Origin of the sequence: Streptomyces sp. NPDC088745 (assembly GCF_044751045.1) — a bacterium.
GTDB classification, from domain to species: domain Bacteria; phylum Actinomycetota; class Actinomycetes; order Streptomycetales; family Streptomycetaceae; genus Streptomyces; species Streptomyces cremeus.
The window spans coordinates 1-57162 of record NZ_JBIVLB010000007.1 but is presented as its reverse complement, the minus strand read 5'-3'; the positions used below and the strand labels follow the sequence as shown (position 1 = coordinate 57162).

Annotated in this window: 48 protein-coding genes, 1 pseudogene and 1 riboswitch (1 of these 50 only partly in view); of the genes and pseudogenes, 32 read left to right on the top strand and 17 right to left on the bottom strand. The window is 73.6% G+C overall.

Going from position 1 to position 57162, the window contains the following annotated elements; all coding sequences use genetic code 11:
• Positions 1 to 124: the 5' end (the start) of an MFS transporter gene (locus ACIP93_RS19780; protein ID WP_345225027.1), read on the bottom strand. 1058 nt of this gene lie to the left of the window's left edge; the window shows 124 of its 1182 coding nt (coding positions 1–124); its start codon is at positions 122 to 124; its stop codon lies off the left edge, out of view.
• Positions 125 to 259: 135 nt separating this feature from the next.
• Between ACIP93_RS19780 and ACIP93_RS19775 the strand changes: the two genes are divergently transcribed.
• Positions 260 to 1420 (top strand): ROK family transcriptional regulator, encoded by a 1161-nt coding sequence (locus tag ACIP93_RS19775; protein WP_401760677.1) that lies wholly within the window; start codon positions 260 to 262, stop codon positions 1418 to 1420.
• Positions 1421 to 1569: 149 nt separating this feature from the next.
• On the opposite strand, the gene ACIP93_RS19770 is transcribed toward ACIP93_RS19775, so the two are convergent.
• Complete coding sequence (locus ACIP93_RS19770) at positions 1570 to 3954, bottom strand: chitinase C-terminal domain-containing protein (RefSeq protein WP_401760675.1); 2385 nt, start codon at positions 3952 to 3954, stop codon at positions 1570 to 1572.
• Between the two features lie 280 nt (positions 3955 to 4234).
• Positions 4235 to 4365, top strand: a riboswitch (FMN riboswitch).
• 178 nt (positions 4366 to 4543) lie between these two features.
• On the opposite strand from ACIP93_RS19770, the gene ribD reads away from it, so the two are divergent.
• The 10 genes from ribD (at position 4544) to ACIP93_RS19720 (ending at position 13221) form a co-directional block, all read left to right on the top strand.
• Positions 4544 to 5653, top strand: a complete 1110-nt coding sequence (ribD, locus tag ACIP93_RS19765) for a bifunctional diaminohydroxyphosphoribosylaminopyrimidine deaminase/5-amino-6-(5-phosphoribosylamino)uracil reductase RibD (RefSeq protein WP_401760674.1) — start codon at positions 4544 to 4546, stop codon at positions 5651 to 5653.
• A 2-nt stretch (positions 5654 to 5655) separates the two neighbouring features.
• Positions 5656 to 6309 (top strand): riboflavin synthase, encoded by a 654-nt coding sequence (locus ACIP93_RS19760; protein ID WP_401760673.1) that lies wholly within the window; start codon positions 5656 to 5658, stop codon positions 6307 to 6309.
• Entirely contained in the window at positions 6306 to 6959 is a 654-nt protein-coding gene (locus ACIP93_RS19755; protein WP_345225035.1) for a nicotinamide mononucleotide transporter family protein, read from the top strand. Before ACIP93_RS19760 ends, ACIP93_RS19755 begins: the two co-directional genes overlap by 4 nt.
• Complete coding sequence (locus ACIP93_RS19750) at positions 6956 to 8305, top strand: bifunctional 3,4-dihydroxy-2-butanone-4-phosphate synthase/GTP cyclohydrolase II (RefSeq protein ID WP_401760671.1); 1350 nt, start codon at positions 6956 to 6958, stop codon at positions 8303 to 8305. The genes ACIP93_RS19755 and ACIP93_RS19750 overlap by 4 nt, the downstream gene beginning before the upstream one ends.
• A 31-nt stretch (positions 8306 to 8336) precedes the next feature.
• Positions 8337 to 8822 (top strand): 6,7-dimethyl-8-ribityllumazine synthase, encoded by a 486-nt coding sequence (ribH, locus tag ACIP93_RS19745; RefSeq protein WP_345225040.1) that lies wholly within the window; start codon positions 8337 to 8339, stop codon positions 8820 to 8822.
• 55 nt (positions 8823 to 8877) lie between these two features.
• Positions 8878 to 9150 carry a phosphoribosyl-ATP diphosphatase gene (locus tag ACIP93_RS19740; protein ID WP_345225042.1) on the top strand — a complete coding sequence of 91 codons (273 nt, stop codon included), beginning with the start codon at positions 8878 to 8880 and terminating at the stop codon, positions 9148 to 9150.
• Positions 9151 to 9206: 56 nt separating this feature from the next.
• Positions 9207 to 10055: an ATP phosphoribosyltransferase gene (gene hisG, locus ACIP93_RS19735; RefSeq protein ID WP_345225045.1), complete on the top strand. Its 849-nt coding sequence runs from the start codon at positions 9207 to 9209 to the stop codon at positions 10053 to 10055.
• 33 nt (positions 10056 to 10088) lie between these two features.
• Positions 10089 to 10547, top strand: coding sequence for a PH domain-containing protein (locus ACIP93_RS19730; protein ID WP_345225047.1), 459 nt, complete (start codon positions 10089 to 10091; stop codon positions 10545 to 10547).
• Positions 10548 to 10759: 212 nt separating this feature from the next.
• Positions 10760 to 12115 (top strand): hemolysin family protein, encoded by a 1356-nt coding sequence (locus tag ACIP93_RS19725; protein ID WP_401760670.1) that lies wholly within the window; start codon positions 10760 to 10762, stop codon positions 12113 to 12115.
• Entirely contained in the window at positions 12112 to 13221 is a 1110-nt protein-coding gene (locus ACIP93_RS19720; RefSeq protein WP_401760668.1) for a hemolysin family protein, read from the top strand. The genes ACIP93_RS19725 and ACIP93_RS19720 overlap by 4 nt, the downstream gene beginning before the upstream one ends.
• A 24-nt stretch (positions 13222 to 13245) precedes the next feature.
• On the opposite strand, the gene ACIP93_RS19715 is transcribed toward ACIP93_RS19720, so the two are convergent.
• Complete coding sequence (locus ACIP93_RS19715) at positions 13246 to 15138, bottom strand: AAA family ATPase (RefSeq protein ID WP_345225053.1); 1893 nt, start codon at positions 15136 to 15138, stop codon at positions 13246 to 13248.
• A 424-nt stretch (positions 15139 to 15562) separates the two neighbouring features.
• Positions 15563 to 16147 carry a hypothetical protein gene (locus tag ACIP93_RS19710; protein ID WP_345225055.1) on the bottom strand — a complete coding sequence of 195 codons (585 nt, stop codon included), beginning with the start codon at positions 16145 to 16147 and terminating at the stop codon, positions 15563 to 15565.
• Between the two features lie 282 nt (positions 16148 to 16429).
• Between ACIP93_RS19710 and ACIP93_RS19705 the strand changes: the two genes are divergently transcribed.
• The 5 genes from ACIP93_RS19705 (at position 16430) to ACIP93_RS19685 (ending at position 22179) form a co-directional block, all read left to right on the top strand.
• On the top strand, positions 16430 to 17836 hold the full coding sequence (locus ACIP93_RS19705) for a peptidase C39 family protein (protein ID WP_401760666.1): 1407 nt from the start codon (positions 16430 to 16432) through the stop codon (positions 17834 to 17836).
• 124 nt (positions 17837 to 17960) lie between these two features.
• Positions 17961 to 18113 (top strand): SCO1431 family membrane protein, encoded by a 153-nt coding sequence (locus ACIP93_RS19700; protein WP_345225059.1) that lies wholly within the window; start codon positions 17961 to 17963, stop codon positions 18111 to 18113.
• A 255-nt stretch (positions 18114 to 18368) separates the two neighbouring features.
• The gene (locus tag ACIP93_RS19695) at positions 18369 to 19541 is read left to right on the top strand and encodes an acyl-CoA dehydrogenase family protein (protein WP_401760665.1); all 1173 of its coding nucleotides are present in this window, start codon (positions 18369 to 18371) and stop codon (positions 19539 to 19541) included.
• Positions 19542 to 19883: 342 nt separating this feature from the next.
• Entirely contained in the window at positions 19884 to 21008 is a 1125-nt protein-coding gene (locus tag ACIP93_RS19690; protein ID WP_345225064.1) for a hypothetical protein, read from the top strand.
• A gap of 58 nt (positions 21009 to 21066) precedes the next feature.
• A complete protein-coding gene (locus tag ACIP93_RS19685) occupies positions 21067 to 22179 on the top strand; it encodes a phosphotransferase family protein (RefSeq protein ID WP_401760664.1) in 1113 nt (370 codons plus the stop codon).
• Here the strand turns inward: ACIP93_RS19685 and ACIP93_RS19680 are convergent, their stop codons facing one another.
• On the bottom strand, positions 22180 to 22599 hold the full coding sequence (locus ACIP93_RS19680) for a hypothetical protein (protein ID WP_345225068.1): 420 nt from the start codon (positions 22597 to 22599) through the stop codon (positions 22180 to 22182). It abuts the gene before it with no gap.
• Between the two features lie 279 nt (positions 22600 to 22878).
• On the opposite strand from ACIP93_RS19680, the gene ACIP93_RS19675 reads away from it, so the two are divergent.
• The 4 genes from ACIP93_RS19675 to fxsA all read left to right on the top strand — a co-directional run bounded on the left by ACIP93_RS19675 (position 22879) and on the right by fxsA (position 26995).
• A complete protein-coding gene (locus ACIP93_RS19675) occupies positions 22879 to 23319 on the top strand; it encodes an Lrp/AsnC family transcriptional regulator (protein ID WP_345225070.1) in 441 nt (146 codons plus the stop codon).
• Positions 23320 to 23367: 48 nt separating this feature from the next.
• Entirely contained in the window at positions 23368 to 25020 is a 1653-nt protein-coding gene (locus ACIP93_RS19670) for an amidohydrolase (RefSeq protein WP_401760662.1), read from the top strand.
• Positions 25021 to 25515: 495 nt separating this feature from the next.
• On the top strand, positions 25516 to 26283 hold the full coding sequence (locus ACIP93_RS19665) for a polyprenol monophosphomannose synthase (RefSeq protein WP_345225074.1): 768 nt from the start codon (positions 25516 to 25518) through the stop codon (positions 26281 to 26283).
• 94 nt (positions 26284 to 26377) lie between these two features.
• Positions 26378 to 26995, top strand: coding sequence for an FxsA family membrane protein (fxsA, locus tag ACIP93_RS19660; protein ID WP_345225077.1), 618 nt, complete (start codon positions 26378 to 26380; stop codon positions 26993 to 26995).
• A gap of 155 nt (positions 26996 to 27150) precedes the next feature.
• Here fxsA and ACIP93_RS19655 read toward each other — a convergent pair whose 3' ends face one another.
• The 4 genes from ACIP93_RS19655 to ACIP93_RS19640 all read right to left on the bottom strand — a co-directional run bounded on the left by ACIP93_RS19655 (position 27151) and on the right by ACIP93_RS19640 (position 30633).
• Complete coding sequence (locus ACIP93_RS19655; protein WP_142215978.1) at positions 27151 to 27525, bottom strand: RNA polymerase-binding protein RbpA; 375 nt, start codon at positions 27523 to 27525, stop codon at positions 27151 to 27153.
• A 259-nt stretch (positions 27526 to 27784) separates the two neighbouring features.
• A complete protein-coding gene (locus tag ACIP93_RS19650) occupies positions 27785 to 29137 on the bottom strand; it encodes an MFS transporter (protein ID WP_401760659.1) in 1353 nt (450 codons plus the stop codon).
• 54 nt (positions 29138 to 29191) lie between these two features.
• The gene (locus tag ACIP93_RS19645; RefSeq protein WP_401761007.1) at positions 29192 to 29962 is read right to left on the bottom strand and encodes a glycerophosphodiester phosphodiesterase; all 771 of its coding nucleotides are present in this window, start codon (positions 29960 to 29962) and stop codon (positions 29192 to 29194) included.
• Between the two features lie 5 nt (positions 29963 to 29967).
• Positions 29968 to 30633 carry a YitT family protein gene (locus tag ACIP93_RS19640; RefSeq protein WP_401760657.1) on the bottom strand — a complete coding sequence of 222 codons (666 nt, stop codon included), beginning with the start codon at positions 30631 to 30633 and terminating at the stop codon, positions 29968 to 29970.
• A 102-nt stretch (positions 30634 to 30735) separates the two neighbouring features.
• Here ACIP93_RS19640 and ACIP93_RS19635 point away from each other — a divergent pair, with 102 nt between their 5' ends.
• Entirely contained in the window at positions 30736 to 32232 is a 1497-nt protein-coding gene (locus ACIP93_RS19635; RefSeq protein ID WP_401760655.1) for a PLP-dependent aminotransferase family protein, read from the top strand.
• A 62-nt stretch (positions 32233 to 32294) separates the two neighbouring features.
• Here ACIP93_RS19635 and ACIP93_RS19630 read toward each other — a convergent pair whose 3' ends face one another.
• Together ACIP93_RS19630 and ACIP93_RS19625 are read right to left on the bottom strand one after the other, a co-directional pair.
• On the bottom strand, positions 32295 to 33848 hold the full coding sequence (locus ACIP93_RS19630; protein WP_401760653.1) for a hypothetical protein: 1554 nt from the start codon (positions 33846 to 33848) through the stop codon (positions 32295 to 32297).
• Positions 33849 to 33887: 39 nt separating this feature from the next.
• Positions 33888 to 34082 carry a hypothetical protein gene (locus ACIP93_RS19625; protein ID WP_345225089.1) on the bottom strand — a complete coding sequence of 65 codons (195 nt, stop codon included), beginning with the start codon at positions 34080 to 34082 and terminating at the stop codon, positions 33888 to 33890.
• A gap of 255 nt (positions 34083 to 34337) precedes the next feature.
• On the opposite strand from ACIP93_RS19625, the gene ACIP93_RS19620 reads away from it, so the two are divergent.
• Together ACIP93_RS19620 and ACIP93_RS19615 are read left to right on the top strand one after the other, a co-directional pair.
• On the top strand, positions 34338 to 34730 hold the full coding sequence (locus tag ACIP93_RS19620; protein WP_345225091.1) for an ankyrin repeat domain-containing protein: 393 nt from the start codon (positions 34338 to 34340) through the stop codon (positions 34728 to 34730).
• A 282-nt stretch (positions 34731 to 35012) separates the two neighbouring features.
• Positions 35013 to 36431 (top strand): HEAT repeat domain-containing protein, encoded by a 1419-nt coding sequence (locus ACIP93_RS19615; RefSeq protein WP_345225093.1) that lies wholly within the window; start codon positions 35013 to 35015, stop codon positions 36429 to 36431.
• A gap of 130 nt (positions 36432 to 36561) precedes the next feature.
• On the opposite strand, the gene ACIP93_RS19610 is transcribed toward ACIP93_RS19615, so the two are convergent.
• Complete coding sequence (locus ACIP93_RS19610) at positions 36562 to 37356, bottom strand: putative hydro-lyase (RefSeq protein WP_401760651.1); 795 nt, start codon at positions 37354 to 37356, stop codon at positions 36562 to 36564.
• Positions 37353 to 38630: an MFS transporter gene (locus ACIP93_RS19605; protein ID WP_401760649.1), complete on the bottom strand. Its 1278-nt coding sequence runs from the start codon at positions 38628 to 38630 to the stop codon at positions 37353 to 37355. The genes ACIP93_RS19610 and ACIP93_RS19605 overlap by 4 nt, the downstream gene beginning before the upstream one ends.
• 266 nt (positions 38631 to 38896) lie before the next feature.
• Here ACIP93_RS19605 and ACIP93_RS19600 point away from each other — a divergent pair, with 266 nt between their 5' ends.
• The 4 genes from ACIP93_RS19600 to ACIP93_RS19585 all read left to right on the top strand — a co-directional run bounded on the left by ACIP93_RS19600 (position 38897) and on the right by ACIP93_RS19585 (position 47302).
• The gene (locus tag ACIP93_RS19600; RefSeq protein WP_401760647.1) at positions 38897 to 39607 is read left to right on the top strand and encodes a GntR family transcriptional regulator; all 711 of its coding nucleotides are present in this window, start codon (positions 38897 to 38899) and stop codon (positions 39605 to 39607) included.
• Between the two features lie 104 nt (positions 39608 to 39711).
• Positions 39712 to 41253 carry a hypothetical protein gene (locus tag ACIP93_RS19595; protein ID WP_345225102.1) on the top strand — a complete coding sequence of 514 codons (1542 nt, stop codon included), beginning with the start codon at positions 39712 to 39714 and terminating at the stop codon, positions 41251 to 41253.
• A gap of 336 nt (positions 41254 to 41589) precedes the next feature.
• On the top strand, positions 41590 to 42489 hold the full coding sequence (locus tag ACIP93_RS19590; RefSeq protein ID WP_380837889.1) for a hypothetical protein: 900 nt from the start codon (positions 41590 to 41592) through the stop codon (positions 42487 to 42489).
• A gap of 46 nt (positions 42490 to 42535) precedes the next feature.
• Complete coding sequence (locus ACIP93_RS19585) at positions 42536 to 47302, top strand: hypothetical protein (protein WP_401760644.1); 4767 nt, start codon at positions 42536 to 42538, stop codon at positions 47300 to 47302.
• A 140-nt stretch (positions 47303 to 47442) separates the two neighbouring features.
• Here the strand turns inward: ACIP93_RS19585 and ACIP93_RS19580 are convergent, their stop codons facing one another.
• Complete coding sequence (locus ACIP93_RS19580; RefSeq protein ID WP_401760642.1) at positions 47443 to 47892, bottom strand: hypothetical protein; 450 nt, start codon at positions 47890 to 47892, stop codon at positions 47443 to 47445.
• Positions 47893 to 48342: 450 nt separating this feature from the next.
• Here ACIP93_RS19580 and ACIP93_RS19575 point away from each other — a divergent pair, with 450 nt between their 5' ends.
• From ACIP93_RS19575 to ACIP93_RS19560, 4 genes are all read left to right on the top strand, one after another.
• Positions 48343 to 51270, top strand: coding sequence for a nitrate- and nitrite sensing domain-containing protein (locus ACIP93_RS19575; protein ID WP_401760640.1), 2928 nt, complete (start codon positions 48343 to 48345; stop codon positions 51268 to 51270).
• The gene (locus ACIP93_RS19570; protein ID WP_345225108.1) at positions 51267 to 51707 is read left to right on the top strand and encodes a roadblock/LC7 domain-containing protein; all 441 of its coding nucleotides are present in this window, start codon (positions 51267 to 51269) and stop codon (positions 51705 to 51707) included. Before ACIP93_RS19575 ends, ACIP93_RS19570 begins: the two co-directional genes overlap by 4 nt.
• A gap of 11 nt (positions 51708 to 51718) precedes the next feature.
• Positions 51719 to 52228, top strand: a complete 510-nt coding sequence (locus tag ACIP93_RS19565; protein WP_345225110.1) for a DUF742 domain-containing protein — start codon at positions 51719 to 51721, stop codon at positions 52226 to 52228.
• A 77-nt stretch (positions 52229 to 52305) separates the two neighbouring features.
• Positions 52306 to 52914: an ATP/GTP-binding protein gene (locus ACIP93_RS19560; protein ID WP_345225112.1), complete on the top strand. Its 609-nt coding sequence runs from the start codon at positions 52306 to 52308 to the stop codon at positions 52912 to 52914.
• 167 nt (positions 52915 to 53081) lie between these two features.
• Here ACIP93_RS19560 and glpK read toward each other — a convergent pair whose 3' ends face one another.
• From glpK to ACIP93_RS19545, 3 genes are all read right to left on the bottom strand, one after another.
• Positions 53082 to 54602, bottom strand: coding sequence for a glycerol kinase GlpK (gene glpK, locus ACIP93_RS19555; protein WP_401760638.1), 1521 nt, complete (start codon positions 54600 to 54602; stop codon positions 53082 to 53084).
• Between the two features lie 566 nt (positions 54603 to 55168).
• Positions 55169 to 55525 carry a DUF962 domain-containing protein gene (locus ACIP93_RS19550; protein ID WP_345225115.1) on the bottom strand — a complete coding sequence of 119 codons (357 nt, stop codon included), beginning with the start codon at positions 55523 to 55525 and terminating at the stop codon, positions 55169 to 55171.
• Between the two features lie 166 nt (positions 55526 to 55691).
• Positions 55692 to 56495, bottom strand: a complete 804-nt coding sequence (locus tag ACIP93_RS19545; protein WP_401760636.1) for a M15 family metallopeptidase — start codon at positions 56493 to 56495, stop codon at positions 55692 to 55694.
• Between the two features lie 39 nt (positions 56496 to 56534).
• Between ACIP93_RS19545 and ACIP93_RS19540 the strand changes: the two are divergent.
• A pseudogene (locus ACIP93_RS19540) lies at positions 56535 to 57050 on the top strand (NUDIX domain-containing protein); the annotation flags it as partial.
• Between the last annotated feature and the right edge of the window lie 112 nt (positions 57051 to 57162).

Below are 57162 nucleotides of genomic sequence, written 5' to 3'. Positions count from 1 at the left end.
TCGAGGCGTGGTCCTGGATCCACGGGATGCGGGTGGCGAAGCTGCCGGTCACCGCCCCGTGCACGCAGAAGACGGCGGCGACGGCGTACCTCGCCCGCTTCACCCGTTCCGTACCGAATTCCATGACTCCCCTTCGCCCCCGTTCGCGCGGTCGCGCCCGGTCCGCTACGTATGCGTCTCCGTATCGCGCCGTAAACTATCAGGAAGCCTGCCTGATAAATAGTGCGGGAAGTCGTCCGCGATCTGGGAGGATTCGGCCATGCCCGCCTCTCCGAGCACCGCCCGCGCCATCAACGACCGGCGTGCCCTGCATCTGCTCCAGGAGGAAGGCCCTCTGACGGCCGGCCAGCTCAAGGCGCTCACGGGCCTGTCCCGGCCCTCGGTCGCCGACCTGGTCGAGCGGCTCCGGGGAGCGGGCCTGATCGACGTCGTCGGCGAGAGCGGCGCCGAGCGGCGCGGCCCCAACGCCCGGGTGTACGGAATCGTCGCCGACCGCGCGCACCTGGCCGCTCTGGACGTACGGACCGGCGGCGTCGGCGTCGGGGTCGCCGACCTCCTCGGCAACCCCCTCGCCGAGAAGACCCTCACGGTCCCCGCGGACATGCCGACGGACCGGGCCGTGGCGGCGGCCGTCGCCCTGCTGGAACGCACCGCCCGCGAGGCGGGCACCGCCCCGCTGCACACCGTCGCCGTCGGCGCGCCCGGCCTCATCGACCCGGCCTCCGGGGAACTGCGCGACTCCGCCTCGCTGCCGCTGTGGCACCGAAGGCTGGTCGCCGTCCTCCAGGAGCGCCTGCCGGCGACCGTCCTCGTCGAGAACGAGACCAACCTCGCCGCCGTGGCCGAACAGCGCCTCGGGGTGGCGCGCGGCCACGACACCTTCGTCTTCCTATGGCTGGGGGAGGGCGTCGGCGCGGCCGTCGTGCTCGACGGCAAGGTGCGCAGGGGAGCCTCCGGCGGCGCGGGCGAGGTGGGCTTCCTGCCCGTGCCGGGAACGTCCGGGCTGCCCTCGGCCACCGGCTGCGACGGCGGCTTCCACTCGTTGGTGGGCGGCGGCGCGGTCTGCGAGCTGGCCGCCGCCCACGGCCTGCCCGGCGGCCCCGACGGACCGGCGGTCGTCGCCGCGGCCCTGGAGGCCGGCGAGCGGGCCGACCCCTTCCTGGACGCCCTCGCCGAACGCCTCGCCCTCGGGGCGGCGGCCGTCGTGGCCGTACTCGACCCGGGCTGCGTCGTCCTCGGCGGCGAGACGGGCCTCGCGGGCGGCAAGGCCCTGGCCGCCCGCGTCGAGGCCCGGCTCGCGGAGCTCTCGCCGCTGCGCACGGAGGTGCGGGCCGGGGAGCTCGGCGGCGGCGCGGTACTGAGCGGCGCCCTGCTGATCGCCCGCGAGGCCGCCCAGGACGACCTCTTCGCGCCCCGCTGAGCGGCCCCGCCCGACCGCGCGGGACCGTCTCCTCGCTCCGCGCCGTGCGGCCCCGCCGTCCGCACGGCACTTCGCCCCGGCCCCCTCGGGTGAGGGGGGCCGGGGCGAAGGCGCGAGCGCGGTCCGGTGCGCAGGACCTCAGCGGTGTCTCAGCAGGCGCCCAGGTCCTGCCACACGCCCCACTCGCCGGTGGTGCCGGGCTCGGCGCCCTGCGTCCACCACTTGGCCTTCCACTGGTGCCCCTTGTGCGACACGGTCGTCCCGCCGCCGTACGCGGTGGCCGCGACGTACGCGGGCGCGGTGCACGCTCCCGGAGTGGGCGTGGGAGTGGGCGTCGGCGTCGGTCCCGGTCCCGGACCCGTGCCCGGCTCCACCGTCTCGGTGCCGCGCGCCAGGTCCCCGGCGAGCGCGTACGACGTACCGCCGATGTTCACCGTCCAGTTCCACGGGGTGGACACCGGCAGGTAGTAGTTGAAGGACAGGTCGACCGACGCGCCGGGAGCCAGGGACTGCCAGGCCGGGAGCTTCAGCGAGGCCCGGTGGAAGTCGCCCTTCAGGCCGCCGACGTTGCTGCCGGTGTGGTCGCTGCTGATCACCTTCGTGCCGAAGCCCGACTGGTCGGACGCGTTGTTCGGCGCGGCCGTCGCGTAGTCGAACTGGAACTCCGTGCCGCCCGGCAGCGCCGTCTTCGTGTTGTTGGTGATCTTCAGCTTGGGCGTGATCGGGTAGTTGGAGTCGCCGAGCTTGAACTCGCCGAACTCCACGCCGATGTTCACGGCCTTCTTCGGCAGCGCCTTGTTCGAGACCGCCGCGCCGTAGGGCTTCGCCGCCTTGAACTTGTCGTACATGAGCGAGGTCAGCGTGTTGCCGGTCTCGTACTGGCCCTTGGCCGCGTTCCAGCCGTAGTCGCCCGCCAGCTCCCAGATCATCGTGCCGCCGATGCCCCGGTCCACCACGTAGTCGGCCTTGGCGCCGACGGACTGCTCGTCCTCCGTCGACAGGAAGACCTTCTTCTCGGCGTTCCACAGCCACGGCGCGACCAGCGAGGAGTCGTACTTGCGGGCGTAGGAGCCGGTCAGCCTGGTGCCGGCCGGGAATCCGTACTTCCCGACGTAGTCGCCGACGATCCCCTTCTCCAGGTTCTTCGCGTGCCACATCGGGTTGGAGCCCGCCGGGGACTCCTTGCCGTTGTCGTCCTTGTCGTGCCACAGGTTGTCGATGCCGACCGCGCCGTCGCCGCACTTCGTCAGGCCGGACCCGGCCGGGCAGGTGGTCGCCGCCGCCTTGCCCCACAGGCCGTCGGTGCCGCCCTGCACGTTCTTGTGGCCGCGCGTGTAGTAGGGCAGGCCCACGTTGATGCGTCCGGCGGGCATCGAGCCGCGGAAGTAGTGGTACGCCCAGTCCGTGTTCAGGTAGCCGATGCCGCCGTACTGGGCGCTGCCGTAGACGTTGGCGGCGGCCAGCTCGCCGTCCTTGCCGTTGTCGAAGAGCGCCGCGTTCGGGCCGACGTGCTCGTTCCAGGCCCCGTGCAGGTCGTACGACATGATGTTGACGTAGTCCAGGTACTTCTGGACCTGGAAGGTCTCCATGCCGCGCAGCAGGTAGCCGGAGGAGGGGGCGGCGACGGTGAGCAGGTAGTGCTTCCCGTCGGCGGCGCCGGCCCGGTCCAGCTTCTCGCGCAGGGTCTTCATCAGGGCCGCGTAGCCCTTGACCAGACCGGCGCGGCGGGCGTTGGCCAGCGTCCAGTCGAGCGGGTTGCCCGCGTCCTTCATGGTGGTCGGGTACTCGTAGTCGATGTCGACGCCGTTGAAGCCGTACTTCTTGAGGAAGGCGACGGTGGAGTCGGCGAAGGTGTTGATGCCGGCCTGGTTGACCGAGCCGTCGGCGTTGGTGGCCATGGAGTAGAAGCCGCCGGAGTTCACCCGCTTGCCGTCGTCGCCGAAGTAGCCGCCGGTCTCGGCCCAGCCGCCCACCGAGACCAGGGTCTTGACGTCCGGGTGCTTCTTCTTGAACTTCTCCAGCAGGTTGAAGTGGCCCTTGTAGGGGAGCGCGGGGTCCATCTCCGCGCCCGCCACGCCCGGCCAGGTCATGCCGGTGGCGGCGTTCTTCTCGCCGTCCGCGCCGACCGAGATCCTGTTGTCGCCGCCGATGTGCGCGAAGGCGTAGTTGAGGTGGGTGACCTTGTCCCAGGGGATGTCGGACGCCAGGTAGGCGGGCATGCCGTCCTTGCCGGTGCGCCAGCCGGTGAAGTAGCCGATGATGCGGCGCTGGTGGTCGGCGCCCATCTTCTCGCGGCCCTCGGTGTCGTAGACCGAGCAGTACGGGACGTCCACGCCGGGCGTCCTGTGGAGCCCGTCGGGCCGACAGGACTCGTGGTCGGCGGCGGCCGCGGCCGCGGGCGCCGCCGGGGCGGCGGTGGCGGAGAGGGTGCCGACGAGGAGCGCCGCGAGAGCGGTGGCGGCGGTTCCGGCGGCGAACAGGGAGGTGCGGGCGCGGGAGGGCGCGGGTCCGGCGGATCTTGTGGGGGACAGCACGTCAGGTCCTCCTGGGGAGGCTCAGCGTCACACGGCGACGGTACGGGGATGGTCCGTGATGCGGGCCCGGGGTGTGCGCACACCGGCGGGCTGTCTCCTGGGAGGTGACGCAGACGTTAAAAGGACTAGACCAAGGCGTCAATAGGTCTGGACCAGTCGGAGGTCGACCCGCCCGCACATGTGCCGAATGTGACCCCGCCCACACCCCTGTGAGTCAGCCCACAGACAAACCCCGGGAGTGCCGACGGGCAGTCGTGGCACACTGGCCCTGTACCAGCAGCAGCGCACTCCGGGGTCGGTGCAATTCCGAACCGGCGGTTATAGTCCGCGACCCGGTCACCTCCAGTGACCGGTTGACCAGGTGTAATTCCTGGACCGACGGTGAAAGTCCGGATGGGAGGCAGTGCGCGGCGGGCCGTCACAGGCTTTTTTCGGTACGCCGCCGTCGGCGGTTCCGTACCCGGACCCTCCCGGGCGGAGCCCTCTTTTCCGGCTCGGCGCGACCGTTGTCCTACCCCCGTGACGCACCCGTTCCTCTGTCGACATCGACAGGCCCCGGAGTCCGTGCCCGAAGAGGCAGGAGGACCCGGTGGCAACCGCCGCAGCCGAGCAGCCAGGCCCCAGCGGCCAGGCCGACGAGAACGCCATGCGCCGAGCGATCGAGCTCGCCGCCCGCGCGCTCGGCGCCACCAGCCCCAACCCGGTCGTCGGCTGCGTCATCACCGACGCCTCGGGCGAGGTCGTCGGCGAGGGCCACCACCAGCGCGCGGGCGGCCCCCACGCCGAGGTCCACGCCCTGCGCGCCGCGGGCGACCGGGCCCGCGGCGGCACCGCGTACGTCACCCTGGAGCCCTGCAACCACACCGGCCGCACCGGCCCCTGCGCGCAGGCCCTCATCGACGCCGGAACCGCCCGCGTCCACTACGCGGTCGGCGACCCGAACCCGCGGGCCACCGGGGGAGCGGACACCCTGCGCGCCGCCGGGATCGCGGTCACCCAGGGCCTCCTGGAAGCCGAGGCCGCCGCCGGGAACGCCGCCTGGCTCACCTCCGTACGACTGGGCCGCCCGTACGTCCTGTGGAAGTACGCGTCCACACTCGACGGACGCGTCGCCGCCGCCGACGGCACCAGCCGCTGGATCTCCTCCGCCGCCTCCCGCGCCGACGTGCACCGGCTGCGCGCCGAGGCCGACGCGGTCGTCGTCGGCTCCGGCACGCTGCGCGCCGACGACCCGCACCTCGCCGTGCGCGGCATCGACGGCGCGGTCCAGCCGCTGCGCGTCGTGCTCGACACCAACGCCACGATCACTCCCGCAGCCCGTGTCCTCGACGACGCCGCGCCCACCCTGATCGCGGTCGCCGAGGACGCCGAGACCGGCCTCCCCGGCGTGCTGCGGCTGCCCCGCGCGGCCACCGGCCTGGACGTGAACGCCCTGCTCGCCGAGTTGTACGCCCGAGACGTCCGCTCCGTGCTGCTCGAAGGCGGACCCACCCTCGCGGGCGCGTTCGTCGCCGCCGGAGCCGTGGACAAGGTCGTCGGCTACCTCGCCCCCGTCCTCCTCGGCGCGGGCCCCGCGGCCCTCGCCGACGCAGGAATCTCCACCCTCGCGGACGCGTTGCGCCTCGATGTGACCGAAACGGTGCACATCGGGCCCGACCTCCGCGTCACCGCCGTCCCCACCGCCACCAAGGAGCGCTGAGCGTGTTCACCGGAATCGTCGAAGAACTGGGTGAGATCACCGCCGTCGAGAACCTCGGCGACTCCTCCCGCTTCCGCCTGCGCGGCCCCCTGGTCACCGAGGACGCCCGGCACGGCGACTCGATCGCCGTCAACGGCGTGTGCCTCACCGTCGTCGAGACCGCCGACGGCGAGTTCACCGCCGACGTGATGGCCGAGACCCTGAACCGCTCTAGCCTCGGCGCCCTCGCCGTCGGCTCCCGGGTCAACCTGGAACGCCCGATGGCGCTCGGCGGACGCCTCGGCGGCCACCTCGTCCAGGGCCACGTCGACGGCACCGGCACCATCGTGGCCCGCGAGCCCTCCGAGCACTGGGAGGTCGTCAGGGTCGCCCTCCCCGCGGAGCTCTCCCGGTACGTCGTCGAGAAGGGCTCCATCACCGTCGACGGCGTCAGCCTCACCGTGGTCGAAGCCGGCGACGACTACTTCACCATCAGCCTCATCCCCACCACGCTCGCCCTGACCACGCTCGGCGTCAAGCAGCCCGGAGACCCGGTCAACCTCGAAGTCGACGTGCTCGCCAAGTACGTCGAGCGCCTGCTCGGCACGCAGCACGGCAACCCCGCCCGCACCGACACCGGCACCGGCACCGGCACCGACAAGGAGACCGTGAAGTGAGCGCCCTGTCCTGGCTCAACTCCGAAGCCTTCACGGCCTTCGGCCAGCACATCCTGTGGTCCGACATGATCGGCAACTCCGTCGGCCTGCTCGCCCTCGCCCTGGGCTGGCGGCGCTCCATATGGACCTGGCCCGCCCAGCTCGCCTCCGGCCTCATCCTGGTCGCCGCCTACGCCTCCGTGCACCTCAGCGGCGGTGTCGGCAAGCAGCTCCTGGTCATCGGGGTCGCCCTGTGGGGCTGGCGGCAGTGGCAGCGCGGCAAGCAGCAGGCGCAGGACGGCACCATCGCCGTCCGCTTCGCCACCTGGCGCGAGCGCGGCCTGCTGCTGGGCGGCGCGGCACTCGGCACCCTCGCCGTCGGCGGCCTCTTCACGCTCTACCCGTCGCTGTCCTGGAGCCCGTGGGCGGACGCGTACATCTTCGTCGGCACCCTCGCGGCGATGGTGGCGCAGGCCCGCGGCCTGGTCGAGTTCTGGTTCGCGTGGCTGCTCGTCGACCTGGTCGGCGTCCCGCTCGCCTTCTCCAGCGGACTGGCCTTCTCCGGTTTCGTCTACGTCATCTACCTCGCCCTCGTCCTGTGGGGGATGCGGGACTGGTGGCTGCGCTCCCGCGCCGCCGCCGGACCCGCGCTCGAAGGAGCCACGGCATGACCACCGCGCTGACCCCCGTCCCGTACGACAGCCGGGAGACACTCGTGGACCCCCACAACGACCACGACGACCACGACGACCTCGCCCTCGACCCCGTCGAGCAGGCGATCCGCGACATCGCGGCCGGCCGGCCCGTCGTGGTCGTCGACGACGAGGACCGCGAGAACGAGGGCGACCTGGTCGTCGCCGCCGAGCTGATCACGCCCGAGATCGTGGCGTTCATGATGAGCGAGTGCCGCGGCCTGATCTGCGCCCCCATGGAGGGCCCGGAGCTGGAGCGGCTCGCGCTGCCCCAGATGGTCGAGCACAACACCGAGTCGATGCGCACGGCCTTCACGGTCTCCGTCGACGCCTCCGCCGAGCACGGCGTCACCACCGGCATCTCCGCCGCCGACCGCGCCACCACGCTGCGGCTGCTGGCCTCCGGCGGGAGCACCGCCGGCGACTTCGTCCGCCCGGGCCACATCTTCCCGCTGCGCGCCCGCCCCGGCGGCGTGCTGGTCCGCGACGGCCACACCGAGGCCGCGGTCGACCTCGCCCGCCTCGCCGGGCTGCGCCCCGCCGGGGCCATCGTGGAGATCGCCGACGAGAACGGCGTGATGCTCCGCCTCCCGGAGCTGATCCCCTTCGCCCGCAAGCACGGCCTGACGATCATCTCCATCGAGGACCTGATCGCCCACCGCCGCGCCACCGAGACCCCCGCCCCCGCGCCCCGGGCCCCCGCCGTCCTGCGCGAGGCGGCCGTCCACCTCCCCACCTCCTTCGGCGAGTTCACCGCCTACGGCTACCGCGCGCCCGACGGCGTCGAGCACGTCGCCCTCGTCCACGGCGAGATCGGCGACGGCGAGGACGTCCTGGTCCGCCTGCACTCCGAGTGCCTGACCGGCGACATCTTCCACTCCCTGCGCTGCGACTGCGGCCCCCAGCTCGACGCCTCGCTGCGCAGGGTCACCGAGGCGGGCCGGGGCGTCGTGGTCTACCTGCGCGGCCACGAGGGCCGGGGCATCGGCCTGCTGTCCAAGCTGCGTGCGTACGAACTCCAGGAGCGCGGCGTCGACACCCTCGACGCCAACCTGGAACTCGGCCTCCCGGCCGACGCCCGGGACTACGCGGCGGGCGCGCAGATCCTCGCCGACCTCGGGGTCCGCAGCCTGCGTTTGATGACGAACAACCCGGACAAAATCACCGCGCTGGTACGCAACGGACTCACCGTCTCCGCACGCGAGGCCATGCCCGTCACCGCCGGCGAGCACAATCTGCGCTACCTGCGCACCAAGCGGGACCGCATGGGCCACGACCTGCCCTGGCTGGACGGCGCGGCCGCTCCCACCTGCGGCAACCAGTAACCAGACCACCACCGAGCAAGGAGAAACGCGCGTGAGCGGCAAGGGTGCACCCGAACTGAGCGTCAAGAACTGCAACGACCTGCGGGTGGCGGTGATCGCGGCCCAGTGGCACGAGAAGATCATGGACGGCCTCGTCGACGGCGCCCTGCGCGCCCTGCACGAGCTGGGCATCGACGAGCCCACCCTGCTGCGCGTCCCCGGCAGCTTCGAGCTGCCCGTCGTCGCCAAGGTCCTCGCGGGCCGCGGCTACGACGCGATCGTCGCCCTCGGAGTCGTCATCCGGGGCGGCACCCCCCACTTCGAGTACGTGTGCCAGGGCGTCACCCACGGCCTCACCCAGGTCTCCGTCGACACCGGCGTCCCCATCGGCTTCGGCGTGCTGACCTGCGACACCGAGGAGCAGGCCCTCGACCGCGCCGGGCTGTCCGGCTCCACCGAGGACAAGGGCCACGAGGCGGTCACCGCCGCCGTCGCCACCGCCACCACACTGCGCACGGTCGCCGAACCCTGGCGCTGAGCGGCCGCCCCTGACGCCGGACGCCGAGGGGGCACCCCGTACTCTAAGGACCATCATGGCCAACAAGACTTTCGAAGAGCTCTTCACCGAGCTCCAGCAGAAGGCCGCCACCGGCGACCCCACCACCTCCCGCACCGCCGAACTGGTGGGCAAGGGCGTCCATGCCATCGGCAAGAAGGTCGTCGAGGAGGCCGCCGAGGTCTGGATGGCCGCCGAGTACGAGGGCAAGGAAGCCGCCGCCGAGGAGATCTCGCAGTTGCTGTACCACGTCCAGGTGATGATGGTCGCCCGCGGGATCTCGCTCGACGACGTCTACGCCCACCTCTGAGCACGCACCCCCTTTCTCTCTCCGCAACTCCCTTCGCACCAAAGGAAGCCGACCTCATGCTGCGCATCGCCATCCCGAACAAGGGCTCCCTCTCCGGACCTGCGTCGGCGATGCTCCATGAGGCCGGCTACCAGCAGCGCAAGGAGTCCAAGGAACTCGTCCTGGTGGACCCGGCGAACGAGGTGGAGTTCTTCTACCTCCGCCCCAAGGACATCGCGATCTACGTCTCGGCCGGCCGCCTCGACATCGGCATCACCGGCGAGGACCTCCTGGTCGACTCCGGGGCGGGCGCCGAGCCGATCCTCCCGCTCGGCTTCGCCCGCTCCACCTTCCGCTTCGCCGCCAAGCCGGGCACCGCCACCTCGGTCGAGGACCTGGCCGGCAGGACCATCGCCACCTCGTACGAGGGCATCGTCGCCAAGTTCCTCGCCGAGCGCGGCATCGACGCCTCCGTCGTCCACCTGGACGGCGCCGTCGAGACCGCCATCGAACTCGGCGTCGCCCAGGTCATCGCGGACGTCGTGGAGACCGGCACCTCGCTGCGCAACGCGGGCCTGGAGGTCTTCGGCGAGCCGATCATGACCTCCGAGGCCGTCGTGATCCGCCGTACCGGCGCGGAGACGGACGACCCCAAGGTCCAGCAGTTCCTGCGCCGCCTCCAGGGCGTCCTGGTGGCCCGTTCGTACGTGATGATGGACTACGACTGCCGGGTCGAGCACCTGGAGAAGGCCGTGGCCCTCACCCCCGGCCTGGAGTCCCCGACCGTCTCCCCCCTCCACCACGAGGGCTGGGTCGCGGTCCGCTCCATGGTCGCCGCCAAGGAGGCCCAGCGGATCATGGACGACCTGTACGAGCTGGGCGCGCGCGCCATCCTCACCACGGCCATCCACGCCTGCCGCCTCTGACTTCCGCCGCTCCCCCTCTCGTCCCCACGAAGGATGCCGTCCGCCGTGTCGCAGCCGCCGCTCCCCGCCCTCCCGGTCACCTTCCGGCCCAACCGGACCAGGGCGGTGCTGCTGACCATAGGCACCGCGATGTTCGTGGTCGTCTCGGCGATCGGCTTCCTGCTGCCAGGACTCGGCCCCGGCGAGCGGCTCACCTTCGTCTTCACCGGCGCGCTGTTCTTCGGCGTCCTGCTGCTGCTCAGCCGCCCCAAGGTGGTCGCCGACGCGGACGGCGTCACCGTCGTGAACCTCACCACCAAGCGGCGTCTCGCCTGGGCGGAGATCCTCAAGGTCAATCTGCGCCCGGGTGACGCCTGGGTGTTCCTCGACCTCAGCGACGGCACCAGCCTGCCCGCGCTCGGCATCCAGCCGGGCATCGCCAAGGAGAAGGCCATCCGCGACGCCCGCGCGCTGCGCGACCTCGTCGAGGCGCACGGCCTCCACGCGGACTGAGCGTCCTCGCCCGCAGGACCTGTGCGCCTGCCCGTCCCGGCGCCTCGTTGATTACTCTGTGGGGTGGCGTGCCACGGGCGCGCCGCCCCGCTCTGCACGGCCCTCCGGGGCCCCGCGGGGTCGTCCCTTCGACCCGAGGAGTGACTCCCTCCAGCAATGGACGGATCGTCCGGTAGTACCTGCGCCGCCCCCTCCCTCCACGAGGCGGCGGCATGACCATCCCGCTTCTGCTGCTCGCCGCAGCGTTCCTCCTGATCCTCGCCAACGGTTTCTTCGTGGCGGCCGAGTTCGGCCTCGTCACCGTCGAGCGGCCGGACGCCGAACGCGCGGCCGCCGCGGGCGACCCACGCGCGGCCACCGTCGTGAACTCCCTGCGCGAGCTGTCCTTCCAGCTCTCCGGCACCCAGCTCGGCATCACCCTCACCTCGCTGGTGGTGGGCATGCTCGCCGAGCCCGCCCTCGCACAGCTCCTCGGCGGACCGCTGACCGCCGTCGGCATCCCCACGGGCGCCGTTCCCGGCGTCAGCGTCGTCATCGGCATGCTGCTGGCGTCCGCCGTGCAGATGGTGATCGGCGAACTCGTGCCGAAGAACTGGGCGGTCGCCAAGCCGCTCCAGGTGGCCCGTTTCGTGGCCGGCCCGCAGCACCGCTTCTCGACCCTGTTCCGTCCGGTGATCACCCTGCTCAACGCCACCGCCAACCGTCTCGTACGGCTGCTGGGCGTCGAGCCGACGGACGAGCTGGCCTCCGCCCGCACCCCCGGCGAACTGGTCTCCCTGGCCCGCCACTCGGCACGGGCCGGGGCCCTGGAGCAGGACACCGCGGACCTCTTCGTCCGCACCCTGTCCCTCGGCCACCTCACCGCGCAGCACGTGATGACGCCGCGGGTGAAGGTCGCCTCCCTCCAGTCGACGGCCACCGCCGCCGACGTCCTCAACCTCACCCGGGCCACCGGCCTCTCGCGCTTCCCGGTCTACCGCGAGCGCATCGACGAGATCGTCGGCATGGTGCACCTCAAGGACGCCCTCTCCGTCCCGGCGCACGAGCGGATGCGGGTCCCCGTCGGCCGGATCGCCGTCGCACCCCTGCTCGTACCGGAGACACTGCCCGTGCAGCGGCTCCTGGAGCGGCTGCGCAGCGAGCAGCCGATAGCGGTCGTGGTGGACGAGTACGGCGGCACGGCCGGGGTGGTCACCCTGGAGGACATCGTCGAGGAACTCGTCGGCGAGGTCCGCGACGAGCACGACGCCCAGGGCGCGGACCGGCCGGAACTCGCGGCCGTGGCCCCCGCCGAGGACGGCAGCCCGGCCTGGGAGGCCGACGGCGGCTGCCGGGTCCTGACGCTGCGCCGGATAGGACTCGACGTCCCCGAGGGCCCGTACGAGACGGTGGCCGGCCTCGTCGCCGACCTCCTCGGCCGCATCCCCGCCCCCGGCGACCGGGCCGAACTCCCCGGCTGGCAGCTCTCGGTCCGCCAGGTCGGCCGCTACCGGGCGGAACGCGTCCGCCTGGTGCGCCGCGCCGCCGGCGGCGTCGGCGCCGAACAGCTTGTGGAGGCGGCCCGATGAGCGCCCTGCAACTCCTCTTCGCCCTGCTCCTGGTCCTCGCCAACGGGTTCTTCGTCGGCGCGGAGTTCGCCCTCGTCTCGGTGCGCCGCAGCCAGATCGAACCGCTCGTGTCCGAGGGCTCGGCCCGCGCCAAGCAGGTCATGCACGGGCTGGAGCACCTGCCGCAGATGATGGCGGCGGCCCAGTTCGGCATCACCGTCTGCTCGTTGACGCTGGGCGCGGTGGCGGAGCCGACCGTGGCCCACCTGCTGGAGCCGGTCTTCCACGCGGCCCGGGTGCCGGACGCGCTGGTGCACCCCCTGGGCTATGCGATCGCCCTCGCGGTCGTGGTCGCCCTGCACCTGGTCATCGGCGAGATGGTGCCGAAGAACCTGGCGATGGCCGCCCCGGAGCGGACCGCGCTGTGGTTCAGCCCGGGCCTGGTCGCCTTCGCGCGGCTGTGCCGGCCGGTGACGGCGGCACTGGACTGGTGCGCGCGCATGGTGCTCAAGCTCGTCCGGGTCGAACCCAGGGAGGAGGTCGAGTCCGTCTTCACCAGCGAGCAGCTCAACCGCTTGGTGGAGGACTCGGGCCAGGCGGGCCTGCTGGAGCCGGGCGCACAGGAGCGCCTGGAGGACGCGCTGGAGCTGGGCAGCCGTCCGGTCACGGACGTGGTGCTGGGCCGGTCCTCGCTGGTGACGGTCGGCCCGTCGGTCACCCCGCGCGAGATCGAGGAGCTGACGGTCCGGACCGGCTACTCGCGCTTCCCGGTCTGCGCGCCCGGCCCGCTCGGGGCCTTCATGGGGTACGTCCACGTGAAGGACGTCCTGGACCTGGACGAGGCGGAACGGGCGGTGCCGCAGCAGGTGTGGCGTCCGCTGCCGACGCTGCGGGCCGAACTCCCGCTGGACGACGCGCTGTCCGTGATGCGCCGGGCGGCGACGCACCTGGCGCAGGTGGCGGACGCCTCGGGGCGGGTGCTGGGGCTGGTGGCGCTGGAGGACGTGCTGGAGAAGCTGGTGGGGGAGGTGCGGGACCCGGCGCACCGGGAGGCCCCGGCGCCGCCCCTGGTCCCGCGGCCGACGGACCTGGTGGAGGCGCGGGTGCCGGAGACGATGGCGGGGTAGGGCCGCCGGGGCCGGGGGGCGGGGCTACAGCCCGCCCCCCGGCGGTTCCGCCGTGCGGGGGCCGCGGCCCGACAGGACCTCTCCGTAGGCCTGCATCAGGTCGGGGAGGCGCAGGGTCGACAAGTCGTCACGGGTCGGCGTCGCCGCGTACCCCGACAGCCGCAGGTCCCGGTACGCACAGCTCTTCTCGTACAGCGTCCGCAGGAACCGCCCGTTGCCCAGCTCGTCGATCCACCCCTGGGCCACGACGTGCCCGGCGATGCTCCGCAGCTCCTCCAGCGCCTCCTCGTCCCACACGTCCCCGTTGTCCCCGGCCAGCACCTCCCCGATGCTGGTCAGCTCCGGCGGCCGGTAGCTCGGGAAGTCGACCCGGGTGGTGAAGCGGGACGACAGGCCGGGGTTGGCGGCCAGCAGCCGGTCCATGCCCTCCGGATACCCGGCGAGGATGACGACCAGGTGGTCGCGGTTGTCCTCGGCCCGCTTCAGCAGTACCTGAAGCGCCTCGTCCCCGTACGCGTCGCCCTTGCTGTAACCGGAGTTGGCCAGGCTGTACGCCTCGTCCACGAAGAGCACGCCCCCCATCGCCGAGTCGATGAGCTCGTTCGCCTTCACGGCCGTCTGCCCGAGGAACTCCCCGACCAGATCCGCCCGTTGCGCCTCCACCAGGTGGTCCCCGCCGAGCAGCCCGAGCGCGTAGAAGACCCGCCCCAGAATCCGGGCCACGGTCGTCTTCCCGGTGCCCGAGGGGCCGGAGAAGACAAAGTGACGTTTCGGCGGCTGCACCGGCAGGCCCTGCCCGGCCCGCAGCCGCGCCATTTCGAGCTGCGCCGACAGCGCCCGCACCTGCCGCTTCACCGGCTCCATGCCGACCATCCGGTCCAGCTCGCCGAGCGCCTGCTCCAGGAGCGCCGGATCGGACGGCCCGGCGGGGAAGGGCGGCAGCCCGGTGGGCCGGGGCGGTCCGGCCTTCTCCCGTACGCCACCGCGCGGACCCGGCGGCACCGCGCCCCCGAACGGCAGGTTCCCGTCACCGCCCAGGCGCAGTTCCCCGCCCCCCTCCAGGATGTCCAGCTCGCCCTGCGACTCCGCGGACTCCTGGCTGCTCAGCGATACGGTCGCCAGTCCGGCCGCCGACTCGTCGCAGCCGTCCAGGCCGTCGCCCTCGGAGATCGCCGCGAGGCGCGCCGCGGTGTCCATGAACGCCGGGTCCACCCGGTGCACCGCCCGGTACAGCGGCAGCGCGGCCGCCGAACGCCCGGTGCCCTCGTGGGCCCGCGCCAGCCAGTAGCGCAGCTCCTTGCGCTGCGGCTGCTCGCTGCGGCAGCGCATCAGCGAGGCGGACAGCAGCGGCTCCGCCTGTCCGAACATCTCCAGCCGCACGCGCGCCATCCCGCCGAAGAGCCCCGACTCGATGCCCAGCAGCGGGTCGTCCACCAGCGGGTCGGTGTGCCGGACCAACTGCTCCCAGTCCTTGACCAGATACGCCCGGCAGGCGTGCAGGAAGCGCACCTGGTGGTCGGTGTCCACGGGCGGCAGCCCCGCCAGCGCCCGGTCCAGCTCCGGCACGTGGCGTCCGTCGAGCCAGTGCGAGGCGTGCGCGAGCAGCAGGTCGCGCGGGCTCTCCAGCACCGGCTGCACCCACCAGCCCAGCCAGTACCAGGAGTTGAGCGTCCTGCGGTGCCGGGCGCGCTGCTCGCCGAACCGCTCCCGGTGGCGGTGCATGCGCAACAGCGCCGTCGTCGTGTCGATGCGCAGGGCGTGCAGGCCGAGCCAGCCGTCCGCCATGCCTGGATCCAGTCGTACCGCCGCCCGGAATTCCTCCTCCGCCTGCGGGTACGCCCCCATGGTGTAGGCGTCCACGCCGCGCAGCCAGGCGAGGTCGGCCGGGGCGGGTGTGCCCTGCGAGCCGAAGTCCATCACGTCCCCCACAGACCGTGCCCCCCGTGATGTGCGCCGGACGTGTGCCAGTGACCCATTGTCGTTGGCATATGCCCGAACCGCTGTGTCCCGGACGGGAATTGACCGCACCGAAGGGCATCGTACCTGGGCAGGGGGCACCTGAATAAGGGTGGCGCGAGGGGTGCGAGGACCGTGACCCTGGGTGAGCGAACCGGCTCCGGGAACACCCGAGTCGGGGGAGAGAGGGCAGAACGAAGCCCCCGATCACGGGGGAACAACCGGGGGCTTCGTGTCTGCGGGCGGCTCCGTAAAGCCGCACATTGAGAACGTAAGACCTGTACGGCCCCCGGGTCAAGCGGAGTTGGGGCACTCGCGGGGGCGGTTTTCCGGCCGTTCCGCAGGGCCCGGATGAGCTGTCACGGAGAGTGATGGAACGGTTCGCTCACGCGGTCGCGGGGGACCCCTCGCGCCACTCGTACCCCTCCCGTGTCTGACGTATCAGAGTGTCGGCGAACGGACGCGAGGGGTCCGCCGAGAAATGCCGCGTCTCGGCGCGCGTCCATCCGTCCCAGAAGGCGGACTGTGCCGTTCCGTCCCGTTCGCGCCCGCGCGCCCAGGAGCGCCCGGCGTCCAGATCCATCCACAGGAGGTGCGCCAGGTGCGGGCGCAGTTCCCTGCGCCCCGCGCCCACGCCCTCCAGGACGACGACGGGCGCGGGCGGGAGCTCGTACCGCTCGGGCCCGAAGCGCCGGAGGGTCCAGTCGTACGGCGCGAACCGCGCGTGCGCGCCCCGCGCGAGGGGCGTGAGGACCTGCGACCGCAGCCGTTCCGTCCAGTCGAACAGGGCGTCGTGGCTGGCCAGATCGTCCAGGTGCAGGACGGGAGCGCCGCCGAGCGCGTCGGCCAGACGCCCGGCGAAGGTGCTCTTGCCGGAACCCGCGTGCCCGTCCACGGCGACCAGCCGGACCGGACCGAGGGACGGGGGAAGGGCGCTCAGCCGGGCGGCGAGCGGGGCGATGCTGTTCACCCTGGCCACCCTACGAGTGCCGCCCTCCGCGCGCCGCCGCAGACCACGGGGGCGGGCGGTCGCAGTATGGGGGGCGGCCCGTGGTCCGGAGGGCGCGGCGGACCGGCCGTGCGGTCCCGGGCGGCCGTGCGCGTTCGCGCCCGGAGCACCGCTCGGGGCGGGGCGCGCGCCCGTGCCCGGCCGCGTGGCCGTACCTGTCCGCATCCCGCATCCCGCGTCCGTGCTCGTATCCGCATCCGCATCCGCATCCGCACCCGTCCGTCCGACCGGGAGTCCTCGCCCATGACCACACCCGTACCGCGCCCCGAACCCTCCCCGCCGCCGGGACCCGGCGGCGCCTCGCGCCGGGCCGTGCTCGCCGCGGCCCTCGCGGCCGCCGCCACCCCGGCACTGGCCGCTCCCGCCCCGGCGGCCGCACCCCCCGCCGGCGCTTCCGCCGCCCCGCCCCCGGGCACCATGAACAGTGTGGACAACCGCTTCTGGACCACCCGCGAGGACTGGCGCTCCGGCACCGGCCCCGGCACCCGCGTCGCGCGGGGCCCCCGTCCCGGGCTGACGATCCGTACGCCGGACGGCGTCACCGCCCACCGCGACCCGCACACCGGACGCACCGACTCCTACGAGTACGCGGTGTGGACCTCGCCGCTGCACCGCGGCCCGGTCCCCGCCACCGAGATCGTCCCCTCCTGGAACGCCGACACCCCGCCCGGCACCTGGCTCGCCGTCGAACTGTGCGGCGCGTACCAGGACGGCTCCCGCACGCCCTGGTACGTCATGGGCCGCTGGGCGTCCGGCGAGGGCGAGATCCGGCGCACCTCCGTGGACGGGCAGGGCGACGGGCGCAGCAGCGTCTCCACGGACACCGTGGTGGTCACCGACCCGGCCTCCGGGACCCGGCTGACCGGCCACCGGCTCCGGGTCGTCCTGTACCGGCTGCCCGGCACGGGTGCGACGCCCACCCTGTGGCGGGTCGGCGCGATGTCCTCCGCGCTGCCGGACCGGTTCACGGTGCCGGCGTCGGCGCCCGGGCACGCGGGGGAGCTGGCGGTGCCGTGCCACTCGCAGGAGATCCACGCCGGGCGGTACCCGGAGTACGACAACGGGGGAGAGGCATGGTGCAGCCCCACCTCCTCCACGATGGTCCTGGAGTACTGGGGGCGGGGCCCCAGCACCGACGACCTGGCCTGGGTGGACCCCGCGTACGCCGACCCCCAGGTGTGCCACGCGGCCCGGTACACCTACGACCACCAGTACCGGGGCTGCGGGAACTGGCCCTTCAACGCCGCGTACGCCGCCTCGTACCGGGACATGAACGCCGTCGTCACCCGGCTGGGATCGTTGAACGACCTGGAGGGGCTGATCCGTGCGGGCATCCCGGTGATCACGTCGCAGTCCTTCCTGGCCACGGAGCTCACCGGCGCCGGTTACGGCACCGCGGGGCACCTGATGGCCGTCGTCGGCTTCACCGGCGCCGGTGACGTGGTCGCCCACGACCCGGCGGCCCCCACGAACGACGCCGTGCGCCGCGTCTACCGCAGGCGCGAGTTCGAGAACGTCTGGCTGCGCACCCGGCGGCACGGCGCGGACGGCAAGGTGGCGTCCGCCACAGGGGGCGTCTGTTACCTGTACTGGCCACGGGAGGCGACCGCCGCCCAGCGCAGGGCACTTGAGGCGGTCGGCATCCGCTGAAGCCGCCCCGCCGGCCCCGGGGCGGTGACCTACGTCATCTGTTGCGGGGCCGGTCGGGCTGGCACTGTGGACGGGCGAGGACTCCCTCGCGCATCTGCCCTTTCTCCCGCACTGCGAGTTCCCGATGACTGCAGCCTCTGCCGCCCTCTTCTCCCGCCTGCACACCCGTACCGGCGGTCCCGACGACCTCGACGGACCGAAGCTGCTGGAGCACGTGCTCGGCTGGGTCCTGGTCCTGGTGGTGGCGATGTTCGTCACGGGTGCGGGCCTGCTCTGACCCCGCGGGCCCGCCGGCCGGACGACACGGTCGCGTAACGCCCCGTCGCCCTGCCCGGCCTGCGGCTTTTCGACCCGTGACGGAACGGGGGCGATCCGGCATACTCAGCCGCCACAGTCCCGGACAGTCCGCTTCCGTAACCCGGAGCGGTGCTTCAGGCTGGGACGTGAGTCACCTCGGCGGCGCCGCCACACCCTGCGCGTGCGCCCGCTGCCGCGCCCGACACAGGGCCCGAGATGCAAGGAGAGCGCCGCCATGGCCGATCGCGCCCCGCAGCCGGTGGAACGACAGCTGCCCACCGAGGAGTCCCGCGACCTGCTCGCGCTCGTACGCGACATGATCCAGCGGGAGATCGCCCCGCAGGCGGCCGACGAGGAGGAGGCCGGGCACTTCCCGCGCGAGGTGTTCGCGCTGCTCTCCGAGGCCGGGCTGCTCGGTCTGCCGTACGACTCCGAGCACGGCGGCGGCGACCAGCCGTACGAGGTCTACCTCCAGGTCCTCGAAGAGCTCGCGGCGGCCCGCCTGACCGTCGGCCTCGGCGTCAGCGTGCACAGCCTCGCCTGTCACGGGCTCGCCGGGTACGGCACCAAGGAGCAGCAGGCCGCCCACCTGCCCGCCATGCTCGGCGGCGGACTGCTCGGCGCGTACTGCCTCTCCGAGCCCGCCTCGGGCTCCGACGCGGCCTCCCTGCGCACCCGGGCGGTCCGCGACGGCGACGACTGGGTGATCACCGGCACCAAGGCGTGGATCACGCACGGCGGCGTGGCGGACTTCTACACCGTTCTCGCCCGCACGGGCGGCGAGGGGCCGCGCGGCATCACCGCCTTCCTGGTGCCCGGTGACGCACCGGGCCTGTCGGCGGCCGCCCCCGAGAAGAAGATGGGCATGAAGGGCTCGCCCACCGCCCAGCTCCACTTCGACGGCGTACGGGTCCCCGACGCGCGCCGCATCGGCGACGAGGGCCAGGGCTTCGCCATCGCCCTGTCCGCGCTCGACTCCGGCCGCCTCGGCATCGCCGCCTGCGCGATCGGCGTGGCCCAGGCGGCCCTGTCCGAGGCGCTCTCCTACGCCACGGGGCGCGAGCAGTTCGGCCGCCCGATCGCGGACTTCCAGGGGCTGCGCTTCATGCTGGCCGACATGGCCACCCAGATCGAGGCCGGCCGCGCGCTGTACCTGGCCGCCGCCCGGCTGCGCGACGCGGGCCGCCCGTTCTCCCGCGAGGCGGCGATGGCGAAGCTCTTCTGCACGGACACGGCGATGAGGGTCGCCACGGACGCGGTGCAGGTCCTCGGCGGCTACGGCTACACGGTGGACTTCCCGGTCGAGCGGTACATGCGCGAGGCGAAGGTCCTCCAGATCGTCGAGGGCACGAACCAGATCCAGCGCATGGTCATCGCGCGGCACTTGGCAGGCCCCGAGTCCCGCTGACCGGCCCCGGGGCCGTCTTGCGGAAGCGGCTGCCGAAGGGTCGCCCACCCGGTTCCCCGCGCTCCTGAAAGGGGCGCGGGGAACCGCGCGACCAGCCACAACGCACCCGCACGCACACCCCGGCCCCGCAGGGCCACGGGAAGAGGCGGGCGGGCGAGAAACCCGCCCCGCCGCCGGGTGTCGGCATCCCACCTCCCACCCCGCCGCCCCGCCCCGCGCCCAAGCGGCCCGCCCCCCGACTCTGGCCACCCGCACGCCTCCTGACGTACCGTCAGAGCCCGCCGGAGGGGAGCCCCGGACCCGGACCCACCCCGGCACGCCCCCACCCGCCAGGAGGACCCCGTGCCCCAGGACCGCCCGATCCCCCTCGACGAGTACCCCGTCCACCAGGCCCCCCTCTCGATGAAGCACGTCGTGACCGGCGACCGCAACGCCTACGACCGCTGCATCTTCCACCTCGTCGACCACACCGGCCACGCCCTCCTCGTCGCCGGCCTCGGCGTCTACCCCAACACCGGTGTCATCGACGCCTACGCCACCCTCCGCCTCGGCGACACCCTGCACGCCGTCCGCGCCTCCGACGCCCTCGGCGACGACCGGATGAACATGTCCGTCGGACCGCTGCGCATCACCGTCGACGAGCCGCTGCGCCGCTTCACGCTGAGCTGCGCCCCGGACCCCGCCGACCCCGACTCCCTCGCGTACGAGATCAGTTGGACCGCCGAGTTCCCGGCCGTCTGGGAGCCCCACCACGTCCAGTACCGCGGCGACCGCCTCCTGCTGGAGGGCCGCCGCTTCGTCCAGGCGGGCGGCTGCACCGGTGAGATCCGCGTCGGCGGCGAGCGCCTCCGCCTCGATCCCGCCCACTGGACCGGCACCCGCGACCGGAGCTGGGGCGTGCGGCCCATCCCGGGGGAGGACGGCGGACGTGCCGCCGAGGAGCACCGCCCGGAAGGGTTCCACTGGCTCTGGATACCCGCCCGCTTCGACGACCGGTTCGTCATGGTCGTCGTCCAGGAGGACGCCGACGGCCACCGCACCCTCAACGAGGCGCTCCTCGTGCGCCGGGAAGGGCCCGACGTCCAGCTCGGCTGGCCGCACACCGACATCGCCTACCGCTCCGGCACCCGCCACCCCGAGCGCGCCGTCGTCCACCTCACCGATCCCTCCCGCAAACCCCTCGAACTCGGCGTCGAGGTCCTCACCTCCTCCCCGCTCGCCGTCGGCGCCGGCTACCCGCCCGCCGACGACTGGCAGCACGGCACCTGGCAGGGCCGCGGCTGGACCGACCGGCGCTCCTACGACCTCGCCGACCCCGCCGCCCACCCCATGGCCGCGTACGGCGTGACCGACCACGCCGCCCGCTTCACCCTCGACGGGCGGACCGGCCACGGCATCTTCGAGCACGGCACCTTCGGCCGGCACGACCCCAGCGGCTTCACCGGATACGACTCCACCGCGCCCTGACCTCCGCCGCCGGCCCCGCGAGACCCCGTGAGCACCCGCGAGCAGAGGAGTACGGACGATGGCGACCGCACCACGGCCCCGCACCACCACCCGCGACCCCGGGGAACTCGGCCGGCGGCTCGCCGCCTGGCTGGCCCGCCGCCTCCCGGGAGCACGTGTCACCGGCGTCCGCGTGCCCGGCTCCAACGGCATGTCCAGCGAGACCCTGCTCTTCGACCTCGACCACCCCGACGCCCCCGTCACCGGCTGCGCGCTGCGACTGGCCGCCGACCCGGCCGCGTACACCGTCTTCCCCGTGTACGACATGGCCCGCCAGCACCGCGTCATGAGCCTGGTCGGCACGCACACCGACCTTCCGGTGCCGCACGTGCTGTGGCTGGAGGAGGACCCGGCCCCGCTCGGCGCGCCCTTCTTCGTCATGGCCCGCGCTGAGGGCCGCGTGCCGCCGGACGTCATGCCTTACACGTACGAGGGGAACTGGCTGCACGCGGCGAGCGACGAGGAGCGCGCCGCGCTGGAGGCGGCGAGCATCGGGGTCGTCGCGCGGTTGCACGAGCAATTCCCGGCGGAGCAGGCCGAGTTCCTGCTCCCCGCGGTCGAAGGGAGCCCGCTGCGACGGCATGTGACGGCCCAGCGGGCCTACTACGAGTGGGTCGTCGACGGGCTGCCCCGCTCCCCCCTCGTCGAGGAGGCCTTCCGGTGGCTGGAGGACCACTGGCCGGACGAGGAGGGGGAGCCCGTGCTGTGCTGGGGGGACGCCCGCATCGGGAACATCGTCTACGACGGGTTCGAGCCCGCCGCCGTGCTCGACTGGGAGATGGCGGCCCACGGGCCCCGCGAGCTCGACCTCGGGTGGACGGTCTACCTGCACCGCTTCTTCCAGGACCTGACCGTCTCCTTCGGGCAGGCCGGGCTGCCGGACTTCCTGCGCCGCGACGCGATCGAGGAGCGGTACGCGCGCCTCACCGGGCACACCCCGCGGCACATGGAGTTCCACACCCTCTACGCCGCCCTGCGGCACGCCGTGGTGATGCTGCGCATCGCCCACCGGCAGGTGCACTTCGGCGAGGCCCGGGTCCCCGAGGACCCGGACGCGCTCATCCTGCACCGGGCGTCCCTGGACGCGATGATGCGCGGGACGTACTGGAGGGACGCGGGGTACGCGGGGTGATCAAGCGGCGTGCTGGCGCGGCACCTTCAACGGGCGCGACCCCGGGCCGCCCACGTGGCTGAAGGGCTGCGTGCGCCAGTCGAGGCCCTGGGGGAGGGTGAGCAGCAGGGCGGTGTCCTGCTCCAGCGCCTCCAGGGACTCGTCCGCCGGCTTCGCGTCGGCGGCGGGACGCCCCGTACCGGAGCAGGCGGTCAGGCCGAACGGGTTCCAGGGGGTGGGGCACTTGGCGTGCTGCGGGAGGACGTCCTCGTCGGCGAGCAGCGCGATGGGCTGCGCGCAGTCGGGGCAGATCACCCGGTACATCTCGAAGGTGTCGTACGAATCCGCGTCCGCGTCGGCCCCTTCGGCGTCGTCGAAGGGCAGCGCTGTGAGGTCGGCGGGTTCCGCCGCGGTACGTCCGGTGCGCTTCAGGCTCTGCATGGAGACACTCCCCCTAGAGGTGGGCCGAACAAGCCGCTGCGGCCTCGACCACACGAAGCACTTCCCTGCGCGCCTGCGTGATAACCCCACAAAGAAGAAGGACACGGGGGGAAGGGTGTGGGCTTCGTCACACGACCGTCATGTGCCCGTCGCAGGTGCCCTCGGCGCGCCCCCGCGCGTGCCGTTCCGCGCCCCCCTGCCGAAGTCCGCCGTTCCACCAGGCAAGACGCCGGCCGCTCAGGTGCCACACCGGCCCCGGGCCCTGTAGGTTCTGCGTCCATGGAGGAGTTGGATCGTCAGATCGTGGACCTGCTCGTCAAGGACGGGCGGATGAGCTACACCGACCTGGGCAAGGCCACCGGCCTGTCCACCTCGGCGGTGCACCAGCGCGTCCGCAGGCTGGAGCAGCGCGGAGTGATCCGCGGCTACGCGGCGGTCGTTGACCCCGAGGCGGTCGGGCTGCCGCTCACCGCGTTCATCTCGGTGGCGCCCTTCGACCCCAGCGCCCCGGACGACATCGCCGAACGGCTCGCCGGAGTGCACGAGATCGAGGCCTGCCACAGCGTCGCGGGCGACGAGAACTACATCCTCAAGGTGCGCGTCGCCACCCCGCTGGAGCTGGAGCACCTGCTCACCCGCATCCGCACCCTCGCCGGGGTCTCCACCCGTACCACCGTCGTCCTCTCCACCCCGTACGAGGCGCGCCCGCCCCGCGTCTGACCCCACCCGTGTCACGGGCGGCGCGGGCCCTGCGCGAGACTGGTCCCCATGACCGAGCGCACCGCCCCCTCGTCCCCCGCCGCCCCCCGTGACCGCACCGTGCTGCTGCGCGGCGGCGAGGTCCACAGCCCCGCGGACCCCTTCGCCACCGCGATGGTCGTCGAGCGCGGGCACGTCGCCTGGGTGGGTTCGGAAGGGGCCGCCGACGCCTTCGCCGACGGCGTCGACGAGGTGCTCGACCTCGAAGGCGCACTCGTCACCCCGGCGTTCACCGACGCACACGTGCACACGACGGCCACCGGTCTCGCCCTCACCGGCCTCGACCTGTCCGCCGCCCGCACCCTCGATGAGGCACTCGCTCTCGTACGGTCGTACGCCGCCGGACGCCCGGCCGGCGAGGTCCTGGTGGGCGGCGGCTGGGACGCCTCCCGCTGGCCCGAACGCCGCCACCCCGCACGCGCCGAACTCGACGCGGCCGCCGGGGGCCGCCCGCTCTACCTGCCGCGCATCGACGTCCACTCGGCCGTCGTCTCCACCGCCCTGCTCGACCTCGTCCCCGGCGTCACCGGCCTGACCGGCCACCACCCGGACGGGCCGCTCACCGCGGCCGCCCACCACGCGGTGCGCGCCGCCGCCCACGGGGCGATCAGTCCCGCCCAGCGCGCCGAAGCCCAGCGCGCCGCCCTCGCGCACGCCGCCTCGCTCGGCATCGGCACCGTCCACGAGTGCGCGGGCCCCGAGATCTCCGACGAGGCGGACCTCGTCGGGCTGCTGAAGACGGCCGCCGAAAGGCCGGGCCCCCGCGTCATCGGCTACTGGGCCGAACAGGTCGCGAACGCGAAGGACGTCCGGCGGGTCCGCGAACTCGGCGCCGTCGGCGCGGCCGGAGACCTCTTCGTCGACGGCTCGTTGGGCTCGCACACCGCCTGCCTGCACCAGCCCTACGCCGACGCCCCGCACACCGGCACCGCCCACCTCGACGCCGCCGCGATCGCCGCCCACGTCGCGGCCTGCACCGAGGAGGGCCTCCAGGCGGGCTTCCACGCCATCGGGGACGCCGCGATCGGCGCCGTCGTCGACGGAGTGCGCGCCGCCGCCGAGAAGGTCGGCCTCGCCCGGGTGCGGGCCGCCCGCCACCGCGTCGAGCACGCCGAGGCGATGACCCCCGCCACCATCGCCGCCTTCGCCGAACTCGGCCTCACCGCGTCCGTCCAGCCCGCCTTCGACGCGCTCTGGGGCGGCGAGGCGGGCATGTACGCCCAGCGACTGGGCGTCGAGCGGGCCCGCACCCTCAACCCGTACGCGGCCCTGCTCAGGGCCGGAGTGCCGCTCGCCTTCGGCTCCGACAGCCCGGTCACCCCGCTCGACCCCTGGGGCACCGTGCGCGCCGCCGCCTTCCACCGCACCCCCGAGCACCGGGTGTCCGTGCGCGCCGCCTTCACCGCCCACACCCGGGGCGGCTGGCGGGCCGTCGGCCGGGACGACGCGGGCGTCCTGGTGCCCGGCGCACCCGCCGACTACGCGATCTGGCGAACCGGCGCGCTCGTCGTGCAGGCCCCCGACGACCGGGTCGCCCGCTGGTCCACCGACCCCCGCTCCGGCACGCCCGGCCTGCCGGACCTGTCGCCGGGCGTCCCGCTGCCGGTCTGCCTGCGCACCGTCGTTTCCGGCGAGACCGTGTACGTACGGCCGAACGCATGACGAAAGCGGGGCGCGTACCGCCGATCGGTGCGGCCCGCCCCGCGCCCCGGTTCTTTCCGCCGTCGGCACTGACCTGCTGATTCGAAGAATCGCCGCAGGTGGCACAGGTGTTGACAGGAAGCGGCCACCGGCGGGTAGGTTCGGCCGGGTCCACCACGAAGAACGTCCGGCCGGAAATCCTCCACGCAGTCGTCGAACGCCGCTGGGTCATGGACGGGTCGCCCCGACGGCGCCCGGCCGGGAGCCAGGTTCAGCGCCCGCGCCTCGGGGGCGAGGGAAGGTTTCTCCGGTCGACGGTGCGACCCGGGTAGGGCCCCGGCGTTCAGTAGACAACGGCGAGGATGTCCGCAGCCGGCGGGCACCTGGCCGGCCCGAAGGACGCCGGGCCCCCATCCGCAGCACCCGCCCGGCCCGTACCGGCCGGTCCACCGGCCTCTTTCCCGTACCCGCTCGCTATGGTGGGTCCTTCGGTGCACGCACATTAAAGGGGAAGCAGTGAACGACGGCGGTCAGAAGCGTTACGGCCCGCTCGGCAGTGCTTTGGTGATCATCCCGACCTACAACGAGGCCGAGAACATCAAGCCGATCGTCGCGCGGGTCCGGGAGTCCGTTCCCGAAGCGCACGTCCTCGTCGCCGACGACAACAGCCCCGACGGCACCGGAAAGCTCGCCGACGAGCTCGCCGCGGCCGACGACCAGGTGCACGTCCTGCACCGGAAGGGCAAGGAGGGCCTCGGCGCCGCCTACATGGCCGGGTTCCGCTGGGGCATCGACAACGGCTACGGCGTGCTGGTCGAGATGGACGCCGACGGCTCCCACCAGCCCGAGGAACTGCCCCGCCTGCTCACCGCCCTCAAGGGCGCCGACCTGGTGCTCGGCTCCCGCTGGGTGCCCGGCGGGCGGATCGTGAACTGGCCCAAGTCCCGCGAGTTCATCTCCCGCGGCGGCAGCCTCTACTCCCGGATGCTGCTGGGCGTGCCGATCCGCGACGTCACCGGCGGGTTCCGGGCCTTCCGCGCCGAGACCCTCGAAGGCCTCGGCCTCGACGAGGTGGCCTCGCAGGGCTACTGCTTCCAGGTCGACCTGGCGCGCCGCGCCGTCGAGTCCGGCTTCCACGTGGTCGAGGTGCCGATCACGTTCGTGGAGCGGGAGGTCGGCGAGTCCAAGATGAGCAACGACATCCTCATCGAGGCGCTGTGGCGGGTCACCGCCTGGGGCGTCGGCACGCGCGCCAACAAGCTGCTCGGCCGCAAGCCCTTGTAGGGCCCCCGCGCGGGGGCCCTCGCCCCTTAGCGCCTCAGCGGGGACTCACGCCTCCTTTACGCCGATCAGGCGGCCCGCCAGGCACACTGGGGGCATGACGACCGGCACTCCGCCCCCGACCGCGACCACCACCCCGCGCAAGCGCTCCCGCGCCCGCACCCTCGTGCCTCTCGGCATCGCCGTCTGGCTGGTGCTGGAGATCTGGCTGCTGACCCTCGTGGCCGGCTGGGCGGGCGGTCTCACCGTCCTGCTGCTGCTGGTGGGGGCGGTCGTGCTCGGCGGCGCCGTGATCAAGCGGGCCGGCCGCCGCGCCTTCACCAACCTCAGCGAGACGATCCAGCGCCAGCAGCAGTCCGGCGGCGCCCACGACCCGGCCGCCGACGGGCAGGGCAAGAAGGGCTCCGGCAACGGCTTCGTGATGCTCGGCGGCCTGCTGCTGATCCTCCCCGGCCTGATCTCCGACGTGCTGGGACTGCTGGTCCTGGTGCCGCCGGTGCGCAGGGCGCTCGGCCGGTACACGGAGAAGTCCCTCCAGAAGCGCATGGATGCCGTGCGGCAGCCCGGAAGTCTCGGCGACATGTTCCAGCAGGCGCGGATGCACCGCCCCGACGGCAAGGTCGTCCAGGGCGAGGTCGTCCGCGACGACTCCCCGGCGCGGCAGCCCCAGCCGCCGCGCCGCGAGGACGGCCCCCGGGCCCCGCTGACGCCCTGAGCCCGACCGCCCCGAGCCCGACCGCCCCGAGCCCGACGCGCACCGCGAACGCAGAAGAACGCAGAAAGCCGAGGGGCCCGGCACACCGTGCGGTGTGCCGGGCCCCTCGGCCTGTGCGGGGTGAATCTCCCGTGCCCTTCGTCCGGTGACGGACGTCAGGCGGACTTGCGGCTGTCCCGCGGATGCACCGCGATGTTCATGGCGCCGGAACGCAGTACCGCGAGCCTTTCGGCCAGGACCTCTTCGAGTTCCTCGCGGGTGCGCCGCTCCATGAGCATGTCCCAGTGCGTTCGCGCGGGCTTGCCCTTCTTCTCCTCCGGCCCATCGCCGTCCACCAGGAGTGCCTGGGTCCCGCAGACCTTGCACTCCCACTCCGGCGGAATTTCCGCTTCCACGGAGAAGGGCATCTCAAAGCGATGTCCCTTCTCACATGCGTACTCCACCGCCTGGCGCGGGGCCAGATCGATGCCGCGGTCCGTCTCGTAGCTGGTCACCACGAGCCGCGTACCGCGGAGAGCTCGCTCACTCATGAATCGTGCCTCCCGGGCTTGTCGCCCACAGGACAGTGTGTGTCGCTGTCGTCGTCATCCGGTCAACGTCCGGTCGGCGGTAAAGATTCCCGTTGCGGGTCAGTGCGTCGCCCGTCGTGCCGCCCCTTGTTGTACCCACCAGTGACCGCTTTGTCACATCTGACAGCAGATGTCACCCAGTCTTTTTCCTGCAGAGGTTCGCAGTAACGGTCCGCCTGGCAGGCCAAAGGCGTACACTACCGGCCTTTTACTTCAAGGTCTAAATTCTTTCCGGAACGGGGTTTCCCGCCGCCGCGACCGCCTGCCTCACGGGTACCCGCGCCAGCAGAAGGAATCCCACCGCGAAGAACACCACCAGGGACACGATCGCGTCCCGGTAGCTGCCCGTGAGCTGAAAGACCAGGCCGAACACCAGGGGCCCCAGCCAGCTCGTCCCGCGGTCGCTGGTCTCGTACGCGGCGAAGTACTCCGCCTCCTTGCCGCGCGGCACCAGGTGCGAGAACAGCGACCGGGACAGGGCCTGGCTGCCGCCGAGCACCAGTCCGATGGCGCCCGCCAGGACGAAGAACCAGACGGGCTCCCCGGCGGGCAGGAAGTACCCCACGCCGATCGTCGCCGTCCACGCGACGAGGGAGCCGAGAATCGTCCGCTTGGCTCCGTGGCGCCGCGCCAGCCGCCCCGTCCCCAGCGCGCCGAGGACGGCGAGCACCTGGACCAGCAGGATGGCGGTGATCAGCGTCGTCTGGCTGAGCCCGAGCTCCTGCGAGCCGTAGACCGACGCCTGCGAGATCACCGTCTGCACGCCGTCGTTGTAGACCAGGTACGCCAGCAGGAAGGACAGCGTCAGCGGATGGCGGCGCATGTCCTTCAGCGTGGCGACCAGTTGACGCCACCCCTGCCCCACGGTGAGCCCGCCGCCGTCGGCGGCCACGGCGCGGTCCCGCAGCCGCCGCAGCGGCACGAGGGCGAACGCGCCCCACCAGACCCCCGCGGAGGCGAGACAGATCCGTACCGCCGTCGTCTCGTCCACCCCGAAACGGTCGTGGCCGGTGTACAGCACCAGATTCAGTACGAGGACCAGCGCGCCGGAGGTGTACCCGAAGGCCCACCCCCGCGAGGAGACCCGGTCGCGCTCGTGCGGCTCGGCGATCTGCGGCAGATAGGCGTTGTAGAGCGCCATCGACACCGACAGCGCGGCGTTCGCGACGATCAGCAGCACCGCGCCCAGCGCGTACCGGTCGCCCTCCAGGAAGAACATGCCCGCCGTCGCGCCGGCCCCGAGGTAGGCGGCGACGGCGAGCAGCGGCTTCTTGCGGCCCGTGCGGTCGGCGACCGCCCCCACGAACGGCATCACCACGACGGCCAGGATCACCGAGGCAGACACCGCGTACGCGAACAGGGAACCCGCCCGCACCGGGACGCCCAGGGGATGGACGAAGCCCTCGGCGTCGGCGGCGGCCTCGGCGACCGAGGTCAGATAGGGGCCGAGGAAGACGGAGACGACGCTCGTCGAGTAGACCGAGCACGCGAAGTCGTAGAAGTACCAGCCGCGTTGTTCGCGCTTGCGCTCCGCGTGCGGGGCGGCGGGCCGATCCGTTGGTTCCGTCCCCACGCGCGTTCCCCGTCCTCACCCCGTGCCGACGCGCGTACGGGCGTCGGGTGCGGGTCAGGCCCAGGCCCCCCGCTCGGTCAGCACCGATCGCAGCGCAGCGATCCGGTCCGTCATGATGCCATCCACGCCGAGATCCACAAGGGCTCGCATCCTGGCCGGATCGTTGACGGTCCAGACGTGCACCTGGAGGCCCAGGGAGTGCGCGGTCGTGACGAACCGGCGGTCCACCACCCGCACCCCGTTCTGCGTCTCGGGCACCTGCGCGCACACCGCGCCGCGCCGCAGCGGCACCGGTACGCCCAGCGAGCGCAGCCGCAGCGCGAGGACGCCGCGCACGCCGTACGAGGTCGCCAGGCGCGGACCCGCGAGCCGCTGCGCCCTGGCCACCCGGGCCTCGCTGAAGGAGCCGACGCAGATCCGGTCCCAGGCACCGGTGCGGCGCACGAGGCCCAGGAGCGGCAGCAGGGCGGACTCGGCCTTGACGTCGACGTTCCAGCGGGCGTCCGGGAACTCCGCCAGGAGCTCCTCGAACAGGGGCAGCGGCTCGGTGCCCGCCACACGCGCCTCGCGCACCTGGCTCCAGGGCAGCTCCGCGATCCTGCCCCGGGCGTCGGTGACGCGGTCCAGGGTCGGGTCGTGGAAGGCCACCAGCCTGCCGTCGGCGGTGGCGTGGACGTCCGTCTCGAAGTACCGGTAGCCCTTATCGGCGGCCCGGCGGAAGGCCGCCGCGGTGTTCTCCAGGCCGTCGGCGGCGCCCCCGCGGTGGGCGAAGGGGAGCACCGGCCCCGGATGGTCGAGGTAGCCGTGCCGCAGCGCGCCGTTCACGTCGTTCACCCGGGCAGTATCGCCCGGGGCTCCTGCGGGGCCGCGGCCGGCCGCGGGGCCCGGTGCTCCGGTACGGCGAACAGGCGCAGGAAGTACTGTGCGAGCGGCCCGATGGCCAGGGCGTACACGACGGTGCCCACGCCGATGGTGCCGCCGAGCAGGAACCCGGTGCCGACGACCGCGACCTCGATCGCCGTGCGCACCAGGCGCAGGGACCCGCCGGTCACCCGGTGCAGGCCCGTCATCAGGCCGTCGCGCGGTCCCGGGCCGAAGCGCGCGGCGATGTAGAGGCCGGTGGCGACGCCGTTGAGGACGATCCCGCCGAGCATCAGCGCGACGCGCCCGCCCAGGGAGGGCACCTGCGGCACCAGTGCGAGCGTGCCGTCCATGGCGATGCCGACGACCACGACGTTGGAGACCGTGCCGAGGCCCGGACGCTGCCGCATCGGTATCCACAGCAGCAGGACCACCGCCCCGACGACGATCGAGACCACCCCGATGGTCAGCCCCGTGCGCTCCGACAGGCCCTGGTGCAGCACGCCCCAGGGCTCCAGGCCCAGGCCCCCGCGCACCAGCACCGCCGAGCTCACTCCGTACAGCGCCAGGCCGACGTACAGCTGTGTCAGCCGCCGGGGAAGACGGGTGGTGGCCGACCGCGGTGAACCGGACATGGATGCGCCCCCTGGGCTGGTGGTGGTGGACCGATGCATGACACTGTGTGGCCTGTAAGGACAGGCCCTCCAGGGCCAATCCGGGGAAGGTGGACTGATTTCGTGGCGCAGTGGACTTCGGCGGTGGGGGCGGCCCAGCTCGCCCGCCAGCTCAACTCGCAGTCCCGTCCCTCCGGCCCCGGCGTGCGCAAGCCGCCCGCCTACCGGGCCCTCGCCGACGGGGTGCGGCTGCTGGTCCTGGAGGGCCGGGTCCCGGTCGCCGCCCGGCTGCCCGCCGAGCGCGAGCTCGCGGTGGCCCTCGCGGTGAGCCGTACCACCGTCGCCGCCGCCTACGAGGCGCTGCGCGCGGAGGGCTTCCTGGAGTCCCGCAGGGGCGCGGGGAGCTGGACGGCCGTCCCGGCGGGCAATCCGCTGCCCGCGCGCGGCCTGGAGCCCCTGCCGCCGGAGTCGCTCGGCTCCGTCATCGACCTCGGCACGGCCGCCCTGCCCGCACCCGAGCCCTGGCTCACCCGCGCCGTGCAGGGCGCGCTGGAGGAGCTCCCGCCGTACGCGCACACGCACGGCGACTACCCGGCCGGACTGCCCGCCCTGCGCCAGATGCTCGCCGACCGCTACACCGCGCGCGGCATTCCCACCATGCCCGAGCAGATCATGGTCACCACCGGTGCGATGGGCGCCATGGACGCCATCTGCCACCTCTTCGCCGGACGCGGCGAGCGCATCGCCGTCGAGTCGCCCTCGTACGCCAACATCCTCCAGCTCATGCGCGAGGCGGGCGCCCGCCTGGTGCCCGTCGCCATGGCCGAGGGGCTCACCGGGTGGGACCTGACGCGCTGGCGGCAGGTGCTGCGCGACGCCGCGCCCCGCCTCGCGTACGTCGTCGCCGACTTCCACAACCCCACGGGCGCCCTCGCCGACGAGGAGCAGCGCCGCGCCCTGGTGGAGGCGGCCCGCTCGGCGGGCACCGTCCTGGTCGCCGACGAGACCATGACCGAACTCCACCTCGACGACGCGTACGCCATGCCGCGCCCGGTGTGCTCCTTCGACCCGGCGGGCTCCACCGTGCTCACCGTGGGCTCCGCCAGCAAGGCGTTCTGGGCGGGCATGCGCATCGGCTGGGTGCGCGCCGCCCCCGAGGTGATCCGCAGCCTGGTCGCCGCCCGCGCGTACGCCGACCTGGGGACCCCGGTGCTGGAACAGCTCGCGATCAACTGGCTGATGGGCACCGGCGGCTGGGAGCAGGCGGTCTCGGTGCGCCGCGCCCAGGCCAGGGAGAACCGGGACGCCCTGGTGGCGGCCGTGCGCCGCGAGCTGCCGGACTGGGAGTACCACGTGCCCGACGGCGGCCTCACGCTCTGGGTGCGCACCGGCGGGCTCTCCGGGTCGCGGATCGCGGCCGTGGGGGAGCGGGTCGGCGTACGGGTGCCCTCGGGGCCCCGGTTCGGCGTCGACGGGGCCTTCGAGGGGTACGTACGGCTGCCGTTCACGGTGGGCGGCCCGGTGGCGGAGGAGGCCGCCGTCCGCCTGGCCGCGGCGGCGCGCCTGGTGGAGTCCGGGGCGAGTTCGGGGTCCGAGACGCCGCGCACCTCGGTGGCGTGATCCGGCACACGGCAGTGCCCCGCGCACCCCAGGAGGCGCGCGGGGCACTGCCGTCGGGTCCGTCAGCCCTCGGCCGGCACCGGATCGGCGCCGCGGACGTCGTCGACGGGCACGGCGCGCTCGGGCAGCAGCTCCAGCACCGCCTGCCGGTGCGCCTCGCTGGTGGTGTCGTCGTACGGGTCCGGGGTGGCCGGCACCTGGAGGCGCAGCACCTGACCGGAGCCCAGCCGGGCGTAGCCGCGCCCGGCCGGGACGTCGGGGGTGGGCGTGGTGTGCGGGGGAGCGCCCAGGACGCCCTCGATCTCGGCGGGGACGGCGGGACCGAGGACCACGCGGGCGCGGGTGTGCGCGCGCACCGGGTCGCTGAGCGAGTCCAGGGTGTCGAACTGCTCGGCCACCACCACGGTGACGTTCGCCGCCCGGCCGTGCCGCAGCGGCACCTGGAGGAGCTGCTGCGGGTCCGGGCGGCCGTCGGCGGCGGCCAGGTGCGCGAAGACCCCGGGGCGGTCCAGGAGGATCCACAGTGGACGCCGGATGTCGTCGGGGGCGGGCAGGCCCGCCTGCCGGGCCCGGTTCGCGCAGGTCAGCCGGCGCTCGGTCTCGGCGGCGGCCCACTCCAGCGCGGCCAGCGCGCCGGCCAGCCCGCACTCGACGGCCAGCACCCCTTCGCGCCCGGCCAGGCAGGCGTACTCGCCGGTGCCGCTGCCCTCCGCGATCAGCACGTCGCCGTCCTCCAGCGCCTGGAGGGCGATGGAACGCACCAGCGTGGTGGTGCCGGTGCCGGGCTGGCCGACGACCAGCAGGTGCGGCTCCGTGGAACGCGGTCCCGTCCGCCAGATCACCGGGGTGGCGTCGTGGGACGCGTCGCCGCCCTGCACGGGGACGGTGCGGGGCACCGCGCCGGTGTCCGTGAAGCCGAGGACGGTCTCGCCGGGAGCGGTGACGAAGCGCTGGGCGGCGATCGTGGTGGGGAGCGCGTCCAGCACCGTCATGACGAGCTGGTTGCCCTCCTCGTCCCAGTCGAAGCGGTACTCGCGGCCGCGCCCGGACTTGGCGCCGAGCAGGTGCTCGATGCGGGCCCGGGAGGCGGCCTCGCCGTCGGGGAAGTAGGCGGGGTAACGGATCAGCAGCCGGGACGGGCGGCCCCCCTCGTCGAACGCGTATTCACTGAAGGCCCCGTCCCAGTCGCCGCCGTGCGCGAAGAGCGGGTCGGGGTCGTCGGGGACGGAGAAGTACGGCACCAGCGCCTCGTAGAGGGACCGCAGGCGCTCGATCTGCTCGGGGGCGGGGCCGGTCTGCGCGGGGACGCGTTCGCGCCCCTTCCAGGCGGCCGCGGCCATCACCGTGATCAGGGCGAGCAGCGGCCCGTACGGGATGAGCGCGACCACCAGCACGACGGTGCCCGCCAGGAACAGCGCGGGACCACGCCTGTCCTTCGGGGTCGCCGACCAGCGGGCACGGCCCGCCGCGGCGAGCCTGCGCACGCCGCGGCTGATCGTGATGAGCGGATGGAGCACGTCCGTGGCGCTGTCGGCGGCAGTGCGCGCCAGCTCGCGGCTGCGGGCCACCGAGACACTGCTGCTGCTCAGAATGCGGGGGAGGGGACGCCGGGCCACGTCGGACTCCTGGGGTGGGAAGAGTGGGTGGACGCGGGGTCAGAACTTGATCCCGCCCAAGAGGCTGGCGAGGCTCGCCCCTCCGGCCCTGATGCTCGGGGCGATCGCGGTGCCCGCGAGGTAGAACCCGAAGAGGGCGCAGACCAGGGCGTGCGACGCCTTCAGTCCGTCCTTGCGGAAGAACAGGAAGACGATGATGCCGAGCAGCACGACGCCCGAAATGGACAGGATCATGAGGATTCTCCTGGGTGGTGGGGACGGTCACCATGAGTTGTTCCAGGCTCACAGGAAGTATCCATACCGCAAATCGTGCAATCGGGTTATTTTTCGTCTTTTTCACTAGACCGGCCGAGCCTGCCGGTCTCGCAGTGATCTTTGCCGCCCGGAGCCCGGGTCATGTCGCGACGGGAGCAGTACCCTGTCGATTCACTCGTACGGCTCTCCTGCCGTGCGCCCAGGTCACCGCATGTGAAAGGCAGGCAGTCCGCGATGAGCGAAGCTGTGGACCCCGAGGTCGTCGAGCTGGCGGGCAAGATCTTCGACCTCGCGCGGCAGGGCGGCACCGAGGAGCTCGCCGCCTGCGTCGACGCGGGTGTCTCGCCCGACCTCACCAACGAGAACGGCCAGACGCTGGTGATGCTCGCCGCCTACCACGGGCACGCGGAGACGGTGCGGGCCCTCCTGGCGCGCGGCGCCGACGCGAACCGGGCCAACGACCGGGGCCAGACACCGCTCGCCGGGGCCGTCTTCAAGGGCGAGGAGGCCGTGGTGCGGGTACTCGTCGAGGGCGGCGCCGACCCGGCCGCGGGGACGCCCTCCGCGGTCGACACCGCCCGGATGTTCGAGAAGAAGGACCTGCTGGAGCTGTTCGGCGCCCAGTGAGGCGTTCCTGGTGGGGAGTCCCGGGGGGCGTCGTAAATGTGGTCGCGGTGGGGAAATCGCTGGGTCATCATGACGACGGATTCACAAACACCAGGTGCGGGCATCAGTCGCCGCATTACGGATATGTGGAACGGGCCCACTCGGGGCCACCGATCGAGAGGCAGAGGAAGATGGTCTACATCAAGCGGAAGACTGTGACGGGCGGCCGGGCATGTTGGCGCACCGCGTAGGAACGGCACGTTTCCCCGGTTGCGTCGACAGCTTGATGTGAGGCCTTTTCCCATGTTCGAACCAGTCATAGCGCCGAGCGGCACCTTGCTCGGCCTCCTGCAAAGGGGCAGGGGTGACGGCACGCTGCACGCGCTCGCCGCACCCCGCCCGGAAGCCCTCGCGGCCCTCAACCACTGCGTGCTCAACGACCCGCGCCACGACTGGCAGGTCGAGAACCGCTCGCTCTACTACGCCCGTCTCTACCTGGACCTCGACGGCGGCCTGGAGGAGATCGAGCGCCACCTCTTCGACGTCGAGGACGCCCTCGACACCGAGGAGAACCGCACCGGGCTCGCCCTCGCCGTCCTCGGGCACCTCGCCTCGTACGGCAGGGACGACGCGCTGATGCTGCTGCGCGCGTACGCCAGGACCGGCGCCAACTGGACCTGGGCCCTGGACGAGCTCGCGCTGCGCGACGACGACGGCGGGCTGCGCTCGCTGGCGGGACCCGTGCTGTCCCGGTTCGCCGCCACGCCGGAGGGCGACGCCGCACTGGCGGCCGCCGTCCGGGACGCCTTCGAGCCCCGGCCCTGGCGGCTGTGGGCCGAGGATCCGCGGGAGTCCGTCGGCGGCCGGGTGCGCGCGGCACGGGAACAGGGCTCCTTCGACCGATGGCAGCGGCAGATGCGACCCGCCGGGCCCCGCCCGGGGTGGAGCGTCGAGGCCGTCTTCGAGTGGGCCCAGCAGGGTCTGGAGCGCGGTTCCGTCCTGCACGTGCCGGCCGCGCGGTGCCTGACGGCGGTCGCCGGCCCCGACGATCGTTCAACAATCCTCCGGGTGGCACGTGAAGGCGCCGACGGTGCGCGCTGTGCGGCCCTGCACTACCTGGCCGAGTCACGGGACCCGGCCGTTCTCGACCTGATCGAGGCGGCGGCCGACAGCCCGTCACCGGCCGTCGCCGAGGCCGCCGTCGCCGCCTTCGAGCGGATGTGCGGCTCCGAGGCGGTGGACCGGGCCCGCGGCTGGGTGCACCGGCCGGACGCCCTGGGAGCCTGCGCCGCCGGCGTGCTCTCCTGCCGGGGCGGGGCGCAGGACGCGCCCCTGGTCCTCGGCGCGCTGCGCGAGTCCGTCCGGGCCGACGGCCCCGACGCCCCCCTGTTGTGGACCCTGGTCGACGGCGCCGGACGGCTCGGCATCTGTGCCGCGGCCCCCGTACTGCGCCACATCTACCGGGAGACCGCCTCCTCCCACTTGCGGCAGCGCGCGGCAGGCGCCCTGGCCGCCACCGATCCGTCCTTCGCCTCCGGCTTCGCCGTCGAGTGCCTGTGGGACTGCGAGGAGACGACGCGGGAGGTCGCGGCGCGGCACGCCGAGACCGGCGACGCGCGCGTGGCCGACCGCCTGCGGCGGCTGGCCGCCGACCCGGCCGAGGAGGCCGAGGTGCAGACCGCCGTACGCAGCCGGATGGGGCCGGACGCGACGGCCGTGTGAGCGCGGGGGCGGCGGTCCCGGAGGGCATCCGGGACCGCCGCCCCCTTTTTCCCTGCGTCGGGGAGCCTCCTGGGCGTACGTACGGGAAGCCTCCTGGGAGCTCGGCACGTGTGTCGGTACGGCTGCCGTCTCAGGCCACCCGGTACTGCTCGTCGCGGGCGTCCGTGACGAACATCCGCCCCGGCGCGTGCGTCAGCGCGAACGGCGGCCGGGACGCCGCCACCACGGCCTGCAACGTCACCCCGCACGCCCAGAACACCGGAATGTCCCCCGGCTCCGCCACCACCGCGTCCCCGAAGTCGGGCCGGGACAGGTCGGCGATGCCCAGCCCGCCCGGCTCCCCGCAGTGCACCGGGCTGCCGTGCACCGAGGGCAGCAGGGCGCTCTCGGAGATGGCCGCGCCGAGCAGCTCGGGCGGCACCGGCCGCATCGACACCACCATCGGCCCGCGCAACCGCCCCGCCGGACGGCAGGGCCGCCGGGTCGTGTACATCGGCACGGTGCGCCCCTGCTCGACGTGGCGCATCGGCACGCCCGCGGCCACCAGCGCCGTCTCGAAGGTGAAGCTGCACCCGACCAGGAACGTCACCAGGTCCTCGCGCCAGTGCCGGACGACGTCGCCCGGCTCCTCGACCGGTTCGCCGTGCCGCCAGACCCGGTAACCCGGCAGGTCCGTACGCAGGTCCGCGCCCGGTGCCAGCGGTGTCGTCCACGCCCCGGCGTCGGTGACGTCCAGCACCGGGCACGGCTTCGGGTTGCGCTGGCAGAACAGCAGTACGTCGTACGCCCAGTCCGCCGGCACCGCCAGCAGGTTGGCCTGCACGTACCCGGGCGCCCAGCCCGCCGTCGTGCCCCTGGCACCCGCCCGGCACCGCTCCCGGGCCTCGCGCGGCGCCCGCGCCGTCGCCACGTCCGTCACGGTCACACCAGCTCCCTGCCGCGCGTCTCCGGCAGCCCGAGGAGTGCCACCACGGCCAGGCCGTAGCCGACCGCGCCGAACACCAGCGCCCCGCCGACACCCCAACTGCCCGACAGGAACCCCACCATGGTCGGGAAGAACGCCCCCACGGCACGGCCCGTGTTGTACGTGAACCCCTGGCCCGTGCCGCGCACCGCCGTCGGGTACAGCTCGCTCAGGAAGGAGCCGAAGCCGCTGAAGATGGCCGACATGCAGAACCCCAGCGGAAAACCGAGCACCAGGACCAGGCCGTTCGCACCCGCGGGGATGTTCGTGTACGCCAGGATGCAGATCGCCGAGAGCACCGCGAACAGGGCGATGTTCTTCTTCCGGCCCAGCACGTCGGTGAGGTACCCGCCGCACAGGTAGCCGACGAACGCGCCGGAGATCAGGAACGTCAGGTAGCCGCCCGTGCCGACCACGGTCAGCCCGCGCTCCGTCTTGAGGTACGTCGGGACCCACGTCGCCAGCGTGTAGTAGCCGCCCTGCACACCGGTCGACAGCAGCACGGCGAACAGGGTGGTGCCCAGCAGGTCCCGCCGGAAGATGGCGGCGAAGGACCCCTTGTGGCCGCTCTCGCGCCGCTGCGCCGCCGCCTGGGGGGCGTCGCTCACATTGCGGCGTACGTACACCAGCAGCAGCGCCGGCAGCGCGCCCGTCCAGAACAGCACCCGCCAGGCGGTGTCCTGGTCGAGGAACTGGAACACCAGCGTGGAGACGACGACGGCGAGCGCCCAGCCCGCCGCCCACGCGCTCTGCACCGCGCCGAGGGTGCGCCCGCGGTTCTTGGCGGTGGCGTACTCGGCGACCAGGATCGCGCCGACCGCCCACTCGCCGCCGAAGCCGAGGCCCTGGAGGGCCCGGAAGACCAGCAGCGTCTCGTAGTCGGGCGCGAAGCCGCACGCCACGGTGAACACCGCGTAGGTGGCCACCGTGATCATCAGGGCCCGCACCCGGCCGATGCGGTCGGCGACGATGCCCGCGATCGCGCCGCCCACCGCCGAGACCACCAGGGTCACCGTGGTCAGCAGGCCCGTCTGCCCGTTGTCCAGGGCGAAGTACGCGGAGATCGCGAACATGCCCAGGGGGAGGGTGAAGAAGTCGTAGGAGTCCAGGGCGTATCCGCCGAACGCCCCGCCGAAGGCCCGCCGCCCCTTCGGCCCCAGCGCGCGGAGCCAGCCGAACACGCCGCCGTCCTCGGGGAGTTCGCCCTGCTGCTTGTGTGCCTGTGTCGTACTCATCTGCGCCTCGCTCGTCAGGGGAGGGGAGAGCCGTTCAGGGGTCGTGCACCGTCACGGACCGGGTACGTCCACGGACGCTTCCCTTCACGGGCCGTGCACTTCACGGTCCGTGTGCTCCCACGGACCGTGCGCTTTCGTCAACGTAGAGGATTGTTGAACGATCCGACAAGGCTTCTGTCCGTGCATTCTTCGTTCCTACGAAGTCTTTTACGATGGAGGAGCCCACCGGAACACACCGGTGCGGCAGGGGAGTTGGGGGCACTGTCGTGACGACGGACACCGGAGTGGGCAGCCTGGCGGACGACCGCCCGCTGCTGGGCCGCACCAGCACGGCGGAACGCGTCGCCGACGTCCTGCGCACCCGTATCGCCGAGGGGTACTTCCCGCCCGGGGAACGGCTCTCCGAGGACAGCATCGGCAAGGCGCTCGGCGTCTCCCGCAACACCCTGCGCGAGGCCTTCCGGCTGCTCACCCACGAGCGCCTGCTCGTCCACGAACTCAACCGGGGCGTCTTCGTCCGCGTGCTCGCCGTGGCGGACGTCGAGGACATCTACCGCACCCGCCGGCTGGTGGAGTGCGCCGTCGTGCGGGGACTGGGCGAACCGCCCTACGCCGTCGGCGCCCTCGACGCCTCCGTCACCGAGGGCGAGCGGGCCGCCGCGGCCGGTGACTGGAAGCGCGTCTCGACCGCCAACATCCACTTCCACCGCGAACTCGTCGCCCTCGCGGGCAGCCCCCGCACCGACGAGCTCATGCGCGGCGTCCTGGCCGAACTGCGCCTCGCCTTCCACGTCGTGTCCGACCCGCACGGCCTGCACCAGCCCTACCTGGTGCGCAACCGCATGATCGTCGGGGCGCTCGAACTCGGCGACCGCGCCCGCGCGGAGAAGCTCCTCGCGCGCTACCTGGACGACTCGCGGGCCAACCTCGTGGAGGTGTACACCCGCCACATCGAGAGCGGCGACTGGACGGTCTGAACGGCGCGCCCGGTCCGGGGGCCGACCCCCTCGAACCGGCGGCGCGAGCGGTCCCATCTGGGCCGTTTCGACCGTTGTCAGTGCGAGGACCTAATCTGTGCCACGTGACTTCGCCTGCCTCGACGGATACCACCACGGAATTCGCCGCACCCCAGCTCAGCGCGGGGCCGCGCCCCGCCCCGGGCCCGGCCGCCGACGAAGGGCTCGCGCGGCGGCTGCGCGCGCTCGCGTGCACCGCGCCGCTGCACGACCTCGACGTGCGCAAGGCCAACCTGGCGGGCGAGTACACGGTCTACGCGATGGCCGAGGTGGCCCTCGCCGCGATCGACCTGATCACGCTCAACATGGACTTCGACACCGGCGCCGACCACGAGCAGATCCTCTCCCGGCTGCTGCCCCGCGTCGCCGCCCAGGCGCCCCGCCGCCCCGCCGCCGAGCACGAGCGCGTCGCCCGCTGGGTGCTGGAGAACCTGATCAACGTCGGCAGCGTCGACCGGGGCTTCCGCGCCGTCTACGGCACCTTCTCCGCCGACGGCGTCTACACCCGCCGCGACTACGACTTCAAACTCGTCGAGGAGGTCGCCGGATACGGCGGCGGAGTCTTCCTGCGCACCACCGACGAAGCCGTCAACGTCCTGGTCGGCGCCCTCGACACGGACGTCACCAGCGCCCAGATCGCCGCCGAGGTCAAGCTGGAGGTCCTGATCAACCGGGGCCGCCTCGCCGACGCCCAGCTCGCCGCCGAACAGGCCCGCTACCGCACGGTCCAGTACGCCGAGACGCTGCGCCGCACCCTGGAGGCCACCCGGCGCAACGTCCGCGCGGTCGACTGGCTCAACGCCGTACCGGACATGATCGCCGAGGCCCTCGACCACGTCGCCGACCGCTACCGCCACGAGAACGCGATCCTCACCAACATCCGCAAGGCCCGCGACGAGTCCGAGGAGCCCGAGCAGAAGCGCCGCGCCGCCGAACTCGTCGACATCGTCAAGGACTGCATCCGCCGCCACACCCAGCTCCAGTCCCGCCTGCTGGAGGCCGGGCCGCTGTTCCGCGCCGAGCAGGACCGGCAGGCCTTCGCCCCCCTCTCCGCGCACTCCGGCCTCGACCTGTACGGCCAACTGGTCGCCCCGGCACTGCCGTTGCCCCTGGAGCACGCGATACGCGTCACGGACGCCTTCTTCGCGCACGGGGCCGGGTTCCGCACGCCCACCTCGGTGCGCGTCGGCGACCTCGTCGACATACTTCTCACCCCGCCCGTGGAGCGCGAGCACCTCGGTGCGGAGATGCCCGAGCCCGACCTCGTCGCCACTCCGGACGACAGCCGCTTCAGCGAGGAGCAGCTCGCCGACGCGACGGCCCTGCTCGACCTGCCGCACGACGCGCCCCGCCGCCTCTCGGGCCTCCTGGCCGAGGCCCGCCGCGCGGGCGGCCACGACCTGGCCTACCTGGTCGCCCTGCTCGCGGTGCACGCCGCCAGCCCGCCCGTCGGCACGGCCTACCGCCAGGGCGAGGAGCGCCTGCTCTTCGCCGTCGACGACGGCACCCGGCTCGACGACCCCGACTTCGGCGGCGCCGACCTGATCGTGGGCACGGCCCTCCTCGACTCGGCCGGCATGGCCACCGCCCGCGCGGAGGCGTCATGACCCCCCGCAGCTCCCTAGGCCTCGTCAGCTCCCCGAGTCCCCGCAGCTCCCCGCGCTTCCCCCGTCCCCTCGGGCGGCGGGGCCGCCCCCCCCGGGGGCGAGGGAGGCACCCCCTGCTCGAGCGAAGCCGAGAGCTTGGGGGAGGGCGGGCAAGGGGGCGGAGCCGCACCGTCGCGTGCGGGCCGAGACCCCCACCCCCCGGCCCACCCCCATTCCGGCCGCGCGCCGCGACACCCTCCGGGCCACCGCGGCCGCACGCCACGCCACCGCTCAGCCCGTCCCCGCCATCCCCGCCGCCCCGCACCCCCACCCCGTACCCCCCAAGGAGCCCAGGCCGTGAACGACCCCCACGCAGAGCACCCCCCCGCGTGGAGCGCCGACCCCGTCGACACGGCCCCCGCTCCCGCCCCGGCCCCCCTCACCCCCGCCGACGCCGCCGACGCCGCCCGCCTCGTCTCCTTCGGCCTCCAGCCCAAGCTGCTCCCCGCCCGGGACGCCGAGTACGCCGACCTCCTGCGCCGCTACCGCGAGGAGGCCCCCTTCGCCCGCCTCGCCGACGCCGTCGCCACCGGCCTCGGCCTCGTCGTCCTCGAAGTCTCCACCCGCGCCGGCATGGCCGTCTCCGCCGACGAGGACTCCGTCTTCGCCGTCCGCATGGGCGACTACGCCCGCCGCGCCTCCGCCGAGTCCGCCGACCGCTTCCTGCACGGCCTCGCCCACCTCGCCGTGGCGGCCATGGCCTTCCCGCGCCCCGAGGACCTCGCCGACGACGGCTACGTCGGCCGCCTCACCGTCAACGGCGTCGACGCCTTCGTCCGCCAGGCCTGCCGCCGCCTCGAAGAGCGCGCCGAGGAGGCGGGGGAGAACACCGACCCCACCACCGACGCCCCCGGCCTGGAAGCCGCCTGGCGCGTCTACTCCCGCCGCAGCGCCACCGGCGCCACCAAGGACGCCCGCCGCCTCGCCGGCTCCACCACCGGCATCGTCGGCAAGGCCATGGCCTTCCTCACCGACTCCGGCTTCCTCCAGCGCACCGGCGACGACGCGGGCGGCTCCTACCGCACCACCGCCCGCTACCAGCTCCAGGTCCGCGACCTGGCGGGCAACGCCGCCCTGGCCGAACTCCTGGAACTGGGCATCGTCCCCGTCACCGACGGCACCGCCACCCTCGTGCCGCCCACCGACGCCGACGACCTCGGCCTCCCGGCCGACGCCGGCCTGCCCTTCCACGCGTAGCACCGCCGAGACGACCGAAGACAGACGCAGAAGAGACTGAGCCGCCATGTACGAGTTGTCCCGGGTCCGCCTGTACTCCATCGGCCCCGCCGGAGCGCGCTACGCCGACACCGTCCTCGACCTGCGCGGAGTCGGCGCCCCCGTGCCGAACCCCGCGCCCACCCAGGCGGAGTTCTTCGAGGAGGAGCCCGTCGGCCCGCCGCGCCGCCCCGCGCCCGCGGGCGTGCTCTTCCTGGAGAACGGCGGCGGCAAGTCCGTCCTGCTCAAGCTGATCTTCTCGGTGATGCTCCCCGGCCACCGCAACACCCTCGGCGGCGCCAGCTCCGGCGTGCTGCGCAAGTTCCTGCTGGCCGACGACTGCGGGCACGTCGCCCTGGAGTGGCAGCACACCCTCACCGGCGAGTGCGTCGTCGTCGGCAAGGTCAGCGAGTGGCGCGGCCGTCAGGTCTCGGGCGACCCCCGGAAGTTCGCCGAGGCCTGGTACTCCTTCCGCCCCGGCCCCGGCCTCAGCCTGGACTCCCTCCCCGTCGCCGAGTCCACCGCCGTACGCCCTTCCGCCGAGGGCGCGTCCGGCGCGCAGGGCCGCCGCCGCACCATGAAGGGCTTCCGCGACGCGATCACCGAGGCGGGCAAGTCGTACCCCCACCTCGACGTCCACTGGGAGGAGATCCACGACCGCTGGAACGAGCACCTCACCGAGCTCGGCCTCGACCCCGAACTCTTCCGCTACCAGCGCGAGATGAACGCCGACGAGGGCGAGGCCGCCGGCCTCTTCGCGGTCAAGAAGGACTCCGACTTCACCGACCTCCTGCTGCGCGCCGTCACCGACACCCGCGACACCGACGGCCTCGCCGACCTCGTCCACGGCTTCGGCAACAAACTCGGCCGCCGCGCCGAACTGATGGCCGAACGCGACTTCACCGCCGGCTCCGTCGACCTGCTCGGCCGCATCGTCGAGGCCGCCGACACGCGCGCGCGTGCCCGCGACGTCCACAGCGCCGCCGAACGCCGCACCCGCACGCTGGCCCGCCGCCTCTCCGCCCGCGCCGCCGAGGAACGCGGCCGTACGGCGGAACTCGCACAACAGGTGGCCGCCGCCGCGCACACCGTCACCGAGGCCGAGACGGCGCGCGGCCACGGCGCGCTCATCTCCGCCGAACTCGCCTACCGCCACGCCTCCCTGTCCCTCGCCGCCGCCGAGAAGAGCGCCGCCGCCCAGCGCAAGGAGCTCGCCGACGCGCGCACCCTGCACGCCGCCTGGCAGGCCGCCGAGGCCGTGCTGCGCCACCGCGCCGCCGCCGACCGGTCCGCCCGCGTCGCCGTCGCCATCCGCGACGCCGAGCGCGACGCGGCCCCGGCGCTCGCCGCCCGCGCCACCGCCGCCGTCGATCTCGTACGAGCGCTCCACAGCGCCGCCGAGGACGGCGAGCGCGTCGCCGCCGAGCAGGAGGAACGCTCCGCCGCCCTCCAGGAGGCCGGCGAGGCCGCGCACCGCGACGCCACCGTCGCCGCCACCGAGGCGCAGCGCGCCCGCAGCGAGATCGGCCACCTGCGCCAGCGCCTCGCCGAGGTCGAGCAGGAGACGAGCGAAGCGGTACGGGCCGGCTGGCTCGACGACAGCGCCCCCGACGCCGACCCGGCGCGCGCCGCCCTCGCGGCCTCCGACGCCGAGAAGAGCGCCGTCGCCGCCTGGGACACCGCGCGCGAAGCCGCCCGTACGACAGCGGACCGGGCCCGCGAGGCCGCCGCCGAGGACGCCCGCGCCGAACTCACCGCCGCCCGCGCCGCCGACGCCGCCCGGGCGGCCACGGCCGCGTACGAGGCGGAGCACCGGGCCGCCGCCTCCATCGCGGCCGAGGAGCGCCTCGCGGAGCTGCTCAGCCTGCCCGCCGCCGACTCCGGCGCCGCCTTCCCGCAGCCGCGCAGCGGCGACGGCGAGGCCAGGGACGCGGAGCACGGATCCTCCGGTGCGTCACCCGCGCCCCCCTCCTCGTCCACGTCGCCCGACGCCGCCGCGCCCGGCGCCCGGCGCCCGGCCACCGCGACCGCGCCCCGCACCCGCCGCCCCGTCGCCGAAGGCCCCCTCACCGTCGAGGAGCTGGACCGCAACGCCGAGGAACTCCTCGCCCTCCTGGACCGGGGCGTCACCGCCGCCGAACGCCAGCTCTTCGCACTGCGCACCGCCGCCGCCGACGACTCCCGCATCCTCGGCGCGCTCGGTGACGGCGGCCTCCTGCCGCCCAGCCCCGACGTCCTGGCCACCGTCGAGTACCTCGGCGAGCACGGCATCCCGGCCCTGCCCGGCTGGCGCTACCTCGCCCAGGCCGTCGACCCCGCCGACCACGCGGCCGTCCTCGCCGCCCGCCCCGAACTCGTCGACGGCGTCGTCATCACCGACCCCGCCTCGCACGCCCGGGCCAGGGAAGCGCTCGTGGGCGCCGCCCTGCTGCCGCGTTCCGCCGTCGCCGTCGGCACGGCCTCCGCGCTGCTCGCGCCGGTGCCGGGCACCAGCGACTCCGCGGACCCGGGGGCGGTCTTCCTGGTACCGCCGAACCCGGCCATGCACGACGAGCACGCCGCCGACGAGGAGCGGCAGGCGCTGCGCGAGCGGGCCGCCGCCCGCGACGAGGAGATCCGCACCCTCGCCGCCCGCCTGACCGGCGACCGCACCCTGGCCGCCCGGCTCGGCTCCTGGCGCGAGGACTGCCCGCCCGGCATGCTCGCCGAGCTGAAGGAGGCCGCCGCCCGCGCCCGGGAAGCCGCCGACGCCGCCGACGCCGTCCTCGCGGAAGCCCGTACGGTACGGGCCGAGGCCGACGAGGCGGCCGCCGACGCCGCCCGCGTACGGGAGGAACGCCAGGAGGCCGCCCAGCGCGCCCGCCGGGCCGCCGACGTCCTGGCCGGTCTCGCCCACCGGCTGCGCGAACGCGCCGGATGGCAGGCCAAGCTGCGCGAACTCGCCGACGAGGCCGCCGAGTCGGAGGCCCGCGCCGCCACCTGCCTGGAGCGCGCCAAGGCCGCCGACGAGGACCGCCGCACCGCCCAGCGCACCGCCGACGACGCCCACCGCACCTCCCGCACCCTGCGCGCCGAGCGCGCCGAGATCGCGGGCGCCCCCGAGACGCTCCCGGAGCCCGACCCGGACGCCCCGCGCGCGGCACTGCCCGCACTGCGCGAGGCCTACCGGGCCGCGTCCCAGCTCTACGAGAAGGTCGGCGTCGGCGCGGACCTGCGCGCCGAACAGGCCCGCGCGGAGAGCGACGAGAGTGCTGCCCTCGCCGAACTCAACCGCCTCAGCAACAAGGTCCGCACCCGGGCCGGCCAGCTCCTGGAGAGCAACGACGGCGCCGACGGCCCGTCCCGCCAGGCCGCCGTCGCCCGCGCCGAGTCCCTGGTCCAGACCCTGGAGAGCCGGGCGTCCACCGCCAGCGAGCAGCTCGGCCGGCTGCGCGGCGAGGCCGAACGGCTGGCCCCCGAGGACGGCGCGTCGCACACCGGGCTGCCCGCGGACCTGGTGCCCTCCGACGCCGAGCACGCGCAGGCCCTGCTGCGCACCGCCACCGCCGAACTCGCCTCCCGCACCGCCGCGCTGGAGACCGCCCGCGCGGCGCACGGCGAACTGCTGCACGCGCACCGCGCCGCCGAGGACGCGGCCGGCGGCTTCGACGAGACGGCGGCCCTCCTGCGCGACCTGCTGCGCGACCACCACCAGGACGAGGAGGGCCATGAGGACCCCGAGCCCTACCCCGGCACCCTGGAGGAGGCCCGGCACTCCGCCGCCGAGGCGCGCCGCTCCCTGCGCGGCTGCACGGGCGACCTGTCGACCGCCGAGGCCGCCGTCCGCGAGGCGAGCGACGTCCTCGTACGGCACGCCAACGCCAGCCGGTACGAGCAGGTGCGCACCCCCGCCCGCCAGCAGATCAGGGAGCTGCCCGCGGCCGCCCTGCCCGAGCACGCGGCGGCGTGGGAGGCGGCCTTCGCGCCCCGACTGCGCGTCCTCACCGACGAGTTGGCCCAGTTGGAGCGCAACCGCGACAGCATCGTGGACCGGCTGCGCGGGCTGGTGGAATCCGCGCTGGCCACCCTGCGCTCGGCACAGCGGCTCTCGCAGTTGCCCGAGGGCCTGGGGGAGTGGTCGGGGCAGGAGTTCCTGCGCATCCGCTTCGAGGAGCCCGATCAGGCCACGCTCGTGGAGCGGCTCGGCGAGGTCGTCGACGAGGCGACCCGGGCGGCGGTGAAGAAGAACTCCGACATGCGACGCGACGGAATGTCGCTGCTGCTGCGCGGTGTCCAGGCGGCGCTGGAGCCCAAGGGCATCGCGGTGGAGATCCTGAAGCCGGACGCGGTGCTGCGCGCCGAGCGGGTGCCGGTCGGGCAGATGGGCGACGTCTTCTCCGGCGGCCAGTTGCTCACCGCCGCCATCGCCCTGTACTGCACGATGGCCGCGCTGCGCAGCAACGACCGGGGGCGCGACAAGCACCGGCACGCCGGCACGCTCTTCCTCGACAACCCGATCGGGCGCGCCAACGCCACGTACCTGCTGGAACTCCAGCGGGCCGTCTCCGACGCGCTCGGCGTGCAGCTCCTCTACACGACCGGCCTGTTCGACACGACGGCGCTCGCGGAGTTCCCGCTGGTCATCCGGCTGCGCAACGACGCGGACCTCAGGGCGGGCCTGAAGTACATCAGCGTCGAGGAGCACCTGCGGCCGGGGCTGCCGCAGCAGAGCACCGAGGGCGAGACCATCCACGGCGAGATCACGGCGACCCGGATGTTCCGCCGCACCCCGGCGGAGGAGCCGCAGGCCGAGTAGGCGGCGGGCCGGGGAAGCGGCGGCCCGCGCCGCTTCCCCGGCCCACCGGACCCCATCCGCGCCCGCCGCTCACCCACCGGCCGGCGGGCCCGTACCGGCAGCGGCCCCTCGGCCCGGTCCGAACGCGAGCCGGGCGCCCCTCACGCCTCCGACAGCCGCCCCGAGCCGCGGTGTCCGCGCGGACCCCGGCTCCGTATGCGCTCGTCCTTGCGTGCCGCGCGCCGTGCGTCGCGCCGCTCCCGCCGCAACTGCCGCGCCGTGCTGCTCGGCACGGACACCACCCCCATGCGCTGGTTCCACACCTGCCGGGTGATCCACACGTCCAGCACCCCCCAGGTCGCCGCCACCGTGCTCGCCACGGTGCTCAGCACCATCGGGAACGCCAGCCAGGACCCCGCCAGCGTGCTCAGGAAGGCGACCATCGCCTGTGTCAGCGTCAGCGCCACGATGATCACCGCCCGCACCGCCGACGTCCGCACCGGGTCCGGCAACCGCCACCGCACCGCGGGCTCCTCGACCCACAACGGCCGTGGCCCCTCCTGCTCCTCCCGCCCCTCGTCCGCCGCACCGGGACGTTCCTGCGTGTTCATGACCGCACACTCCCCACCGTTCAACTCAGGCCCGGAATCCGTGCCTTCAGGAGTGCCTGCCCGGCTTGTGGTGCCTCACGCAGCCACCTCCTGCTCCCGTTCGTCTCCCCGTACACAAGGACGAGCATGCGACCCGAAAGATTCCCGCACACAGGACACGGAACGAACACATCCGGCCATCCCGAGAAGTCCGGAGCAGCGCCTTCCGCCCGGTGTCCTGTGCCACTGGCACGGTATTCAACTCCCGTATTGCCTGGACAAGTCACGATCCCGAGAGGGCCGGGCGGCTGAAAATCGACCGGACGAGTCTTCGAGTTGCCCATGGTGCAGTAGTAGGCTCACGCCGTTTGTTGACGCTGCGCGTTGACGAAGGCAGGGAACGGGCCGCCGCGGAGCGCCCGAACGAGACGGAACACCACCCCGCCGCGCGGGGTTGAGCTGGGGGAGGCCATGCGCTTTCGCGGAAAGTCCATCCGCCGGAAGATCGTGGCGTTGCTGCTGGTGCCGCTCGTCTCCCTCACCGCCCTCTGGGGCTTCGCCACCGTCCTCACCGGACGCGAGGCGAGCGAACTCCTCGAAGTCTCCTACGTCGTGGAGAAGATCGGCTCGCCCGTCGAGGACGCCGTCCAGGTCCTCCAGGCGGAGCGCCGCCAGACCCTCGTCTACCTCGCCGACGAACGCGGCTCCGAGGCGCTCACCGACCTCAGCGCCAAGCGCCGGGCCACCGACACCGCCCTCGCGACCCTGCGCAGGAGCGCCAAGAACCCGGCCATCGTGGGGGAGTTGAACGAACAGTCGGCGAACCGCCTGACCGCCGTCCTCGCCGCGTTCGACACCCTCCCGCCGCTGCGCCGCCTGGTCCAGAACAGCGCGGTCAGCCGCAAGGACGCCCTCACCCGCTACAACATGCTCGTCGACCCCTGCCACACCTTCCTCGCGAACCTGCACGTGGTGCGCGACGTGGAGATGGACAAGCAGGGCCGCGCCCTCGTCGGCGCCACCCGGGCCCGGGAACTCGTCGCCCGCGAGGACGCCCTGATCGCCTCCGCCCTGGTCGCCGGACAGATCACCGCCGACGAGATACGCACCCTCACCGGACTGATCGCGGGCCGCGACATCCTCTACAACACCAGCCTGGAACAGCTCCCCGCGTTCGAGCGCGAGGCCTACGACACCCTGTGGAACGGCCCCGACACCGCCCCCCTGCGCGCCGCCGAGAAGGAACTCCTCGAACAGGGCGCCACCAGGCGGCCCACCGCCGTCAGCGAGCAGACCTGGAAGGACGCCGCCCCACCCGTCCTGATCAGCCTCGCCCGCCGGGGCACCGAGGCCGGCGACAACTACCAGGACCGCGTCGAACCGGTGGCGTTCAACGTGCTCCTCAAGGCGGGCGCCGCGGGCGTCCTGGGCTTCCTCGCCCTGATCGTCTCCGTCGTGGTCTCCGTCCGCATCGGCCGCTCCCTGGTCCGTGACCTGAACCGGCTCCGCAAGGACGCGCACGAGGCCTCGGGCGTCCGCCTGCCCGCCGTGATGCGCCGCCTCGCGGCGGGCGAGACCGTCGACGTGGAGACCGAGGCGCCGCGCCGGAGTTACGAGAAGGACGAGATGGGGCAGGTCGGCCAGGCCCTCAACACCCTGCAACGGGCCGCCGTCGAGTCCGCGGTGCGCCAGGCCGAGCTGCGCCGCGGCGTCTCCGAGGTCTTCGTCAACCTCGCCCGCCGCAACCAGGTCCTGCTGCACCGGCAGTTGACCCTCCTGGACGCCATGGAGCGCCGCACCGAGGACACCGACGAGCTCGCCGACCTCTTCCGCCTCGACCACCTCACCACCCGCATGCGCCGCCACGCCGAGGGCCTGGTGATCCTCTCCGGTGCCGCCCCGTCCCGGCAGTGGCGCAAGCCCGTCCAGCTGATGGACGTCGTACGGGCGGCCGTCGCCGAGGTCGAGGACTACGAGCGCATCGAGGTCAGGCGGCTGCCGCGGATCGGCGTCGGCGGGCCGGCCGTCGCCGACCTCACGCACCTCATCGCCGAACTCCTGGAGAACGCCACGGTGTTCTCGCCCCCGCACACCGCCGTGCAGGTGCTCGGCGAGCGCGTCGCCAACGGCTTCACCCTGGAGATCCACGACCGCGGGCTGGGCATGGCCACCGACGTCCTCCTGGACGCCAACCTCCGGCTCGCCGAGACGCCCGAGTTCGAGCTCTCCGACACCGACCGCCTCGGCCTCTTCGTGGTCAGCCGCCTCGCCCAGCGGCAGAACGTCCGGGTCTCCCTCCAGCAGTCCCCGTACGGAGGCACCACCGCCGTCGTGTTCATCCCGGCGACCCTCCTGACCGAGGCCCCCGACACGGAGGGCGCCGGCTTCGGCATCGAGCACACCCCCGACCAGGACCGCCACACCCCCGAGCGGGACCGCCACCCCCTCGGCCGGGACCGCCGCACCTCCGACCGCGACCGCGCGGACGAGTCCGCGGGCTCGGGCCGCCGCCAGAACCTCACCGCCGTCGGCCGCACCCCCGCGCCCCGCCCCCGGCTCGACGGCCCCGTCGAACTGGAGGCCCCGCTCGGCAGCCTGGGCCTGGAACCCGCACCCGCCTTCGGCGCCACCGCGCCCGGCGGCCTCCTCGGCGACCTGGACGACACCGAGAGCGAACGCGGCGGCGTCTTCCGCTCCCGCGGCCTGGACAAGCCCCGCCGGGGCCAGGACAAGCCGCGCGGCCGGGGCCCCGCCGACCCGCCCCGGCGCGGCCCCCAGAGCACCGCCCGCCCCCGGATCGCGGACGCGTCCCGCGTGCAGCACCAGCAGGCCCCCGAGCCCGGCCGGGACGGCGCCGAATCGGTCCGCCCGGACGCGCCCGTACCGCTGCCCCGCCGCAAGCCCTCGCTGGTCGCCGAGCACGGCCGCCGGATCGGCCCGCGCACCGAGCAGCCCGCCGCTCCCGCGAGCCCCGAGGAGGCGCCGGCCCCCGGCGCCCTCCCGCGCCGCGTCCGGCAGGCCAGCCTCGCCCCACAGCTCAAGAAGGAGGGGGAGGCGTCCCGCACCGCCGAGGCCCCCCGCCCGGCCGCCGACCCGGAGCCCGAGCGCGACGCCGAGGAAGTGCGCAGCCGGATGGCCTCCCTCCAGCGGGGCTGGCAGCGCGGCCGCCGCGAGAACGAGGCCGAGCCCGCCGCCACCGGACGAGCCGCGACCGTACCGGCGCCCGATACCGCGCGAGCCGACCGGACCGGGGCGCCCCAGGGCACGCCGGCCGTCGACCGCGCCGGGACGACGCCCGGACTCACGCCGGCCGACCGCGCCGGGACCGCGCCCGGCCGCACACCAGCCGACCAGGCCGAGACGGCACCAGGAACGACAGCAGAGGGAGACGGTCGATGACCGCACCGAACGCCGCAGCACACAACGCCTCGGGCCGGGGTTCCGGCGAGCTCAACTGGCTCCTGGACGACCTCGTCGACCGGGTCCGCGCCATCCGCAAGGCCCTGGTCCTGTCCAGCGACGGACTGCCGACCGGCGCCTCCCAGTCCCTGACCAGGGAGGACGGCGAGCACCTCGCCGCCGTCGCCTCCGGCTTCCACAGCCTCGCCAAGGGCGTCGGCAGCCACTTCGAGGCCGGCCGGGTCCGCCAGACCGTCGTCGAGCTGGAGGACGCCTTCCTCTTCGTCACCGCAGCGGGCGACGGCAGTTGCCTCGCCGTCCTGGCCGACGCCGACTCCGACGTGGGCCAGGTCGCGTACGAGATGACGCTCATGGTCAAGCGGGTCGGCGTCCACCTGGGGACCGCCCCCCGGACCGGCCTGCCGGTCAACGGGTGAGCGGAGCCGGGATGAACGATGCAAGCACCCCCAGGAGCGCACGCGCCGACCGGCCCGCCCGCACCGCACGGGACGCGGGCCTCCCCAGGAGCCAGGAGCGCGAGGCCGCCGCCCGCGGACGTCCGGCCCCCGGCGCACGCCGGCCGGACGCGCACTTCTTCGACGCCGACGCGGGGCCCGTCGTACGCCCGTACGCCATGACCCGCGGCCGCACCACCAGCGCGACCCGGCACCGGCTCGACCTGATCGCGGTCGTCATCCCGGAACCCGCGGCCGAGGACCCGGGCGGCGACCACACGCTCGCCCCCGAGCACGTCGAGATCGTGCGGCTGTGCGAGGACAGTCCGCAGTCCATCGCGGAACTGGCCGCCACGCTCGACCTGCCGGTGGGTGTCGTACGCGTCCTGGTGGGCGACCTGGTCGAGGAGCGACTCGTCCACGTCACCAGGCCGGTGGAACCCGCGGAACTGCCGGACGAGAGCCTGCTGCGCGAAGTCATCGACGGGCTGCGCGCGCTCTGAGCACTCGGCGCAGGACACTCCGGACCACCGCAAGCAGGCCACTCCGCACCACAGCAAGATCGGGAGAAAACCCAGACATGGTTTTCGGGCGTTCCAGCCGCAAGCAGCGGCCCGTGGAGCCGGTGACGCTCAAGATTCTCGTCGCCGGCGGCTTCGGGGTGGGCAAGACCACCCTGGTCGGCGCGGTCAGCGAGATCCGCCCCCTGCGCACCGAGGAGACCCTCAGCGAGGCCGGCCGGCCCGTCGACGACACCCATGGCGTGGAGTCCAAGACGACCACCACCGTCGCCATGGACTTCGGCCGCATCACCCTGCGCGAGGACCTCGTGCTGTACCTCTTCGGCACGCCGGGACAGGACCGCTTCTGGTTCCTGTGGGACGAGCTGGCGCAGGGCGCCCTCGGCGCGGTGGTCCTCGCCGACACCCGCCGCCTCGCGGACTGCTTCGCCGCGGTGGACTACTTCGAGCGCCGCGGGATTCCGTTCACGGTCGCGGTCAACTGCTTCGAGGGCGCGCCCCGGCATCCCGCCGAGTCCGTCGCCGCCGCCCTCGATCTCGACCCCGACGTGCCCGTGATGCTGTGCGACGCCCGTGACCGGGAGTCGGTCAAGGACGTGCTGATCGGCGTCGTGGAGCACGCCCTGGAGGTCTCCGCGAGCCGCCGCCGCGCCACCGCCACCTCGTGACACCGCAGGTCACAGGGGCGTGTGAACTCCGTTCCCGACGGGAACGCGAAGCGGTCCGCACCCCCGCCGACTGGGGTGCGGACCGCGGCCGTCGGCCCCGCCCGCGCGATGCGGTCGAGCGACGGCGTCCACGGTACGACGCGCCGCCCGGTCGATCGTAGTGCCGGTTACTCCTGTCCGTCCTGCTGCCAGCCGAAGCTGCGTTCCACGGCCTTGCGCCAATTCCGGTACTCGCTCTCGCGCTCCGGCGCCGTCATGCGCGGCGTCCACTCCGCGTCGCGTCGCCAGTGCGCCTTCAGCTCGTCCAGGTCCGACCACACCCCGGTCGCCAGTCCGGCCGCGTAGGCGGCGCCCAGGCACGTCGTCTCGGACACCTTCGGCCGGACCACCGGCACGTCCAGCACGTCCGCCTGATGCTGCATCAGGAGGTTGTTGCCGGTCATCCCGCCGTCGGCCTTCAGCGTCGTGATCCGCACCCCCGAGTCCTGGTACATGGCGTCCACGACCTCCCGGGTCTGCCAGCTCGTCGCCTCCAGGACCGCCCGCGCCAGATGGGCCCTGGTGACGTACCGGGTCAGCCCGGTGACCACTCCGCGCGCGTCGGCCCGCCAGTAGGGCGCGTACAGACCGGAGAACGCCGGCACGATGTACGCCCCGCCGTTGTCCGGCACGCTCGCGGCGAGCGGCTCGATCTCCTCCGCGTCGCGGATGATGCCGAGCTGGTCGCGGAACCACTGCACCAGGGCGCCCGTGACGGCGATCGAGCCCTCCAGGCAGTAGACGGGGGCCTCGCTCCCGAGCCGGTAGCCCAGGGTGGTGAGCAGCCCGTTCCTGGAGGGCACCGGCCGGCCGCCGGTGTTCAGGAGCAGGAAGCTGCCCGTTCCGTACGTGTTCTTGGCCGTCCCCGTGTCGTAACAGGCCTGCCCGAAGACCGCCGCCTGCTGGTCGCCCAGCGCCGAGGCGACCGGAACGCCCGCGAGCGGGCCCACGGCCGTGCCGTACACCTCGGCGGACGACCTGATCTCGGGCAGCACGGCTTCGGGGACCCGCATCGCGGAGAGGATCTCCGGGTCCCACTGGAGGGTCTCCAGGTTCATCAGCATCGTGCGGCTCGCGTTGGTGACGTCGGTGACGTGAACGCCGCCCCGGGTGCCGCCGGTGAGGTTCCAGATCAGCCAGGAGTCGATCGTGCCGAAGGCTATTTCACCGCGCTCGGCCCGGTGGCGCAGTCCGGGTACGTGGTCGAGCAGCCAGGCGGCCTTGGGGCCGGAGAAGTAACTCGCCAGCGGCAGGCCCGTCCGGTCGCGGAACCGGTCCTGCCCGTCGGTGCCGCCGAGTTCGGTGCACAGGGCGGAGGTGCGGGTGTCCTGCCAGACGATCGCGTTGTGCACCGGCTTGCCGGTCGCCCGGTCCCAGAGCACCGTCGTCTCGCGCTGGTTGGTGATGCCGAGCGCGCTGAGCCGGTCGGCGCGCAGCCCCGCCCCGGCGAGCGCCCCCGCGACCACCGCCTGCACCTTCGACCAGATCTCGGCGGCGTCGTGCTCCACCCAGCCCGGCTTGGGGAAGATCTGACGCTGTTCGCGCTGGTCGACGGCGACGATCGCGCCGCCGTGGTCGAAGATGATGCAGCGGCTGGACGTGGTGCCCTGGTCGATCGCCGCGACGAACTTCTCGCTGCTGTCGGTCATGAGGTCCCCTCGCTGATTTCGGTTGTCCGGAGCCGGCCCGGAACACCAGGTGGCGGACGAGCCCGCCGGGTGCGCCGCCGGCCGGCCGACCCGCGATCGGCACTCAGGCGTGACCCCGGTCCGACGTGCCCTTGTCCGGGTCCGGCGGGATCGCGCGCACGAGCCGCGGACCGAGATCGCGCCGGCCGGCACCCCGAACCCCCAGCCGGACGCGATGGCGATCCAGCCCGGGGCCCGGGCCGCGGAGAACCTCCCAGTTGCTCCAACCGGCCATGAGCGGCGGCTTCCAGGCGTCGCCCGGGGCGGCCCCCGGTCCGTGAGGGTTTCAGGGCGCGTACCCGGCGGCCGAGTCCCCGGGCCACGGGCAGGAGTTCCCGTTCCCCCACCAGGGCACCGCGACGAGCCTGCTGCCGGGCCGGTCGGGGCCGCCGGCGGGGGAGGGCACGGCGCGGCGGAACACCGCACGCGTCGGCGCCGGTGGTGCGGTGACACCGACTGACACCGGGAAGTGTTCACCGGCCGTGTGGGAGCGTCAAGGAGCCCGACGACAAAGGGAGTCCACCGATTCAGCGGTTCTCGGCGAGCCACTTCCGCGCGGTCTCGGCGAGCTCCGCGTCGCGTCCCGCGAGCATCGTCCGGATCATCTGCACGTCGCCGCGCAGTGACCAGGCGGGGTGGCCGAAGGTCGCCGGGTTGTTCTTCTCGATCAGGAAGTGGGCGGGCCAGGCCGCCCCGTACCCGATCAGCGGAAGCGCGAGCGCGTACCGCCCGCGCCCGCGCGCCAGACCGTACGCGCTGACGGCGAGCCCGGTGAGGGTGCCGGTCAGATGCACCCAGCGGGTGGCGGCGCGGGAGTGCATGGCCACGTAGTAGGGCCAGAACTCCTCGTACGAGTCGAAGACGCGCTCGGTGGTCTGCTGCATGACGGCACCGTATGCCGATCCGGGATCGCGGGGAACCGGTGGCGGATACCGAGAACCGGAGACCGCGATTCGGCGTCCGGTAGGAGAGAGAGCGGGTTGCCGGGGCCGACGGGGGTGGTCCTGGCAGCCCGTTCTCGTGCTGTCGGCTCTCGTGCTGTCGGCGCTGTCAGCGCTCGCCCAGGGACCGCTTCGAGACCGGGAAGTCGAAGTACGTGCCGGGGAAGAGCTCCGGCTTGTGCGTGAAGTGCCACCACTCCTCGGGCAGGTTGGTGAAGCCCTGCGCGGCGAGAGTCCTCTTCAGCAGTTGCCGGTTGGCCTTCTGCACGGCGGAGACGCGCGGGTCGTCCGTGTGCGACAGGGTGTCGAAGCAGTCGTAACCGGTGCCCATGTCGACGGAGTTGTCCGGGAAACGTTCCTTCTGGGGAGCGAAACAGGGCACGAGCCGCTCCCCGGGCACGTACGGCCGAGTGGGCCGGGCCGGCAGCTCCACGATCGTCAGATCGACCGTGCTGCCCCGGCTGTGCCCGGACTTCTCGGCGATGTAACCGTCCGCGAAGAGCCTCGACTTGTCGACCCTCGGATAGAACTCCCGCTTCATCCTGGTGTCGTCCAGGTCCTTCGCCCACCGTACGAAGTGGTCCACGGCGCGCTGCGGGCGGTAGCAGTCGTACACCTTGAGGCTCAGCCCCTGGCGCAGCAGCTTCCGCTGTGCCGTACGCAGTGCTTCCGCGGCGGGCCGGGTGAGCAGGCAGACGGGCTGCCGGTAGCCGGTGACCGGCTCCCCCAGGAAGGTGTGGGCGGTGGCGTACCGCATGTCCTGGAGGATCGTCGGGTCGACGGACCGCAGCGACACGAAGGCCCTTGGCGCCGTGGGCTCCGGCCGGGCGGGGGAGGGGGCGGCGGCCACCGTGAGCAGCGCGAGCGCGCCCGCGCCGAGGCCGCACAGGACAGAACCGAGTCGTCGTCTCATGCGCCCCGTCTACCACCGGGGGTCTGCCGGGGGAACCCCATGACGTCCTACAGTCGCCCCGTGAATCACGCCCACTGCACCCACTGCGGCACCCGGTACACGGACACGTCCACCTGGCCGCGGACCTGTGCCGCCTGCGGCGAGACGGCCTACCGCAACCCGCTGCCGGTGGCGGTCGCCCTCCTTCCCGTACGTTCCGAGGCGGGCACCGGCCTCGTCGTCATCACCCGCACCATCGACCCGGGACGCGGCGGGGTGGCCCTCCCCGGCGGGTTCATCGACCACGGTGAGGACTGGCGCGCGGCGGTGGCCCGCGAACTCCGCGAGGAGACCGGCATCCCGGCGCGCGCCTCGGACGTCCGGCTGGCCGACGCCCTCAGCTCCACCACCGGCCACCTCCTCCTCTTCGGCCTCCTCCCCACCCGCGACCTCACGGAACTCCCGCCCCCCGCCCCGACCCCGGAAACCACCGGCTGGCACGTCCTCCCCGCACCGGCCCCCCTGGCCTTCCCCCTCCACACCCAAGCCACCCGCGCCTTCTTCTCCGGCCACTACACCCCCCCCCCCCCCCCCCCCGCGCCCCCCCCCCCCCCCCCCCGGGGCGGCCCGTGCGACCCCGCGGGGGCGGCCCCGCCGGGGCCGGGGCGGCGGGGGGGGGGGCGCCGGG

What these genes read in the sequence shown, in the direction of transcription:
- ACIP93_RS19605 (WP_401760649.1), bottom strand. Translation starts at nt 38,630, where the DNA reads ATGAGTACGACACAGGCACACAAGCAGCAGGGCGAACTCCCCGAGGAC.
- ACIP93_RS19550 (WP_345225115.1), bottom strand. Translation starts at nt 55,525, where the DNA reads ATGCAGCAGACCACCGAGCGCGTCTTCGACTCGTACGAGGAGTTCTGG.
- ACIP93_RS19545 (WP_401760636.1), bottom strand. Translation starts at nt 56,495, where the DNA reads ATGAGACGACGACTCGGTTCTGTCCTGTGCGGCCTCGGCGCGGGCGCG.
- ACIP93_RS19640 (WP_401760657.1), bottom strand. Translation starts at nt 30,633, where the DNA reads ATGTCCGGTTCACCGCGGTCGGCCACCACCCGTCTTCCCCGGCGGCTG.
- ACIP93_RS19565 (WP_345225110.1), top strand. Translation starts at nt 51,719, where the DNA reads ATGAACGATGCAAGCACCCCCAGGAGCGCACGCGCCGACCGGCCCGCC.
- ACIP93_RS19695 (WP_401760665.1), top strand. Translation starts at nt 18,369, where the DNA reads ATGGCCGATCGCGCCCCGCAGCCGGTGGAACGACAGCTGCCCACCGAG.
- ACIP93_RS19740 (WP_345225042.1), top strand. Translation starts at nt 8,878, where the DNA reads ATGGCCAACAAGACTTTCGAAGAGCTCTTCACCGAGCTCCAGCAGAAG.
- ACIP93_RS19560 (WP_345225112.1), top strand. Translation starts at nt 52,306, where the DNA reads ATGGTTTTCGGGCGTTCCAGCCGCAAGCAGCGGCCCGTGGAGCCGGTG.
- ACIP93_RS19705 (WP_401760666.1), top strand. Translation starts at nt 16,430, where the DNA reads ATGACCACACCCGTACCGCGCCCCGAACCCTCCCCGCCGCCGGGACCC.
- ACIP93_RS19615 (WP_345225093.1), top strand. Translation starts at nt 35,013, where the DNA reads ATGTTCGAACCAGTCATAGCGCCGAGCGGCACCTTGCTCGGCCTCCTG.
- ACIP93_RS19725 (WP_401760670.1), top strand. Translation starts at nt 10,760, where the DNA reads ATGACCATCCCGCTTCTGCTGCTCGCCGCAGCGTTCCTCCTGATCCTC.
- ACIP93_RS19585 (WP_401760644.1), top strand. Translation starts at nt 42,536, where the DNA reads ATGTACGAGTTGTCCCGGGTCCGCCTGTACTCCATCGGCCCCGCCGGA.
- ACIP93_RS19620 (WP_345225091.1), top strand. Translation starts at nt 34,338, where the DNA reads ATGAGCGAAGCTGTGGACCCCGAGGTCGTCGAGCTGGCGGGCAAGATC.
- ACIP93_RS19680 (WP_345225068.1), bottom strand. Translation starts at nt 22,599, where the DNA reads ATGCAGAGCCTGAAGCGCACCGGACGTACCGCGGCGGAACCCGCCGAC.
- ACIP93_RS19715 (WP_345225053.1), bottom strand. Translation starts at nt 15,138, where the DNA reads ATGGACTTCGGCTCGCAGGGCACACCCGCCCCGGCCGACCTCGCCTGG.
- ACIP93_RS19700 (WP_345225059.1), top strand. Translation starts at nt 17,961, where the DNA reads ATGACTGCAGCCTCTGCCGCCCTCTTCTCCCGCCTGCACACCCGTACC.
- ACIP93_RS19570 (WP_345225108.1), top strand. Translation starts at nt 51,267, where the DNA reads ATGACCGCACCGAACGCCGCAGCACACAACGCCTCGGGCCGGGGTTCC.
- fxsA (WP_345225077.1), top strand. Translation starts at nt 26,378, where the DNA reads ATGACGACCGGCACTCCGCCCCCGACCGCGACCACCACCCCGCGCAAG.
- ACIP93_RS19730 (WP_345225047.1), top strand. Translation starts at nt 10,089, where the DNA reads ATGCCGTCCGCCGTGTCGCAGCCGCCGCTCCCCGCCCTCCCGGTCACC.
- ACIP93_RS19775 (WP_401760677.1), top strand. Translation starts at nt 260, where the DNA reads ATGCCCGCCTCTCCGAGCACCGCCCGCGCCATCAACGACCGGCGTGCC.
- ACIP93_RS19625 (WP_345225089.1), bottom strand. Translation starts at nt 34,082, where the DNA reads ATGATCCTGTCCATTTCGGGCGTCGTGCTGCTCGGCATCATCGTCTTC.
- ACIP93_RS19720 (WP_401760668.1), top strand. Translation starts at nt 12,112, where the DNA reads ATGAGCGCCCTGCAACTCCTCTTCGCCCTGCTCCTGGTCCTCGCCAAC.
- ACIP93_RS19750 (WP_401760671.1), top strand. Translation starts at nt 6,956, where the DNA reads ATGACCACCGCGCTGACCCCCGTCCCGTACGACAGCCGGGAGACACTC.
- ACIP93_RS19655 (WP_142215978.1), bottom strand. Translation starts at nt 27,525, where the DNA reads ATGAGTGAGCGAGCTCTCCGCGGTACGCGGCTCGTGGTGACCAGCTAC.
- ACIP93_RS19685 (WP_401760664.1), top strand. Translation starts at nt 21,067, where the DNA reads ATGGCGACCGCACCACGGCCCCGCACCACCACCCGCGACCCCGGGGAA.
- glpK (WP_401760638.1), bottom strand. Translation starts at nt 54,602, where the DNA reads ATGACCGACAGCAGCGAGAAGTTCGTCGCGGCGATCGACCAGGGCACC.
- hisG (WP_345225045.1), top strand. Translation starts at nt 9,207, where the DNA reads ATGCTGCGCATCGCCATCCCGAACAAGGGCTCCCTCTCCGGACCTGCG.
- ACIP93_RS19670 (WP_401760662.1), top strand. Translation starts at nt 23,368, where the DNA reads ATGACCGAGCGCACCGCCCCCTCGTCCCCCGCCGCCCCCCGTGACCGC.
- ACIP93_RS19675 (WP_345225070.1), top strand. Translation starts at nt 22,879, where the DNA reads ATGGAGGAGTTGGATCGTCAGATCGTGGACCTGCTCGTCAAGGACGGG.
- ACIP93_RS19580 (WP_401760642.1), bottom strand. Translation starts at nt 47,892, where the DNA reads ATGAACACGCAGGAACGTCCCGGTGCGGCGGACGAGGGGCGGGAGGAG.
- ACIP93_RS19575 (WP_401760640.1), top strand. Translation starts at nt 48,343, where the DNA reads ATGCGCTTTCGCGGAAAGTCCATCCGCCGGAAGATCGTGGCGTTGCTG.